The 57,671-nt window shown below is 63.0% G+C and carries 50 protein-coding genes (2 of these 50 cut by a window edge); 36 read left to right on the plus strand and 14 right to left on the minus strand.

Annotated features, from left to right (window positions below; all coding sequences use genetic code 11):
- The 6 genes from M1P90_RS15755 to M1P90_RS15780 form a co-directional block, all read left to right on the plus strand.
- Window positions 1-611, plus strand: the 3' portion of a protein-coding gene (locus tag M1P90_RS15755) for an O-antigen ligase family protein (RefSeq protein WP_483703842.1). It extends 901 nt beyond the left edge of the window; the window shows 611 of its 1,512 coding nt (coding positions 902-1,512); its start codon lies off the left edge, out of view; its stop codon occupies window positions 609-611.
- Window positions 612-614: 3 nt separating this feature from the next.
- A complete protein-coding gene (locus M1P90_RS15760) occupies window positions 615-1,577 on the plus strand; it encodes a GDP-mannose 4,6-dehydratase (RefSeq protein WP_483703844.1) in 963 nt (320 codons plus the stop codon).
- A 152-nt stretch (window positions 1,578-1,729) separates the two neighbouring features.
- Window positions 1,730-2,827 (plus strand): lysylphosphatidylglycerol synthase transmembrane domain-containing protein, encoded by a 1,098-nt coding sequence (locus M1P90_RS15765; protein WP_483703846.1) that lies wholly within the window; start codon window positions 1,730-1,732, stop codon window positions 2,825-2,827.
- 73 nt (window positions 2,828-2,900) lie between these two features.
- Window positions 2,901-4,073, plus strand: a complete 1,173-nt coding sequence (locus M1P90_RS15770; protein ID WP_483703848.1) for a glycosyltransferase family 4 protein — start codon at window positions 2,901-2,903, stop codon at window positions 4,071-4,073.
- Between the two features lie 33 nt (window positions 4,074-4,106).
- The gene (locus M1P90_RS15775; RefSeq protein ID WP_483703850.1) at window positions 4,107-4,751 is read left to right on the plus strand and encodes a phosphatase PAP2 family protein; all 645 of its coding nucleotides are present in this window, start codon (window positions 4,107-4,109) and stop codon (window positions 4,749-4,751) included.
- 67 nt (window positions 4,752-4,818) lie between these two features.
- A complete protein-coding gene (locus M1P90_RS15780) occupies window positions 4,819-5,850 on the plus strand; it encodes a tagatose 1,6-diphosphate aldolase (protein WP_483703852.1) in 1,032 nt (343 codons plus the stop codon).
- Window positions 5,851-6,038: 188 nt separating this feature from the next.
- Here M1P90_RS15780 and M1P90_RS15785 read toward each other — a convergent pair whose 3' ends face one another.
- Window positions 6,039-6,764, minus strand: a complete 726-nt coding sequence (locus M1P90_RS15785) for a response regulator transcription factor (RefSeq protein ID WP_483703854.1) — start codon at window positions 6,762-6,764, stop codon at window positions 6,039-6,041.
- Window positions 6,765-7,151: 387 nt separating this feature from the next.
- Between M1P90_RS15785 and M1P90_RS15790 the strand changes: the two genes are divergently transcribed.
- Window positions 7,152-8,378 carry an AAA family ATPase gene (locus M1P90_RS15790; protein ID WP_483703856.1) on the plus strand — a complete coding sequence of 409 codons (1,227 nt, stop codon included), beginning with the start codon at window positions 7,152-7,154 and terminating at the stop codon, window positions 8,376-8,378.
- Between the two features lie 70 nt (window positions 8,379-8,448).
- On the opposite strand, the gene M1P90_RS15795 is transcribed toward M1P90_RS15790, so the two are convergent.
- The 10 genes from M1P90_RS15795 to M1P90_RS15840 form a co-directional block, all read right to left on the minus strand.
- Entirely contained in the window at window positions 8,449-9,330 is an 882-nt protein-coding gene (locus M1P90_RS15795) for a PfkB family carbohydrate kinase (RefSeq protein ID WP_483703858.1), read from the minus strand.
- 82 nt (window positions 9,331-9,412) lie between these two features.
- Window positions 9,413-10,096, minus strand: a complete 684-nt coding sequence (gene jag, locus M1P90_RS15800; protein ID WP_483703860.1) for an RNA-binding cell elongation regulator Jag/EloR — start codon at window positions 10,094-10,096, stop codon at window positions 9,413-9,415.
- 34 nt (window positions 10,097-10,130) lie between these two features.
- On the minus strand, window positions 10,131-11,168 hold the full coding sequence (locus M1P90_RS15805; RefSeq protein ID WP_483703862.1) for a YidC/Oxa1 family membrane protein insertase: 1,038 nt from the start codon (window positions 11,166-11,168) through the stop codon (window positions 10,131-10,133).
- A gap of 21 nt (window positions 11,169-11,189) precedes the next feature.
- On the minus strand, window positions 11,190-11,549 hold the full coding sequence (rnpA, locus tag M1P90_RS15810) for a ribonuclease P protein component (protein WP_483703864.1): 360 nt from the start codon (window positions 11,547-11,549) through the stop codon (window positions 11,190-11,192).
- Window positions 11,550-11,635: 86 nt separating this feature from the next.
- Window positions 11,636-11,809: a 50S ribosomal protein L34 gene (rpmH, locus tag M1P90_RS15815; RefSeq protein ID WP_483703866.1), complete on the minus strand. Its 174-nt coding sequence runs from the start codon at window positions 11,807-11,809 to the stop codon at window positions 11,636-11,638.
- Window positions 11,810-12,060: 251 nt separating this feature from the next.
- Window positions 12,061-13,572 (minus strand): S1 RNA-binding domain-containing protein, encoded by a 1,512-nt coding sequence (locus tag M1P90_RS15820; RefSeq protein ID WP_483703868.1) that lies wholly within the window; start codon window positions 13,570-13,572, stop codon window positions 12,061-12,063.
- An 84-nt stretch (window positions 13,573-13,656) separates the two neighbouring features.
- A complete protein-coding gene (locus M1P90_RS15825) occupies window positions 13,657-14,565 on the minus strand; it encodes a vWA domain-containing protein (RefSeq protein ID WP_483703869.1) in 909 nt (302 codons plus the stop codon).
- A gap of 77 nt (window positions 14,566-14,642) precedes the next feature.
- The gene (locus M1P90_RS15830) at window positions 14,643-15,569 is read right to left on the minus strand and encodes a magnesium chelatase ATPase subunit I (protein WP_483703871.1); all 927 of its coding nucleotides are present in this window, start codon (window positions 15,567-15,569) and stop codon (window positions 14,643-14,645) included.
- Between the two features lie 459 nt (window positions 15,570-16,028).
- Window positions 16,029-17,816 (minus strand): hypothetical protein, encoded by a 1,788-nt coding sequence (locus tag M1P90_RS15835; protein ID WP_483703873.1) that lies wholly within the window; start codon window positions 17,814-17,816, stop codon window positions 16,029-16,031.
- 351 nt (window positions 17,817-18,167) lie between these two features.
- Window positions 18,168-18,791: a hypothetical protein gene (locus M1P90_RS15840; RefSeq protein ID WP_483703875.1), complete on the minus strand. Its 624-nt coding sequence runs from the start codon at window positions 18,789-18,791 to the stop codon at window positions 18,168-18,170.
- Window positions 18,792-19,179: 388 nt separating this feature from the next.
- Between M1P90_RS15840 and M1P90_RS15845 the strand changes: the two genes are divergently transcribed.
- The 5 genes from M1P90_RS15845 (at window position 19,180) to M1P90_RS15865 (ending at window position 24,879) form a co-directional block, all read left to right on the plus strand.
- Complete coding sequence (locus M1P90_RS15845) at window positions 19,180-20,484, plus strand: hydroxymethylglutaryl-CoA reductase, degradative (protein WP_483703877.1); 1,305 nt, start codon at window positions 19,180-19,182, stop codon at window positions 20,482-20,484.
- Between the two features lie 124 nt (window positions 20,485-20,608).
- Window positions 20,609-22,111, plus strand: a complete 1,503-nt coding sequence (locus M1P90_RS15850) for a hypothetical protein (RefSeq protein ID WP_483698632.1) — start codon at window positions 20,609-20,611, stop codon at window positions 22,109-22,111.
- A gap of 156 nt (window positions 22,112-22,267) precedes the next feature.
- Window positions 22,268-23,317 (plus strand): hydroxymethylglutaryl-CoA synthase, encoded by a 1,050-nt coding sequence (locus tag M1P90_RS15855; RefSeq protein WP_483703879.1) that lies wholly within the window; start codon window positions 22,268-22,270, stop codon window positions 23,315-23,317.
- Window positions 23,318-23,328: 11 nt separating this feature from the next.
- Entirely contained in the window at window positions 23,329-24,483 is a 1,155-nt protein-coding gene (locus tag M1P90_RS15860) for a thiolase C-terminal domain-containing protein (RefSeq protein WP_483703881.1), read from the plus strand.
- A 12-nt stretch (window positions 24,484-24,495) separates the two neighbouring features.
- Entirely contained in the window at window positions 24,496-24,879 is a 384-nt protein-coding gene (locus M1P90_RS15865; RefSeq protein WP_483703883.1) for a Zn-ribbon domain-containing OB-fold protein, read from the plus strand.
- Window positions 24,880-24,954: 75 nt separating this feature from the next.
- Here the strand turns inward: M1P90_RS15865 and lexA are convergent, their stop codons facing one another.
- On the minus strand, window positions 24,955-25,611 hold the full coding sequence (gene lexA / locus M1P90_RS15870; protein WP_483703885.1) for a transcriptional repressor LexA: 657 nt from the start codon (window positions 25,609-25,611) through the stop codon (window positions 24,955-24,957).
- Between the two features lie 349 nt (window positions 25,612-25,960).
- On the opposite strand from lexA, the gene M1P90_RS15875 reads away from it, so the two are divergent.
- From M1P90_RS15875 to M1P90_RS15935, 13 genes are all read left to right on the plus strand, one after another.
- Entirely contained in the window at window positions 25,961-27,439 is a 1,479-nt protein-coding gene (locus tag M1P90_RS15875) for a two-component system sensor histidine kinase NtrB (RefSeq protein WP_483703887.1), read from the plus strand.
- Window positions 27,436-28,224 (plus strand): response regulator transcription factor, encoded by a 789-nt coding sequence (locus M1P90_RS15880; RefSeq protein ID WP_483703889.1) that lies wholly within the window; start codon window positions 27,436-27,438, stop codon window positions 28,222-28,224. Before M1P90_RS15875 ends, M1P90_RS15880 begins: the two co-directional genes overlap by 4 nt.
- A 65-nt stretch (window positions 28,225-28,289) precedes the next feature.
- Window positions 28,290-29,276, plus strand: a complete 987-nt coding sequence (locus M1P90_RS15885; protein WP_483703891.1) for a hydroxymethylglutaryl-CoA lyase — start codon at window positions 28,290-28,292, stop codon at window positions 29,274-29,276.
- A 1-nt stretch (window position 29,277) separates the two neighbouring features.
- A complete protein-coding gene (locus tag M1P90_RS15890) occupies window positions 29,278-29,826 on the plus strand; it encodes a hypothetical protein (RefSeq protein ID WP_483703893.1) in 549 nt (182 codons plus the stop codon).
- 16 nt (window positions 29,827-29,842) lie between these two features.
- Window positions 29,843-30,430, plus strand: a complete 588-nt coding sequence (locus M1P90_RS15895; protein WP_483703895.1) for an HD domain-containing protein — start codon at window positions 29,843-29,845, stop codon at window positions 30,428-30,430.
- A gap of 1 nt (window position 30,431) precedes the next feature.
- Window positions 30,432-30,842 carry a RidA family protein gene (locus tag M1P90_RS15900; RefSeq protein WP_483703897.1) on the plus strand — a complete coding sequence of 137 codons (411 nt, stop codon included), beginning with the start codon at window positions 30,432-30,434 and terminating at the stop codon, window positions 30,840-30,842.
- 4 nt (window positions 30,843-30,846) lie between these two features.
- Window positions 30,847-32,454 carry a carboxyl transferase domain-containing protein gene (locus M1P90_RS15905; protein WP_483703899.1) on the plus strand — a complete coding sequence of 536 codons (1,608 nt, stop codon included), beginning with the start codon at window positions 30,847-30,849 and terminating at the stop codon, window positions 32,452-32,454.
- 90 nt (window positions 32,455-32,544) lie between these two features.
- Complete coding sequence (locus tag M1P90_RS15910) at window positions 32,545-33,105, plus strand: P-loop NTPase family protein (protein ID WP_483703901.1); 561 nt, start codon at window positions 32,545-32,547, stop codon at window positions 33,103-33,105.
- Window positions 33,106-33,253: 148 nt separating this feature from the next.
- Entirely contained in the window at window positions 33,254-34,012 is a 759-nt protein-coding gene (locus tag M1P90_RS15915; RefSeq protein WP_483703903.1) for a prolipoprotein diacylglyceryl transferase, read from the plus strand.
- Window positions 34,013-34,310: 298 nt separating this feature from the next.
- Window positions 34,311-34,640 carry a hypothetical protein gene (locus M1P90_RS15920; protein WP_483703905.1) on the plus strand — a complete coding sequence of 110 codons (330 nt, stop codon included), beginning with the start codon at window positions 34,311-34,313 and terminating at the stop codon, window positions 34,638-34,640.
- A gap of 15 nt (window positions 34,641-34,655) precedes the next feature.
- Window positions 34,656-36,146 carry a radical SAM protein gene (locus M1P90_RS15925; RefSeq protein ID WP_483703907.1) on the plus strand — a complete coding sequence of 497 codons (1,491 nt, stop codon included), beginning with the start codon at window positions 34,656-34,658 and terminating at the stop codon, window positions 36,144-36,146.
- Window positions 36,147-36,244: 98 nt separating this feature from the next.
- Window positions 36,245-36,910: a metallophosphoesterase gene (locus M1P90_RS15930; RefSeq protein ID WP_483703909.1), complete on the plus strand. Its 666-nt coding sequence runs from the start codon at window positions 36,245-36,247 to the stop codon at window positions 36,908-36,910.
- Window positions 36,911-37,060: 150 nt separating this feature from the next.
- Window positions 37,061-37,978, plus strand: a complete 918-nt coding sequence (locus M1P90_RS15935) for a DUF4032 domain-containing protein (protein ID WP_483703911.1) — start codon at window positions 37,061-37,063, stop codon at window positions 37,976-37,978.
- 153 nt (window positions 37,979-38,131) lie between these two features.
- On the opposite strand, the gene M1P90_RS15940 is transcribed toward M1P90_RS15935, so the two are convergent.
- Window positions 38,132-39,442 carry an extracellular solute-binding protein gene (locus M1P90_RS15940; RefSeq protein ID WP_483703913.1) on the minus strand — a complete coding sequence of 437 codons (1,311 nt, stop codon included), beginning with the start codon at window positions 39,440-39,442 and terminating at the stop codon, window positions 38,132-38,134.
- Window positions 39,443-39,591: 149 nt separating this feature from the next.
- Here M1P90_RS15940 and M1P90_RS15945 point away from each other — a divergent pair, with 149 nt between their 5' ends.
- The 5 genes from M1P90_RS15945 (at window position 39,592) to M1P90_RS15965 (ending at window position 45,776) form a co-directional block, all read left to right on the plus strand.
- Window positions 39,592-40,476, plus strand: coding sequence for an alpha/beta fold hydrolase (locus M1P90_RS15945; RefSeq protein ID WP_483703915.1), 885 nt, complete (start codon window positions 39,592-39,594; stop codon window positions 40,474-40,476).
- A 160-nt stretch (window positions 40,477-40,636) separates the two neighbouring features.
- A complete protein-coding gene (locus M1P90_RS15950; RefSeq protein WP_483703917.1) occupies window positions 40,637-42,307 on the plus strand; it encodes a fatty acid CoA ligase family protein in 1,671 nt (556 codons plus the stop codon).
- 461 nt (window positions 42,308-42,768) lie between these two features.
- Window positions 42,769-43,755, plus strand: a complete 987-nt coding sequence (locus M1P90_RS15955) for an NAD-dependent epimerase/dehydratase family protein (protein ID WP_483703919.1) — start codon at window positions 42,769-42,771, stop codon at window positions 43,753-43,755.
- 51 nt (window positions 43,756-43,806) lie between these two features.
- Window positions 43,807-44,826 (plus strand): 3-oxoacyl-ACP synthase III, encoded by a 1,020-nt coding sequence (locus M1P90_RS15960; protein ID WP_483703921.1) that lies wholly within the window; start codon window positions 43,807-43,809, stop codon window positions 44,824-44,826.
- Between the two features lie 302 nt (window positions 44,827-45,128).
- Window positions 45,129-45,776 (plus strand): Uma2 family endonuclease, encoded by a 648-nt coding sequence (locus M1P90_RS15965; protein ID WP_483703923.1) that lies wholly within the window; start codon window positions 45,129-45,131, stop codon window positions 45,774-45,776.
- Window positions 45,777-45,895: 119 nt separating this feature from the next.
- On the opposite strand, the gene M1P90_RS15970 is transcribed toward M1P90_RS15965, so the two are convergent.
- Window positions 45,896-48,532, minus strand: a complete 2,637-nt coding sequence (locus M1P90_RS15970) for an FHA domain-containing protein (protein ID WP_483703925.1) — start codon at window positions 48,530-48,532, stop codon at window positions 45,896-45,898.
- Window positions 48,533-48,912: 380 nt separating this feature from the next.
- Between M1P90_RS15970 and M1P90_RS15975 the strand changes: the two genes are divergently transcribed.
- The 6 genes from M1P90_RS15975 to M1P90_RS16000 all read left to right on the plus strand — a co-directional run.
- Window positions 48,913-50,637, plus strand: coding sequence for a PAS domain-containing protein (locus tag M1P90_RS15975; RefSeq protein ID WP_483703927.1), 1,725 nt, complete (start codon window positions 48,913-48,915; stop codon window positions 50,635-50,637).
- Between the two features lie 10 nt (window positions 50,638-50,647).
- On the plus strand, window positions 50,648-52,153 hold the full coding sequence (locus M1P90_RS15980; RefSeq protein ID WP_483703929.1) for a GAF domain-containing sensor histidine kinase: 1,506 nt from the start codon (window positions 50,648-50,650) through the stop codon (window positions 52,151-52,153).
- 54 nt (window positions 52,154-52,207) lie between these two features.
- A complete protein-coding gene (locus M1P90_RS15985; RefSeq protein ID WP_483703931.1) occupies window positions 52,208-53,467 on the plus strand; it encodes an ATP-binding response regulator in 1,260 nt (419 codons plus the stop codon).
- 254 nt (window positions 53,468-53,721) lie between these two features.
- Window positions 53,722-55,002, plus strand: coding sequence for a Stp1/IreP family PP2C-type Ser/Thr phosphatase (locus M1P90_RS15990; protein WP_483703933.1), 1,281 nt, complete (start codon window positions 53,722-53,724; stop codon window positions 55,000-55,002).
- A 110-nt stretch (window positions 55,003-55,112) separates the two neighbouring features.
- Window positions 55,113-56,924, plus strand: coding sequence for a PP2C family protein-serine/threonine phosphatase (locus M1P90_RS15995; protein WP_483703935.1), 1,812 nt, complete (start codon window positions 55,113-55,115; stop codon window positions 56,922-56,924).
- A gap of 26 nt (window positions 56,925-56,950) precedes the next feature.
- Window positions 56,951-57,671: the 5' portion of a protein kinase domain-containing protein gene (locus M1P90_RS16000; protein WP_483703937.1), read on the plus strand. Its footprint extends 749 nt past the window's final position; only the first 721 of its 1,470 coding nucleotides appear in the window; its start codon is at window positions 56,951-56,953; the stop codon falls past the right edge of the window.

A 57,671-nucleotide genomic window follows, 5' to 3' on the forward strand; every position in this document is an offset into this window, starting at 1 on the left:
GGGCCGCGCTCCTGGCGCTCGGGCTGGGCGCGCTGGCGCTGCTATTTGGTGGCATCGGACTGCTGCCGGCCGCGCTGGCAAGCCGCCTTGCCAGCATCACCAGCTACCTGCTGCCCTTCGATGCCAGCGCCGTGGCAATCACACCCGCGAACTTCGCGGTGGTCGAGCGCATGGCGCAGATTCAGGCCGGCTGGCGCATGTTCATGGCCCACCCGCTCACCGGCATTGGGCCCGGCAATTACAGCAACGCCTATCCCTTCTTTGCAATCGGACCCTGGTATGTTTCGCGCGGCCACGCCCACAACTATTATGTCCATATCGCCGCCGAAAGCGGGCTGTTTGGCCTGCTGGCCTACGGGCTTTTGTTGGGCGGCGTGTTGCGGCAGGCGTGGCACACATTACGATCTGTTAAGACCACTATCAGGCGCAGTATTGCCATCGGATGTTGTGGTATCATTGCAGCGGTGGTAGGACATGACGTATTCGAGAACCTGCACGTGCTGAGTATGGGCATTCAGCTCGCAGCCGTGTGGGCCCTTCTCGGCGCCCTTGCGAAACCAGAGCAACGCCCGCACAACCAGAGTTTACAAAGCACAAAGAATGGGAGTTGAAGCATGCGCTACCTTGTCACGGGTGGGGCCGGTTTTATTGGCAGCCACCTTGCCGACCATCTGCTCGCGCGCGGTGAAGAAGTTATCTGTGTTGATAATTTTAACGATTACTACGCCCCTGCCCGCAAGCGGCGCAACATTGCTGCCGCGCTGACCAAACCGGGCTATACGCTTGTCGAAGGCGATTTCCGCGATCAGGAACAAATGCAGGAGCTGTTTGCCACGCACCGCCCGCAGCGCATTGCACACCTGGGCGCAATGGCCGGGCCGCGCCCTTCGGTGCAGCGCCCGCTGCTGTATGAAGACGTGAATGTGCGCGGCAGCGTCAACCTGCTCGACATCGCGCGGCAGCACGGCTGCGAAGGCTTTGTGCTCGCCTCCACGTCGTCGGTGTATGGGCAGGCGCCCACGCCCTGGACGGAAGACCTGGCGACCGACCGGCCACTTTCGCCCTATGCCGCCACCAAGAAAGCCGCCGAGGTGCTGGCCTACACCTTCCACTACCTCTACCAGATGCCAACGCGAGTGGTGCGCTTCTTCACGGTCTACGGCCCGCGCGGCCGCCCCGACATGACGCCCTACGTCTTTGTCGACGCGATGATGCAGCGCAAGCCGATCACGCTGTTCAACGGCGGCGAAGGTGTGTACCGCGACTGGACATATGTCGACGATATTGTGTCGGGCGTGGTCGCCGCGCTCGATAGCGATATTCCGTTCGATATTTTCAACCTCGGCAATTCCAGCCCGGTGCAGCTGCGCGATTTCATTGCGCTGCTCGAGCAGGTGACCGACCTGGAAGCCATTATCGACTCCAAGCCGCTGCCCGCCGCCGACCCACCGATCACCTACGCGAATGTCGAGAAAGCGCGGCAATTGCTGGGCTTCGCGCCCCAAACCTCAATGCAGCAGGGTCTTGAAAACTTCTGGGCCTGGTATCAGGAAGAAGTGCTGACTCCTGCGCGCTAAACTGGCGCGTATGCGGCCCGCCCATGCCTGCGTACGCCCACACAATCAGCAGCGGCGAATGGCCGGCGCGCGCACCCAACCGTGCACGCGCCGGCCCGACTAATGGTACAATAGCGCCCGCTGCTGATAAACGAGGAGTACGCAAGACCGACATGATCGAAGGACCAACCACTGGCGTCTCGGGGCATGATGAACAGCCGGTGAACCACGAATCGCCCGCCGAAATCGAAGTCGAACGCTCCGGCTTCTCGCTCGGCAAATCGCTCCGCAACCCACGCACCCTCATCTCATTCGCCCTGGCGATAGCGATTATTCTCTTCATTGTTCGCGGGCTCGACATCGACCTGGCCAAAACCTGGGAATATATGCGCGGCGCAAACCTGTGGCTGCTGCTCTCAGGCTTTGCTGTGTTCTACCTGACTTTCCCACTGCGCGCCATCCGCTGGCGGCTGCTGCTGACCAACGCTGGCGTGCCAGTGCACGAAGGCCGCAAAAGCTGGGCCTCGCTGCCTGCGCTGATGGAATACTTGTTCCTCTCCTGGTTCGCGAACTGCATCGTGCCAGCCAAACTGGGCGACGCCTACCGCGGCTACCTGCTCAAGCACAACGGGCGCGTCTCGTTCTCGGCCACCTTCGGCACAATCTTCGCCGAGCGCCTGCTCGACATGCTTGGCCTGTTCACCTTCCTGGTGATCTCGGGCTGGTCGGTATTTGGCACGCACCTGCCGCGCGAAACCAATGTGATCTTTATTTCCGGCCTGGTGCTGGTGGTGCTGATCATTGGGGGGCTGGCGGGCATGCGCTGGTTCAGCCCATTCCTGCGCCGCTTCATGCCCGAACGCCTGCTGGCAAAATACGAGCCCTTCGAGGCCGCCGCGCTCAGCTCGTTTAAGCCGCGCGTGCTGCCCGCGCTGACGCTGCTGACGGGCATGGTCTGGCTGCTGGAAGGCTTCCGGCTCTTCTTCGTCATTCAGGCGCTCGGCGCTGAGGGCCTGCACCTCACCCTGCCGGTGATCATTTTTGTGGCGCTGGCTTCTTCGCTGCTGACGGTCATTCCCTTCACGCCCGGCGGCCTGGGCGTGGTTGAAGGCGCGGTGACGGCTGTGCTGCTGGCCCTGCCGGTTGCGCCCGGTGCCGAGCCGGTGAGCCGCGCGCTGGCTGTGGCGGTTACCTTCCTCGACCGCACGATCAACTTCTGGAGCATCATCATTTTTGGGTTGCTGCTCTACCTTTTCAGCAAGCGCAAGTAAGTTACGGATCGTGCGTGCCACGTTGCAGGAACTGCACGCACAACCGGCGCTTGTGCGGGTATAACGTGGGCATATGCACATCGGTATCGATTACACTGCGGCGGTATGGCAGGGTGCCGGGATTGGCCGCTACACGCGCGAGCTGACGCGCGCGGTGATAGCGCAGGGTTCAGAACACCGCTACACCTTGTTCTACGCAGCCGGCGGCATCGGGCAGAGCAGCCCTTTCCTGGCCGAATTGCGGCAGCTCTGCGCGGCCCACCCCGCCGTGCGCGCAGTGCCGATCCCGATTGCGCCGCGCCGCCTCACCCAGATCTGGCAGCGCCTGCGCATTCCTATGCCGATCGAGCTATTCACCGGGCGGCTGGATGTGCTGCATGCGCCAGATTTTGTGCTGCCGCCCACGCGCGCCCGCACGCTCCTTACCATCCACGATCTGTCGTTTCTGGTGCACCCCGAGCTGGCCGCGCCCGGCATGGTGCGCTACCTGAGCAGCGCGGTGCCGCGCTCGATTCGGCGGGCGAATGGCGTGATTGCCGACTCGGAAGCGACTCGCCAGGCGCTCGACCAGCTGCTGCCCGATGCGCGCCGCTCGATCGAGGTCGTGTACCCGGGCGTAGACCCGCGCTTTCACCCGCTGCCCGTTGCCGATGCCGAAGCGGTGCGCCTGCGGCTGCACCTGCCTGCGCGCTTTCTGCTGTTTATAAGCACGCTGGAGCCGCGCAAAAACCTGGTGCGCCTGCTCGAAGCCTTTGCGCGCCTGGCCGAACAGCCCGCCACGCGCGACCTGCACCTGGTGATTGGCGGTCGGCGCGGCTGGCTCTACGACGATATTTTCGCCACGATCGAGCGGCTGAATTTGGGCGAGCGCATCCGCCTGCTCGATTTTGTGGATGACAAGGACCTGCCCGCATTGTATAATCTCGCGTGGGCGTTCACCTACCCATCGATCTACGAGGGCTTTGGGCTGCCGGCGCTTGAGGCGCTTGCATGCGGCACACCCGTGCTCACCGCAAACAATTCGAGCCTGCCCGAGGTGGTGGGCGACGCGGCCGTGCTGGTCGATGCCGAAAGCGTGGACTCGATTGCTGCGGGGCTGGCGCGCATCAGCGCCGACGAAACCTTGCGCACTGCGCTCAAAGCTGCCGGCCCGGCGCGCGCCAGCCGCTTTCGCTGGGAGCAGGCCGCGCAGCAAGTCCTTCAGGCATACGATCGCGTGGCGCGCCAGCAGCGGGCAACGCGCTAACAAGCCCACTGCGAAGGGAGAAACACAACAGGCATGGCACAGCACCCGAACATTCCGCAGGGGGTGTATAGCACAGATATCCCGGGCGGGCCAAGCTTCACGCTGGCACGCCGGCTTTCGCAAACCTTCCACCCGATTCTCTTGAACCTGGCCTCGTTTCTGATTGTCGGGTTCAACGCGCTCGGCACGCGCGCGGCCGGCCTCGGGTGGGCGGTGCTCTGCATTCTGGCAATGCTGGTGCCGCCAATTGTGTTCTACTATGTACGCTTGCGGCAGGGCGCATACAGCGATGAAGATATTTCCGTGCGCGAACAGCGCAATGAGCTGTACCTGTTTGGCCTGGTGTGGGTGCTGATCGCCTCGCTTGGGCTGGCACTGCTTGGCGCGCCACGGCCCTTTCTGGCGCTGATGGTCTCGGCGCTGGGCCTGGGCCTGAGCAGCGGGCTGATCAACCTGTTCTGGAAGATCAGCGCGCACTCCAGCGCCATCGCATCGGCGGCGACAATTGCCATGCTCTACTGGCTGCCGCTGGGCGTGCTGCTGTGGGTCTGCGCTGTGGCGGTTGGCTGGGCGCGCGTGCGTACGCGCAACCACACGCCAATGCAGGTACTGGCTGGCTTCGCCCTGGCCACCGCCATCATCATGCTGGCGTTTGGCACGATAGGGCTCTATGGCTAAGGCAGAGCCGCGCAACGATGCGCGTCCCAATTCATAATGATGCAGGATTTTTAGAGGAGGGCAAGCAATGGCTACCGTAACAATGGGCAAAGGTAAACTCGCCGGCATCGAGGCATGTGCCGACGAGCACGGCGTGATTGCCGCCGCCGCGATGGATCAGCGTGGCTCGCTTCAGAAGGCGATCGCGAAAGCACGTGGCGAGAACGGCACCGCGTCGGCCGAGGATCTCGGGGCGTTCAAAACCGCAGTGACGCGCATTCTCACCAAAGATTCGAGCGCCATTCTCATGGACCCCGAGTTCGGCCTGGATGCAATCAAGGCCCGCGCGCCGGGAACGGGCGTGCTGCTGGCCTATGAGAAGACTGGCTACGACGCAACCGTGAAGGGCCGCCTGCCCGACCTGCTGCCCGAGTGGAGCGTGCGCCGTCTGGTGGAAAACGGTGCCGACGCCATCAAGATTCTGCTGTACTACAACGCCTTCGACGACGAGCGCGTCAACACGATCAAGCACGCCTTTATCGAGCGCATTGGCGCTGAGTGCGCCGCCGTCGATGCGCCATTCTTCCTCGAGCCGCTGGCCTACGACGACTCGATTGGCGACGAAAAGGGCTTTGAGTTCGCGAAAGTCAAGCCCCGGTACGTTACCAAGTACATGGAAGAATTCTCCAAACCGCGCTATGGCGTGGATGTGCTCAAAGTCGAAGTGCCGGTGAACGTCAAGTTCGTCGAGGGTTCGCGCGCCTATGGCGGGCAGACCGCCTATACCCGCACCGAGGCCATGACGCACTTCAAGGATGCCGCCTCGGCCGCGACCAAGCCGTTCATCTACCTCAGCGCGGGCGTCACCGACGAGATCTTCCGCGAGACGCTGGAGCTGGCCGCCGAGGCTGGCACGCCATTCTCGGGCGTGCTGTGTGGCCGCGCCACCTGGCAGGATGCCATCCCGATCTACGCGCGCGAAGGCACGGCCGCGCTGGAGGCGTGGCTGGAAGATCGCGGCTTGCAGAACATCCATTTGCTGAATGAGGTGCTGGCAAAGGGCGCCAAGCCATGGTGGACGATCTACGGCGGCAAGGAGAACATCGAAGTTGTGGGCTAAACACTAACACAGCCATCAAGCCGGGAGACTCACATCTTCCGGATTGATAATTCCTGGCTGACCTCAGCCCAATAATACTTGAAATAACCACCAAGACACCAAGACACCAAGGATTTCAGCATACGAAAATCTTGGTGTCTTGGTGTCTTGGTGGTAAATTGTTCCTGGCGCTTTGGAAAGTACTGGCGCTAGCCTAGGGTGCCATTCCGTTGCGGCGCAGTGCGCTCCACCGGGTTCTGGAAGCGATAGCCCACACCACGCACGGTATGAATCATCAGGGGGTTAGCCGGGTCGGCTTCGAGCTTTTCGCGCAGCCAGCGAATATGCACATCGATCGTCCGGTTCGAGCCAGGGAACTCACTGCCCCACACTCGCTCCAGCAGCAGATCGCGCGAAAGCGCCACGCCACTGTTGTACATCAGGCAGGTCAGCAGGTCGAATTCCTTATAGGAAAGCTCAATCTCCTGATCGCCCAGCCACACCTGCCTGCTCACGCGATCAAGCCGCAGCTCGCCGGCCTGCAACACATCGGCCTGGGGGGCATGGCGCGTGCGCTCATTCCAGCGCAAAATCGCCCGCACGCGCGCCAGCAGCTCGCCCATGCTGAAGGGCTTGACCACATAATCGACCGCGCCCAGCTCAAGGCCGGCAATGCGATGCGATTCATCCTGCAGCGCCGTCAGCAGAATAATTGGCACCACCCGTTCGCGCGTGAGTGTGCGGCAGAGCGAAAAGCCGTCCATTCCCGGCAGCATAATGTCAAGAATTATTAACGCAGGTTGAAGCTGGCGCGCGCGTTCCAGCCCCGTAATCCCGTCATAAGCGGCCTCGGCTGTAAAGCCGGCCCGTTCGAGATTATAGCAAAGCGTTTCGCTGAGCACGATCTCATCTTCAATTACCAGAATTGTTGTCATAAATCCGCGTCGTCCGCAAGCAGCGAGGCATGCCCATCGCGCATGCCAGCGCGACCGTTATGGTGTGGCAGGAAAACGCACATCAATCGCATCTTCTGCCCGCGCCAAAAGAGATTATTTCATAGTCATAATGTATGCGAGATATATTAAGCTCAAGTTATCTGGAAGTTAAAATAATCGGCTTTACTACGCTTATGCTACTTGTTTGTGACACAAACTAGCAACCGAGCTGTTCACGATCTGTCATTACGCACGCCTTGACGATGCAAATTGCCGACATATATAATAGCCGCAACAACCTGCACAACATCTCCACCACCTTTCAGCAAAATAGCGGCTTCCACTTCATCCCTCGTTAGGCCGCATCGTATGAATCGGGGAATTCGAATGCAGTATGACACTAGCCGAATGACGAAAGCCGTTCGTGGGAACGCTAACCCGCTCGATGATGTCGAGCAGAAATTGCGCCATACCATCTTTGGGCAGGATCGCGCCATTGAGGCAATTACGCGCCTGCTCAACCGCGCCCGCTACGGTTTCTCGGCCGGCAATCCGCGCCGCCCGCGCGCGACGCTCCTGTTTCTTGGGCCAACTGGCGTGGGCAAAACTGCCACGGCCCGCCGCCTGGCCCAGCTCCTGCGCCCCGACGGCGAGGCATTTCTGAAAATCGACTGCTCACTCTTCAGCCAGGGCCACGAAGTTTCTGCACTTGTTGGCGCGCCGCCGTCGTATGTTGGGCGCGATCAGAAGCCGCTGCTAAACCCCGACATTATCGAGCAGGATAATAGCGTTGTGCTGTTTGATGAGATCGAAAAAGGCCAGCCCGAGCTGTGGAACCTGCTGCTCCAGATCATGGAAGATGGCGAGATTCTGCTGCTGAACGGCGGGCGGCGCGTCTCATTCCAGAGCAGTATCGTCGTGCTTACCACCAACGTCGGCGCGAAAGAAATGGTCGACTATCTCGACCGCCGCACAATCGGCTTCCGCACCGCGCAGAAGGACGTTGAGGCAACTGGCCAGCAGATCTACCAGATTGGCTTTGAAGCTCTCCAGCGCGTCTTCCAGCCCGAATGGATCAACCGCCTGGATGAGATCATCGCCTTCCGCCCACTGTCGAGCGACATTTTGCGCGCCGTGCTTGAGCGCATGCTGAAAGAAGCGAACGATCAGTACCTGCGCCACGGCATCAGCCTTGAGCTGACCAACGAAGCCAAGGAATATTTGCTGCATAAAGGCTTCGAGCCACGCTTTGGCGCGCGCCCGCTGCGCCAGCAGTTGCTCAAGCTGGTCGAAGCACCAATGGCCGATCTGCTGGCTTCGGGCGGCATTCCCGAAGGCAGCCGAATTATCGTCGTCGCTTCTGGTGTCGATACCTATGGCCAAGCGCTCGAATTCCTGTACGAGCCTGCGCCCGAGCTGCTGCTGCAAGCGCAGGAGCTGCGCGCTGCCGAAGTTGGGCGATCATCGACGGACGGGCCGCAGCAGCCAAGCGTGGGCCTTTCGACCGACCGTGGCAGCACGATGGAGCACTCGGCCGGGCCGATCGCGTCGCGCGGGCCGCGTGTCACGCCCCGGCGCGGCTTCGACACTGGCGGCCGCAACAACCTCGATTAACAAGCTTGCTTCCAACAACAAACGGGCGCTGCCATGGCAGCGCCCGTTTGTTGTTGGTTGGGGAAAAGCGTTATTCTGCGGTTTCGACATCATGGCCGACAGCCTGCGCCACACCTTCGACTTTGGCAGCAGCCAGGCCACGCTCAAGATCTTCGCGGTCGGGGATGGCGCTAATGCCCACACCCTCGACACTGCGCGCGGCCACATAGGCTGCATAGCGCGCCGCCTCAAAAGCATTGCCCGTTTCGCGCAGGCGGGCGAACAGCGTGGCGGCAAACACATCGCCCGCGCCGGTTGGGTCGCGCTCGTCGGCGGCGAAGGCGGTGATGTGATAGGGCACGCCTTCAGCGTAGAGCGTTGCGCCCTGCGAGCCGCGCGTCACCACCACCAGGCGGCAGTGCTGCGCGTAGCTCTTTGCCAGCGCCTCGTCGCCGCGCACGTCTTCAATGCTCAGCACCAGTGCGTCGATGCGCTCAAGCACAGAAGGAGCTGGCTGCCACGGCTCAAAAATAATTGGGCCGGGTAGTGGCTCTTCCCAGCGGCGCATCCAGCCTTGCGGCGTCACGCCCAGCAGCGAGTTCGGGAAAGCGAACACAAGCTCCTGCGGGGTTTCGCCCAGGATGGGGCCAAGATGCACAACCGAGGCGTCGCGCCATTCTGGCGGAATGGCTTCCAGCGTAATCGGCTGCGACGATGTGTGCAGGATCTGCTTGCGGCCCTGCGGCGTATAGATATTTTCAAAGGTTGGCGGCGTGGGCGAAGGGTGAAAGGCCAGCTCAATCGCGTCGGGCCAGTGGGCGGGCATTTCGGCGGGCGCCGACACCACGGCCACGCGCAGCCCCAGGCGGTAGGCAGTCAGCGCCGCATATAACGACGTGCCGCCCGGGATCGTCGACCGATCCGGCAGCACGTCGCGTGTGACATGGCCAAGCATTAAATAATCAGGCTTCATAAGCTGTCATCTGTCGCTAGGGCAGCTTGCGCCGCCGTGCTGATAATTCATGCCACTACAGACGACCGCCGCAGCCCCCAGGTTACTGCTTGGCAGGGTAGATTACAACCTTGCGGTTTTCGCCCTCGCCACTGCTCTCGGTATACACCGTCGGGTCGGGGCGCAGGGCGAGGTGAACAATACGGCGTTCGTAGGCACCCATTGGCTCAAGCGTCAGCGGGCGGCCGCTTTGGCGCACCCGGTCGGCCATGCGGCGGGCCAGGCCCTCAAGCGATTCCTGGCGGCGCTGGCGGTAATTGCCAACATCAACAACCACCTGCGGCCACTTCTGCACCTTGCGGCTGACCAGAAGGTTGACCATAAACTGCACCGAGCGGAGCGTTTCGCCGCGCCGACCGATCAGCAGGCCCATGGCTTCTTCATCCGCACCCTCGACATGCAGTGTGATGGTTTCTTCTGGCTCGCCGCGCTGGCCAGGCACCGTGCTGCGCACCGCCGTCACATAGCCATGGATGTCCATGCGCTCAAGCAAATCTTCAAGAATGCGGCGCGCAATCTGGTCGACGCTGCCATTTGCCACAGGCTCAGGGCTTTCGGCGGCTTCTTCATCATCATCAACCGACGTGACGCGAACCAGCGCTTCTTCTTCTTCGTTGCCGGCTTCCAGCACCTCGATAGCGACCTCGTCGCGATCCTTGCCGAGCTGGGCCAGCGCTAGCTGTATCGCCTCAGCGACCGTACGCGCGCTGATCTCAATGCTCTTCATATATCCCTCATCGTGCGCCGTTCGTTACTCACAATTAGGAGCGGCGCGCTTTTCGGCGGCGTGGATTCTCTTGGTTCAGCTGCCGGCGAACATCACTCAATGCCTGCTCGGTAGCTGTGTCGCTGCTTTCTACCACATCCGCTGAGCCGCCAGCTGCGCCAGCCGCGCCCTGCTCGGTCAGTGGCCGCAGCACATCCCAGAAGCCCAGCTTCTCGCCCGGCGCTTCTTCGGCCTCGGGCGCGCTGCTTGTAACAACCTGCGGTGCGGATGTGACCGGCGGAAGCAGGCCACCCGTGGTTGGCAGGAAGGTCAGGTAGTTCGCCAGCGAGCCCCAACCCGAAATGACATACTGCTGGATCATTGAAAGAATGCTGCCGATCACCCAGTATAGCACGGCGCCAGCCGGAAAGGTGAAGCCGAGATAGCCAAACATCAGCGGCAGCACCAGCATCGACTGGGTCATGGCCTTTTGCTGCGGGTCCTGTACGCGCGGCGTCGCCATCAACTGAACAATCAGCTGGAATACGACCGAAAGCACACCCAGCACATAAATTGGGTCGGGCTTGCCAAGGTCGGAAATCCACAGAAAGCCGCCATTCAGCTGCGACTGACCAATTTTCGCCGCCACCAGCGTAGCGACATTCGCGCCATTATTGGAGAGCACATCGATCATGGTGCCAACCGCGTGCCCGGCCGGCGACGACTGGGTGAGATGCAGCACCGCCTGATAGACGCCGATGAAGATCGGGAACTGCAGCAGCATCGGCAAACAGCCGCCAGCCGGGTTGACCTTGTACTCGCGATAGAGCTTCATGGTCTCTTCGGTCAGCTTCTGCTGATCTTTGCCGTGTTTGCGCTGAAGCTCTTTCAGCTGCGGCTGCAATTCCTGCATTTTCCGCGTCGACTGGAGCGATTTCAGCGTGAGGGGCAGAATGATCAGGCGCGCGAGGACGGTGAAGAGGATGATTGCCAGGCCAGCCGCGCCCGGGATGCCAGCACCCTGAAACCAGGTATAGAACGTGAGCAGGACATTTTCGAGAAAGCCGACAAAGATCGTCCAGATATTACCCATAGTTAGTAGCCCTTTGATGTATTAGCCACCTGCCGATTGCTCGCCGCGCCAGAGACCGGCGCGCTGCAAAAGCTGCTGTACACAGGCTTGCAGTTCGGGAAATGCGACAGTTGCCACAGCCGGGCTTCGCACAACAAAGACGAGATCCCAGCCGGGGGCGATGTGGTCGTATGCCAGGCGCACTGCTTCGCGTAGCCGCCGCCGCGCGCGATTGCGCTCAACCGCCTTGCCGATGCGCTTGCTTACAATGAAACCACAGCGCGAACCACGGCGGCGGTTGCTCGCCGCATTGAGTGCAACGAGTGAGCTTCCCCAGCTCCGGCCTTCGCGGCGCGCGCGCTGGAATTGATCGGGGCGGCGGAGGCGATACGCGCGCTTCATTCATCGTGCGCCAGCGCCGCATATACCATACCCGCCAGCACTACCACGAGCGCCAGCGGGCGAGTATATGCCGGGCGGCTACTAATTTAGCGGTGCCCACGGCGAATTTCGCGGCGCTCGTTGCTGACGGTCAGCCGCCAGCGGCCACGCAAGCGGCGGCGTTTCAGAACCGCGCGCCCATCCTTGGTGGACATACGGTCAAGAAAACCATGCTTACGACGACGGGGAATTCGTTTTGGTTGCCAGGTTCGCTTCGGCATTGTATACCTCGTGCCTGCACGTGCCGTCACAATGCAGGTATATGCGTATCCAGGACGTGTTGTTATCGATGCCGGCGGCCGGCAAAACACACTGCGCGCCATTATACAAAGGAACGGAGTGGGCTGTCAAATGCGCCGGTGGCTTTACAAAGGCGCAGACATGCGTGCTGGCGTGGCACACCGTTGAGCCGAGGCCAGCGGATGCTGGATGCATCCGTCAGCCTCGGCTCACACCCTTACCAGAAACGCGCTTACTCGTCGTCGTTCATCTGCTGCAAAGTGCGGCGGATGGCGTCGCGCTGTCGTCGCGTGTAGCGATCGTCAAAATCGCCCTCGTCTTCTTCCTCGGTGCGGCGCTTGCGGTCGCGCTTGCCCGAGGTGGCGCCGCCGAACTTCGACAGCAGGTCCTCGATTGTTGCGTCACCGGTGAAGGCCTCCTCGGGCTCCTCGGTTGAGGTGTACACCTCAGGAGCGCGCGGGGCTTCGTCGCGCTCGCGGCGCGGGCCACGTGGCCCACGATCTTCGCGGCGGCCACCACCGCCGCCGCCACGCTCTTCGCGCGGCTCGGTTGGCGCTGACGCTTCACGCGGGCGGTCTTCCAATCGCATCGAAAGGCTGATGCGCTTGCTGCCCGAGTCGATGTCCAGCACGCGAACCTTGACGGTGTCGCCGACCTTGACCGCATCCTCGACCTTGCCGATACGCTGCTCGGACAGCTCGGAGATGTGAACCAGACCGTCGCGGCCCACGCCAATGTCAACAAACGCACCGAACGGCGCAAGACCGCTGATGGTGCCTTCGACGATCTGGCCTTTTTCGAGCTGAGCCAGCCGCTGGCCGCGCGCGGCGCGCCGCAGGCTCAGGCTGATGCGCGTGCCATCGGCATCGACTTCCAGCACCTTGAAGGTGTAGGTCTGGCCGACAGTGACCGCATCTTCAGCCTTCTCGATCCGGCCTTCTGCCAGCTCGGAAACGTGCACCAGGCCATCCTTGCCGACACCAATGTCCACAAACACACCGAACGGCGCAATGCCCGTCACCGTGCCTTCGACATTGTCGCCCACGCGCAGGGCCGCCAGCGCGTCGCGGTTCAGCTCGGGCTTCTTGCGCCCGCGCTCGCGCGGCTGGTTGGCGCGCTCTTTCGAGCGCATGGTCAGGCTAATGCGCCGGCCATCCGGATCTACGCTCTTGACGCGCACCTTGACGGTGTCGCCAATCTGCACGACATCGCTCGGCGAATCAATACGCGTATCGCTCATTTCCGAGATATGGACCAGACCATCGCGGCCCACGCCAATATCGACGAAAATGCCATACAGCGCGATCGACGTCACGCGGCCCTCAAGCTCCATGCCGGCATCAAGGTCTTTCACGCGGCGTGGTTTGCCGCTGTCGTCCTCAACCGGGGTGTAGCTTGCGCCTTCGGCCGCCGGCTCCTCTGCGGCAGCCTCGGCAGCGGGCGCCTCAGGCGTGGCCGGAGCTTCTGCCTCAGGCAGGATCAGCGCGGGCTGCGCTTCTGCAACCGGCGCAGCCTCCTCCGCCTCAGCGGGCTGCTCTTCTGCAACCGATGCAGCACCCTCTGCCTCAGTGGAGGGCGCCTCGGCTGCTTCTGTCGCCTCGGCTGCCGCAGGGGCCGCCGATTCTGGCTGCTCTTCCACAGCCGGCTGCTTGGTTTCTTCGGTGTCGGCTACCGCAGTGGCAGCATTCACCAAATCGTCAAGCAGTTCATTCCGCTCCTCAACGGGGCGCTCCTGATCGGTCATGACCAACGATCCTCCTGATAGGTGTTCCAACAGTGCCTGTGTATACCTGTGGCCTGGGTACTGTCCAGCAGTATCCGGGCCATCCTATTTTCGGTTGAGTTCCGAGCGAACCAGATCAGCCAGGCCGCCTTCCTGAATATCTTCGAGGCGATGGTAATGGCCCTTGAGATGATGCGCCAGTTGGCGCGCCAGCCCGCGCTCGAAAATCGGATGCTCGGTATCAATTACCACCGAGCGAATTGATTGCGTGGCCATAAAATCTGCCAGCGCATAGCTCTCGGCCTGTGGCGGCAAATCGCCCATTGCAACATTCGCCTGGCCATCAGTTAAGAGCACCATAAGCGGGATGATCTCCGGGTCGCGCTTGCGCGCCCGGTCGAGCACCTCGTAGCCCATCAGCAAGCCACGCGAAAGTGGTGTTTTACCACCAGTGGGCATGGTTTGCAAATATTTCTGCGCCAGCTCGATGCTGTTTGTTAATGGCAGCAGCAGCGTTGCGTAATCGCGCTGAAATGACACCAGGCCAACCTGATCGCGGCGCTGATAGGCATCCCGCAGCAGCGAAAGCACCGCCGACTTAGTCGCGCGCATGCGCTCGTCGGCCGCCATGCTCCAGCTGGCATCGACTACGAAGCACACAGCATTGCGCGTTTTGCGCACCCGCACCTTCTGGCGCAGGTCGGTTCGCCGTAAGATCACCCGTCGCTCCGCACGCGCCGTGTGATCAGTTTGCTCGTCGCGCCGCTGCCGCTGGTAAATTGCGGCTTCGCGCAGTGTTGCATCGAGCGCCAGGTCAGTTACGCGTTTGGCGCGCCGGCTGGACACATACCGGCCGCTCTTGCGGGTGACTTTGGTTCGGCTGCGTTTGCCGGCGGCTCGCCGCGCCATTCGGTCGCGCTGGCCTTCGAGCTTTCGCGTTTTATACTGGCTGTTCGCCTTGACGATCTTTTCGCCGCTGCCTTTATGCTGGCTTGGCTGATCGCCGTCGGCCATTTGCGCCGATGCGCTGGGCGAACTGCCTTCCTGCTGCTCGGCGTCGCGCTCTTCTTCGCCACCAGCCTGCTGCTCAGTTACGGATGCTTTTTTTTTACACCGTCGCTTGAGGACGAATTGTCGGCAGCTTCTTCACCGGCAGCCCGGTCGAGGATCGCGTTCATGCGCGCCTCGTCGAGCTTCACTTCGGTGAAGGGTTGCCGGCGCATACGGTGCGGCAGCGCCAGCTCGGCCGCCAGGCGAATATCGTCGAGCGCCAGGTTGACGCGGCTTGACCATGCCGCCAGCGTGCGGGCCGTTTCGAGAATGGCGAGGTCGGCGCGGTGGCCGTCGACACCCAGCTCAAGCACCAGGGCAGCGACGGCCGCCATATCGGTGCGCGCAATCTGCACGGCCGGAAGCAGCGCCCGCGCGGCAATAATCCGCTCAGCCAGCTTGTGCTCTTCGCCCTGCCAATCGTCGGCAAACTGCTCGGGGTTGGCGTCGTAGGCCATGCGGCGCTCGATCACGTTCACGCGGCCCGTCACGTCGGTGATGCCGGCGATTTCAACCACCAGGCCGAAACGATCAAGCAACTGTGGCCGCAGCTCGCCTTCCTCGGGGTTCATCGTGCCGACCAGAATAAAGCGCGCCGGGTGCGAGATGCTGATGCCCTCGCGCTCCACGGTGTTCACGCCCATTGCCGCCGCGTCGAGCAGCAGGTCGACAATATGATCGTCGAGCAAGTTCACTTCATCGACATAGAGCAAGCCGCGGTTCGCCTGGGCCAGCAAGCCCGGCTCGAAGCGGCGCTGGCCTTCCGTCAGCGCGTGCTCAAGATCAAGTGAGCCAACCACACGGTCTTCCGAGGCAGCTACTGGCAGTTCGATCAGCGGCGTTGGCCGAGTGACGACCGAAAGCTCCTCGCCGGCATCAAAGCGCGCGCGCACCTCATCCGACATCAGGGATGGCGTGGATGGCGAGCTATTATAGGAATCGCCTGCAACAACGTCGATGGGTGGCAACAGATGCGCCAGGCCACGTACCGCTGTCGACTTCGCGGTACCTTTTTCGCCACGAATAAGCACGCCGCCGACGCGCGGATTTACCGCGTTCAGAAGCAGAGCGCGTTTCAGGCGCTCTTGACCGACAAGCGCGCTAAATGGGTAAATTGGTCGTTGACCTGGCATAAGTTTCCACACACCATAAATCCTCCAGCTTCAAAATGAGGCCGGAGGTCGTTGCTGCGATGTCGTTCACTATAGGGGAAATTAGCGTGGAAAGCGACACCGAAACGAACACCTACGTAACCGTCTTTGTATGAGCATGGATCGTCGTTGAACGGCGACATTCTCCCATAAAGACCGCTAAAAGTCAAATCAGCAATATATCAGATTACATTTGTGCGCAATCTGCGGCACTTTGTCGTAAAAAAAGAAACGCCGGCCAGGAATACCTGGCCGGCAGGATCACATTGGGCGAAATTATCGCGCCGCCATGGGCACCCACACTGGCGTGACGGGCACAGCCTGCAGCGGGGCCGATACGTTGCCCGCCGCATCGCGCAGCCATACGTACACACTACTCGCTTGCAGCGACATGGCCACACTTGGCTCGAATGGCTGCCAGTTTCCGGTTGGCGCAGAATCGAGCGAGATCTGCATGGATTGAATAGTGGTGGCGCTATCCTCGGCCTGAATTTCCAGCCAGGTACCATCGGTGCGTCGCAGCAACATAGCACGGCCTTCGGGTGGCGTTACGTCAAGTGTGACGGGCAGAACCACTGGCGCGGAAACCAGGCCCTGCATATCGCGAAAGCGCACATACACCGAGTGCGCGCCTTCACGCTCGGAGATTTGCCAGGGCAGCGTCCCGCTTGCTGCCATCCAGCTTGCACCCGCAAAATATGCATTTTCGCTGATCTGGATTTGCGAGCCATTCGGCGCCGCTGTGTCAACCACAATCGCGGGCGTGTTTGTGACAGCTGGTGCGGTGGCCTGGTAGTTTGGCGCGGCCCCGACACCTGTGACGTTCACGGTGAAATGCGCCACGTGCGAAATGGCGCCAATGCGGTTGGTCGCGCGCACATCAACCGTATGCTGGCCATCGTACAGTGGCAGGGGTGTGCTGATCTGCTCGACGACGCTGTTGAACGCACCATCGGCTGGAGGCAGCGGCAGCCAGCTCCCGCCATCGATGCGATACTCAGCCTTGGTGATGATATTGATTGTCGCTCCATCGCCAGTTGGTGTTGGATAGGGTTGATCATAAACCTCGCCAGTGAGCGTTGGCCGCACGCCCGCGCCGGGCTGGCTAAGCTGCAGCTGCACTGCCGGGGTCGTATCGATTGGGTCGGGAATACCATTGTGATTGCTATCGCGGTAGCCCAGCTGGCCGAGCGCCGATTCGTCCACTGCGCCGGCTGTGTATGCCGACAGCGGCTCCAGCATGACACAAATGAGCTTCGTCCCACAGTCGTTGTACTGGCTGTTAGTGGTTGGGATGGCAAGATAGCCGCTACGCTGCGAGCAGGGAACTGCGGCGGCGGCATACTGATCGAGCGCGCCGAAAATGTGGCCGAATTCATGCGCAACAACCGGCGTCATCTGGCTCACACCATACGGCCCCACATCCGACGTCACAACCATAAACGGGCCATTGACATAGGCGTAGGCAAAATGGCCGTCGGCAAAGCGTCCATCACTGGTGCCTGCGCTGTTCACCACGAAAATATGGGTGGCCCAGTCGGCTTTGCGCTCCAGGCGCAGCATCTCGTCGGCAGTGTATGACTGATCAAAGTAGTTAGGGGCGTTGACTCCCAGGTGCTGCAAGGTATCGCCAACCCACTGACTTTCGGTGCTCAATCCGTGCAAAATCGGCTCGTAGCCACTTGGCACAACCTGGCTCGTGATGTCGAATTGAATGCGCGCATTGGGCAGACGGGCCGCCCACCAGCCGAGCGCATCGGCAATGCGGGCATGTATCTCGCCGATCTGCCCGGCATTCCAATTGCGCGTGGAAGGTTCAAACTGGCCGTTGCTTTCCACAAACACTACGCGTACCGCGACTTTGCCAGCCAGAAACGCGCTTGGCTGATACATGTTTGGCGCGGGTTCATCGGCAAAGCTTGCAATCTGCGGGCGGGTTGGCGGTATGAGCGCATCGCCAAGAAATGGAGTGGATGGGCCAGCCACAACTGGCGGAGCGAAGGCAAGCAGCATGTAGCCCATAAGGAGGCTAGCCAGAAAGGCGGCAAAACGTGACGTTTTCATAGAACCCCATTGGACGCCAGAGGCGAGAATGTCGTGCAAAAACGCTGGCGAGCCGGGCTCACCGTCTGCGTGATGATGCCCAAATCATACGCCTGCTGCCCGGCGCGGCAAAGAGGTCGTTAGTCCTGCTGGGCTGACACACAAGTCCCGGCAGGACTAATAGTTAATTAGTCTTAACGTACTATTGCCTGCATTGACAAGCCAGTGTGATAATTTGATATTGATGATTGCAATGAGAAAAAACCGCCATCACCTACCTGGCGAGCAGCGGTTTCTGGCTGTACCTAATTGTCGGGCAATACTACGCGCCTGAGAAAGGAGCGGGGCAATAAAATGAGAGGAGAAGCGGTTTTAGCGCACCGGGCGAAGGGCTAAGGGCACCAGCACTGTGCCGCGCAGCACGCCTTCAACCTGAACCTGCCCAAAGCGTACGACGCCGCTTGACGACTCCGTGAGCGCATTGAGGATGCGCGAATCGTCGATTGGCCCAAGCAGCTTGATCTGGCGCGCTCCTTGCGCGGGGATGCCGCCTGATCCAAGTTTATCAACCAGTAGCGCGCTGCCCTTGCCCAGCAGCAAGCTGCCAAGCACGCGCACCAGCCGGCCATTGTAGCTTTGCGGATCGTCGAGCAGCGCACCAACGCTGCTTTCCACCGGCACCCATGCCTCAAGCTTTGGCGCGCTTATCTGATACATGTAGTGGTCGCCCGGCCCATATTCCCCTGGCCCTTGGAGCGCGCCACGAACGAGTGCTGGCGCGTATTGCAGCGTGCCTGCCGTTTGAAGCTGCACCGAGCCGAGCTTCGCGAGGTCAGCGCCGAGCCATATGGGCGCGGCAGCCGTGCTGGAAACGTACCCGCCACCATCGGTGTCAAACACCAGCGCCGACGCCAGCGCCACGCCATCCTTCTGCGAAATAACAAAGCCCGCCAGCGTCAGCGCGCCCTGAGATGGGTCTGCTCTATCAGCAAGCACGTCGGGCACCAGTACAAACTGCGGTGGAGCCGCCGTCGGCGGCAGCTGCGGGGCTGCCGAATCCTGGCACGCACCAGCCAGCACCATAACCGCAAGCAGCAGAACACGACCAAATCGGCGAACTAGTACCTGCACCAGCATGACTCGCAATCTTGAAGCCAAGGCACATTCAATGCTTGGGGCTTTGCAGTACAAAACAGGCGCATCTTACCATACTCAGCGGCGAGCTTCGGCAAAAAGAAAATAAGGTGTATCTGAAAGCTTCCGAAAGCGGAATGATAGGTTTTGACAGCAACGCTGGGTGTTTTTGCAAGGTGATACTGCTATACTCTTTATTGTTCCGCAGTTCACGAATGCGTGGCTGCCATACAGTACGAGGTGCATATTTATGGGAACGCGCAACTCACGGCTTGGTGGATTTTATCAGCTCAACCCGTTCGAGCGTTTGCAGGCAGTGAAGGCTTTCGACGGGCTGAATGATGAAGATCTACGCCAGCTCCACGGTGGCAATGGCGCCTTGACCGTTGAGCGCGCTGACAAAATGATCGAAAATGTCGTCGGCACCTTTAATTTGCCGCTCGGCATCGCTACAAATTTCCAGATTAATGGGCGCGACGTGCTCATTCCCATGGTGGTTGAAGAGCCGTCGATTGTGGCGGGCGCAAGCTACGCCGCCCGCCTGGTGCGCGAAGGCGGCGGGTTCCACGCCAGCACCACCGAGCCACTGATGATTGGCCAGATCCAGCTGGTGAATATTACCGACCCGCAGCGCGCGCGCTTCGATATTCTTGCCAGTCGCGATGAGCTGATAGCGCTGGCAAATAATCAGAGCAACAGCCTGGTGGCGCTGGGCGGTGGCGCGAAAGATGTGGAAGTGCGCATCTTCGAAACCAGCCCGATGGGCCCAATGCTGGTGGTGCACCTGATTATCGACTGCCGCGATGCCATGGGCGCGAATGCGATCAACAGCATGGCCGAGGCCGTGGCCCCACGGCTTGAGGAAATCAGCGGCGGGCGCGCCTACCTGCGCATTCTTTCGAACCTGAGCGACCGCCGCCTTGCGCGCGCGCGGGCAACTGTGCCGGCCAAGGCGCTTGAGCGCGATGGCATTCGCGGCGAAGATGTGGTCGAGGGCATTCTGTGGGCCTACTCATTTGCCGCTGTTGATCCTTACCGCGCAACAACTCATAACAAGGGCATCCTTAATGGCATCGACCCGGTGCTGATTGCTACCGGCAACGACTGGCGCGCAATCGAAGCTGGCGCGCACGCCTATGCAGCGCGCAGCGGCCACTATACTTCGCTCACCGCCTGGGAGCGCGACGCGCACGGCAACCTGATCGGCACGATTGAGATGCCGCTAGCGGTTGGCATTGTTGGTGGGGCCACCAAGGTCCACCCGGCCGCGCAAACCTCGCTGAAGCTGCTGAATGTCAAGAACGCCAGCGAGCTGGCCGAAATCTGCGTGTGCGCGGGCCTCGCTTCAAACCTCGCGGCCATGCGCGCGCTTGCCACCGAGGGCATTCAGCGCGGCCACATGGGCCTGCACGCCCGCCAGATCGCGATGGCAGCGGGCGCGCACGGCAACGAGATCGACCAGGTGGCACAGCGGATGGTGGCTGAAAAGCAGATCAAGCCCGCGCGCGCCGAGGCGCTGCTCGCCGAGCTGCGGATTATCCCAACCCAGAATTAATTTCATAAGACATGGTTTCAGGCAGACCAAGCCAGCTTTACAGTCTTTCCCTGCCTGCTGACAGACAAACTCCCTAGTGGTATGGTTGAAGGGCCAACCACAACCAATCACTAGGGAGAACCCAATGGGTCGCACACATCCTAGCACGCCCGAGATGCGTGCACAATCCGCAGCGCTGCTGCTGGCACATCAAGGCGAGTATGGTATCGTGACACGCCTCAGCCGCATACATCACGTCTCGCGCCCGACCTTGTATGCTTGGCGCGAGCACGCCCGACGCGCCATCACGGCTGCCTTTTCGCCGCCGTCTGCTCACGCGCCTGCCCGCTCCAGCGCTCGCCACATTCTGACGCTGTGGATCGCGCATGCCTCTCAGCGTGGCATTCAAGCCGCGACCCAGGAATTGCTCGGACAGGGCCTCAGTTTGCCCACCATCGTCGCAGTCCTGCACCAGGCTCAGCAGCGCGCTCTGACCTGGATGCACACGCACCTTCCTTCTTCCACTCGCGCCTTGGCGCTCGACGAAATCTTTCCCGCTCACGGTCGAGCCGCCTATCTGAACGTGGTCGATGTGCACAGCGGCGCAGTTTGGGCCTCTGAAGGACCGCTGGCGGTCGATACCGAGAGTTGGACCTTGCTGTTGTGGAGCTTGCAGGAGCGTGGCCTGCGATGGGAGCGGGTTGTGATGGACGATGGCGCACCCATGCACAGTGCCTGCCAGCACGTCACGCCCGATGTGCTGGTGCAACTCGACCACTGGCATCTGTTCCAAGCCTGCTCGCTGGTGCAGGCTCGCCTGCAGCGCCGCCTGAGCCAGATGCACGCGCGTACAGCGGCAGTTGAGCGCCAAGCTGCCTGCCTCGAGCTTGGGACACGTCAGCGCGGTCGGCCGACCAAGCGCACGCTTGAGAGCCACAGCCAGGAATTGGCGGCAGCGACCGATGGTGTCGCTGCGCTGGCCTATTTGACCGACGAGTTGCATCGATTGCTGGCGGTGGTGGTGGTCGGGCGCAAGCGGTTGCTGAGCTTGGCCGAGCGGCAAGACGAACTGGACGCGCTGCTGAGCTTGTTGGACGAATTGGCAGAAAGCAGCGCGGGAGAGCAGCAGGCCGAACTGGGGCGCCTGGCGCGCCGCATTCGGAGGCAAATGCCAAAGCTGCTGAGTTTTGGTGCCCAGGTGCAGCAGGTGCAGCAGGAGCTGAGTGGAGTGCTGGCAGCCGAGCGGCAAGCGCTGCTGGGATGGGCTTGGCTGAGGCGGAAGGAATTGGCGTGGACCGATGCGGAGGTGATAGCGGCGGTGCCAGTGGACTGGCGTGCGGCGGCGCGAGTGCTGCTGACAGCCTGGCAGGAGGCGGTGCAGGTTTCGAGCGCGGTGGAGCGGTGGCATAGCATCCTGCGCCCACATCTGGCGGTGCGGCGAAGGCTGACAAACGGTATGCTGGCGTTGCTGGCAGTTTGGCACAACCATCGTGTGTTTACTCGTGGGAAGCATAAAGGTCAGAGCCCGCTGCATCTGAGCGGGATGCGCGATGCGCCGACTGACTGGCTGGTGGCATTAGGCTATCCACCAGCCAGCACGGAGCATTCACCAGCGCATCTGATGCCTGAGTGGACGCTGGCCGCCTAATCACAAACTGTAAAGTACCTACAAACCATGTCTAACGTAGTTAATCATCAAGCAATGGGGCGAACAACATCGGCGCTGTTCGCCCTCCATTATGCTGCGCGCTCTTCCTGAATATTGAGCAGCCGCAGCGACACACCAATTCACAAGGAGATGTCTATGATGCGTCCCAACAAGCCGGTCGGAATCGTCGGCTATGGCGTGTATATCCCACGCTATCGCATCGCCGCGCGCGAGATTGCGCGAATCTGGACCGATGGCCAGGGTGGGGTTCCGGTTGACGCGAAGAGCGTGCCCGGCCCCGATGAAGATACAATTACCATGTCAATTGAAGCCGGCCGCAGCGCGCTTGCGCGCGGCGGGCTCAGCGCCGCCCAGCTTTCGGCCGTGTGGGTGGGCAGCGAAAGCCACCCTTACTCGGTCAAGCCTTCGGGCACGGTGGTGGCCGAGGCGCTGGGCGCGACGCCCTGGGTCAGCACCGCCGATTGGGAATTTGCCTGCAAGGCCGGCTCGGAAGCGCTGACCGCTGGCATGGGCATGGTCGGCAGCGGCATGGCCGAATATGTGCTGGCGATTGGCGCCGACACCGCGCAGGGCCGCCCCGGCGACGCGCTCGAATACACGGCGGCGGCGGGCGCGGCTGCGCTGGTGGTTGGCCCGGCCGAGCAGGCGGTGGCGACGATTGAGGCGACCTGCTCGTATGTGCAGGACACGCCCGACTTCTTCCGCCGCGCCGACCGCGCCTACCCGGTACATGGTAATCGCTTTACCGGCGAGCCGGCCTACTTCGGCCAGATCCGCCACGCCGCCAAACACCTGCTCGACGAGCTTGGCACCAAGCCCTCCGACTACACCTACGCCGTGTTCCACCAGCCGAATGCGCGCTTCCCGCAGACCGTTGGCAAGCAGCTTGGCTTTAGTGCTGAACAGATGACACCCGGCCTGCTTGCGCCGAAAATTGGCAACACCTACTCGGCGGCGGCGCTGCTTGGGCTGTGCGCAATTCTCGACGTTGCCCAGCCCGGCGAGACGATTTTCGTCACCTCGTATGGCTCGGGCTCGGGCTCGGATGCCTACGCGCTGCGCGTGACCGAGGCGATTACCGAGCGGCGCGGACGTGCCCCGCTGACGGCTGCCTACCTCGCCCGCGAGAAATTTGTCGATTATGCGGTGTACGCCAAGTGGCGCGGCAAGCTGGTGATGGAGTAAAGGAGCACATTATGCAACCTGTGTATATCATCGGCACCGGGCAGACGGCTGTTGCCGAGCATTGGGAGCGCACCGCTGGCGATCTGGCGCGCGAGGCATTCACGGCGGCACTGGGGAATATCGCGCCCGAGCGCGTGCAGGCGCTGTATGCTGCGAACGCGCTGGGCAGCGCCTTGCAGGTGCAGGGCCAGATGGGCGCGGCAATCGCCACCGCAATTGGCCTGCCGGGCATTGAAGCCAGCACAATCGACGCAGCTGGCGCGTCGGGTGGCGTTGCGCTGCGGCAGGCCTACCTGGCCGTCGCCAGCGGCGCATACGATCTGGTGGCGGTTGTTGGCGTCGAAAAAGTGACCGATGTGCTGGATGGGCGGCTGGAAGCTGGCCTGGCACTGGCCGGCGATGCCGATTGGGAAGGCGTGCACGGCGCGACCCTTACCGCCCAGTGGGCCATGCTGATGCGTCGCTATATGCACCAGTACGGCTACGACGCGGTTGATTTCGCGCCCTTCCCGGTAAATGCGCACGCCAATGGCGCAGCCAACCCGAAGGCGCTGTATCGCTTCGCGACCTCGGTTGAGAAAGTGCGCGCCGCTGGCATGGTCGCTGACCCACTGAGCCTGCTCGACAGCTCGACGGTGGCGGATGGCGCGGCGGTGGTGCTGGTTGCCAGCGCGGGCCTGGCGCGCGAGCTGGGCGCGCCGCTTATTCGCATCGCGGGCTCGGCCGTCGCAACCGACACGCTGGCGCTGCACCAGCGGCCCGACCCGCTTTGGCTTGGCGCGGCGGCGCGCTCGGCGGCAAGCGCGCTCAGCGGCGCGGGCTTGAACACTGGCGATGTGCAGGCCATCGAGCTGACCGACCCGCACGGCATTGCGGCGACGCTGGGCCTGGAAGCGTGCGGCTTTGCCGAGCGCGGCGCGGGTGTGCAGCTTGCACGCGAAGGCGGGATTGGCGTAGGCGGCGCAACGCCGCTGGCTACCGGCGGCGGCTGCAAGGCGCGTGGCGACACGGTTGGCGCGAACGGCGTGTTCCAAATTGTTGAATTGGTGCGGCAGCTGCGCGGCGAAGCCGGCAAGGCACAGGTGGCGAATGCGCGCGTGGCGCTGGGCCAGTGCTTGGGCGGCATCGGCGCGACGGCAGCGACGCACATTCTGGTAGCGGAATAAGGAGGCTGCGACATGGATCTTGCAAAACACTGGCGCCAGCGCGCGGCCCGCTATCGGCTGGCCGGCCAGCGCAACACTGCCAGCGGCGCGGTGCGTTTCCCGCCCGAGACGGCAGCCAGCGCCGAGTGGGAATCGTTTGACCTCAGTGGGGCCGGCACGGTCTACTCATTCAGCGTGGTGCGGCAGCCGCCTGCCGGCCTGGAAGCCGAGGGACCATACATTCTTGCTATGGTGAAGCTGGAAGAAGGGCCGATGGTCACTGCCCAGCTCACCGACTGCGACGCCGAAGATGTGGCGATCGACCTGCCGGTTGAAATGGTGACGCGGCAGCTGCGCGACCTTGGGCCTGATGGCCTGCTGGTGTATGGCTATAAATTCCGCCCGCGCCTGGGATAATCAGTAGTTTTAACAACAACGAGGGCCTGGCACGAATGCCAGGCCCTCGTTGTTTTACGAAAATATGAGCGGCTGCTAGAACATGCGTCGCAGCACACCAACCACGCGACCTTCGATGCGAACATTTGCAGCATCGGTGTAGATCGGCTCCATCGTGACGTTGGCCGGCTGAAGCCGCACGCGCGTGCCTTCTTTGTAGAACTTCTTGAGCGTGACCGAGTTCTCGTCGCGCAGGCGGGCCGCCACCATCTGGCCGTTTTCAGCCGTCTCCTGGTAGCGCAGCAGCACAATATCACCGTCGTCGATCAGCGCATCGATCATCGAGTGGCCGCGCACCTGAAGCGCATAGACGTCTTTCAGCTTCTCGGTGGGCGCGATATCCGGCGGGACGTCGATCATCTCGGCCGAGCCGCCCGAAGTGTCTTCCGGGTCGGGCAGCGGCTGGCCGGCGGTGATAACGCCCAGCAGCGGTACCTGGGTGAGTTCGCGCAGGCTCAGGTTCACCGCGGAAGTCTGCGGGATGGTAATACCACGCGAAACCTTGCCCTGGCGCTTCAGCAAGCCTTTGTTTTCAAGCGCCTTCAGGTTGTACGCAACAACAGACGTCGACGAAATATCGAGCTGTTCCTGGATCTGGCGAATCGCGGGCGGGTAGCCATTATCCTGGACAAAGCCTTCAATGTAGTTAAGAATATCTTTCTGTCGGTTCGACAGAGCATCCGGGGAGCGCATTGCAGTTTTCCTTTCGTTGACTGCGGCCGCTCCGAGCGGGAAAGCCCAGACGACAGAAGGCCGCACACATAGCCTACTAGAACTTTTGTAGTAATTATCATTATACGAAAACACCTGTTCTTGTCAAGACCATGTTTATAGTTTGTGGAAAACAGAATCTGGCCGCGAGGCGTGGCCAACGCTTGACAACACGTTGCACAGGTGCAACAATATCACTTACAATATTTTTATCTTCCTTTTTTTCCATAGCCCTTGAATCGTATCTCGGCAGTGAGGGACATGCGTGAGCGCGTCACCTGATACTGAGTTCGTCAATTCGCTATCTTCACCACCAGCGTTGCGCGAGAGCATGGAACAGATCGCGGCAACGTTAGGTGATAGTGTTGGAGCATTGGCGTGTTATCTTGCCATTTCGCCTAACGCTGGCAATGCCCCGCGCTTGTTTGCGATGCACAGCACAGTTGGCGATACACCAACGTGGCGCGCGCTCGAAGGCGCAAACCTGGTGCGGCGCGCATTCCACCGCCGCGAAGCGCTGACGGTGCAGGCCGGCGGCCGTCCGGCTCTGGCGCTGCCAATTATTCACGAAGAACAGGCGATTGGCGCGGCATTGCTTCTTTACCACCCTTCCATTCCAATTGATGTCAAACGGGCCACCGCAGCCGCGCAGCTCGCCGCAAACGCGATTGAGTCGGCGCGCCAGATTGCGCTGCTGCGTCTCCAGGCCGAGCAAATTGAAGAGCGCACACGCCTGCGCGAGATTCAGGTCAGCCGCAACCTCATTCGTGGTGTGATCGACAGTGTGCCAATGGGCCTGGCACTGATTGGTGGCGATGGGGTGATTCTGGCTGCCAATCGCGCGCTCTCGGATCTGTTTGGCTTTGAGCCCGCTGCCCTGGTTGGCATGCACTACGGCGCGGCGCTTGGCCCATGGCGCGAATCGCCGGCGGCCCAAACGCTTGCCACCAGCAACACCAAGCACATCCGCCGCACTATGCCGCGGCCCGACGGCGCGCAGGTGCTTCAGGAAATTACCAGCATTCCGCTGATTGATGCAAATGGCCACCCGCACCAGGTGGTGGAAGTGTGGGAAGATATTACCGAGCGCGTGGCGCTGCAAACGCAGCTGGTGCGCGCCGAAAAGCTGGCGGCAATTGGCCAGCTGGCAGCCAGCATTGCGCACGAGGTTGGCAACCCGCTGCAGGCCATCCAGGGCTTTCTGTCGCTCTTTCTTGAGCAGTGCCCGCCGGATGTGCCAAACGGGCGCTACCTGCAGCTGGCCGAAGAAGAGATCGACCGGATTGTGCAGGTGCTGGCGCGTCTGCGCGACCTGTACCGCCCGCGCGCCGATGTGTTCAGCGATACGGATGTCAACGAGCTGATTAGCAGCGTGATGCTGCTCACCAGCAAGCAGCTTGAGCGCAACCGCATTCGGGTGCTTTCCGAGCTTGCGGCGAACCTGCCCACTGTCCATGCCGTTGCCGATCAGCTCAAGCAGGTGTTCCTGAACCTGATTTTGAATGCGGCCGAGGCGATGAGCAAGGGCGGGGTGCTGCATGTGCAAACCTACATCAGCGCCGAGCAGTCGCAAAATCGCTATGTTGTCGTTACGATCACCGACACAGGCTACGGTATTGCTGCCGAACAGCTCAGGCATATTTTCGATGGCTTGCATACCACGAAAGAGCGAGGCATGGGTTTGGGTTTGTACACCAGTAAGGCTATTGTTGATCGGCATATGGGCCGGATCAGCGTGCAGAGTCAGCTTGGTGAAGGCACAACCTTTACCATTATGTTGCCTATCGCCGATGAGGAGGCAACCCTATGAGGCAATCGTTTACCGTCCTGGTAGTGGATGACGAGCAGGCAGTTCGCATGATGCTCGAAGCCGCCCTGCGGGCACAGGGATACAAAATTCAGTCGGCAGCAAGCGGCGTGGCAGCCCGCGAAATACTTGCTAACGATGAATTCGATCTGGTGCTGCTCGATTTGCAGTTGGGCGATTCCGATGGCATTGAGATTCTTCGTGAGCTGAAGCGCGATAAGCCGGCCACTGAAGTGATCCTGCTCACCGCCCACGGCTCGATCAACAGCGCGATCTCGGCACTGCGCTATGGCGCGTTCGATTATTTGCTCAAGCCCGCGCAGGTGAGCGATATTCGCGAGCGCGTTGAGCGCGCGCTGACGCAGCGCCACACCAACCAGCAGCGCAACGAGCTGCTCCAGCGCATCAGCGACAGCGCCCGCGCCCTGGGGATGATCGACGGCAGCGAGACCGACCCGCCGCCAGCGCGCCAGAATTCCGACCGGATCGAAGTTGGGCCGCTGCTGCTCGATCTGCGCCGCCATGCCGCGAACCTGGGCAGCCACCCGCTGACGCTTACGCGCACCGAGTTTGCCCTGCTCACGGCGCTGGCCCAGCAGCCCGACACTGCACTGAGCTACAGCATCCTTTCCGAAGCCGTATATGGCCGCGCCCAGCCCGAAGACGAGGCTCGCGCGCTGCTCCGCCCGCATATCGCCCGGCTGCGCCACAAGCTCGAATCCACCAATGTCCAGGGGGTCGCGCTGGTGAGCATCCGCAGCATGGGCTATATGCTTCAAACCGACTGACACTGTGCGCGCCAGCGATGATGCTGGCATGCGTGGTGGCATTCTTCACAATGAGGTGAAGGTTCATGACCAGATTGCTTCCCTTGGGCGAGCTGCCCGCTCGCATTAGTCTGCGTGAAGTTGGCCCGCGCGATGGGCTGCAGAACGAAGACATCATTCTCAGCACCAGCCAGAAAGTTCAGCTCATCAACGCGCTTGCCGCCACGGGCCTCCAGCAGATCGAGGTTGGCTCGTTTGTGCACCCGCGCAATGTGCCGCAAATGGCCGATACCGCCGCAGTGTTTGCGCAGATCGAGCGGCGGCCGGGCGTGATCTACAGCGCCATCGCGCCAAACACCACTGGCGCGCAGCACGCCGTGGCGGCGCGCGTGGACGCCATCCAGGTCTTCCTCAGCGCATCAGAAAGCCATAACCGCAGCAATGTGAATATGAGCATCGCCGATTCGCTGGCGCAGGCCGCCCGTGTGGCCGCGATTGCGCGCAACGCCGGCACCAGCTTCGAGGCGGTGCTCTCGGTGGTGTTTGGCTGCCCCTTCGAGGGCGATGTGCCGCTTGACCGCGTGCTCGAGCTGTGCGACCATTTGCTGGCGCTGGGGGCCGAGCAGATCACGCTGGGCGATACCACCGGCATGGCGCATCCGCGCCTGGTGCAGGCAGTGTGCCAGGCCTTTCTTGAACGCTTCCCCGGCGTGGCGCTGCGCCTGCACCCGCACAGCGCGCGCGGCGCGGGCCTAGCAAATGTGCTGGCCGCGCTGGAAGTGGGCGTGTGGCGCTTCGATGCAAGTGTGGGCGGCATTGGCGGCTGCCCATTTGCGCCCGGTGCGCCCGGCAATATTTGCAGCGAAGACCTGGTGCATATGCTGCACGAAATGGGCATTGCCACCGGCATCGATCTGCCCGCGCTGATCGAGTGCGCGCAGTTTCTGGAAACGCTGCTGGGCCACACCGTGCCGGGGCAGACAATCAAGGCCGGGCTGTGCCGACACCTGCCACCCGGCGGCGGGCCGCGTGCTGACGCTGCGCTGGAATTTTTGAGTGAAGCGAGGGAGTAGCATGATCGAACTTGGGCGCCTGGCTGGGCTGCGGCTTACCGCCAAGCGATCGGCGGTGGTTGGGGTGCTGGTGCTGTGGATGGTGTTCGCGGCGGCGGGTCTGGCGCTGGGTTTGTCGCCCCTCGTGGCGCTGCTGGGCGGGCTGGCCGCCACAGTGCTGCACTGGCTTTCCGAGCTGATTCACCAGCTTGGCCACGCCTGGGCCGCCCGCCGCACTGGCTTCCCCATGATCGGCATTTGCTTCTGGGGTCCGCTCAGCAGCACGATCTACCCGCGCGACGAGCCGGCCCTGCCCGCGAACATCCACATTCGCCGCGCCCTCGGTGGGCCGTTCGCCAGCACGCTTCTGACGCTGCTGGGCCTGGCGCTCCTGCCGCTGTTCCGCCCGCTGGGCGGCGTGACCTGGCTGCTGGCGCAGTTCTTTATGCTTGAGAATTTGCTGGTGTTCACCGCGCAGGTGTTTGTGCCGCTGGGCTTCAACGACGGCTCGACCATCCTGTACTGGTGGCGGCGGCGCGGCGCGGCGGTTGGGCAAACGCCACCCCAATAACATACAGGAGATCGCAATGAGCGCATATTCACCCCGCTACGACGCCGCGCTCGCGCTGGCGGCGCGCGCCCACCGCGCGCAGCTGCGCAAAGGCACCGACCTGCCCTACATCGCCCACCCGGTTTATGTCGCGCTGATCCTTGAGCGGCACGGCTTTGGCGAAACACTCGCGATTGCCGGGCTGCTGCATGATGTCGTGGAAGACACGGATGTGCCACTCGATGCCATCCGCCCCGAATTTGGCGACGAGGTGGCCACGCTCGTGGCGGCTGTGACCGAAACCAAGGCCGCCAACGGCCAGGAACTGCCGTGGGAGCAGCGCAAGGCCGAAAAGCTCCAGCGCCTGCACGAAAGCGGGCCAGACGTAGCCGCGCTCAAGGCCGCCGACGCGCTGCATAATTCCCAGTCGATCATTCGCGACCTGCGGAGCGCTGGCGCGGCAGTGTGGCAGCGCTTCAAGCGCGGGCCAGAGCAAACGCTGGCGTACTATGCAGGAATTGCCGACGGCGTGCGCGCCAAGCTGGACGGTCACCCGCTCGCTGCCGAGCTGGATTCAGCCGTCGATGCGTTGCGATACGTAATTACTGAATTGGAAAGGCCCTGATATGAATCGCCAGCTCATTTCGAGCGGCGCGCCGTGGGAGCCCGTGGTTGGCTACTCGCGGGCGGTGCGGGTTGGGCCATTTGTGAGCGTCGCGGGCACTACTGCCACCAACGCGCAGGGCCAGGTTGTTGGCGCGGGCGACGCCTACGCGCAAACGCTCCAGGCGCTGCACAATATTGAGAGCGCGCTGCAACGCGCCGGCGCGCACCTCTCCGACGTGGTGCGCACGCGCATGTTTGTGACGAACATTGCCGATTGGGAAGCGATCGGGCGCGCGCACGGCGAGTTCTTCCGCGACATTCGCCCCGCCGCCAGCATGATCGAAATCAGCCGACTGATCGACCCGGCTATGCTGGTAGAGATCGAAGCCGACGCAATTATCGGCGCGGCGCTCGACCAGGCTGGAGCGTGAACGTATGGCGATTCTACACTCACAGATCGACACGCATTCCGACGAATTTGCCGCCAACGCCGCCGCCTATGCGCCGCTGGTGGATGAGCTGCGCGACGCGCTGGCTGATGTGAAAGAAGGCGGCAAGGCCGAGGCACGCGCCCGCCACGAAGGGCGCGGCAAGCTGTTTGTGCGCGAACGCATTGAGCGCCTGCTCGACCCCAACACCGCCTTTCTGGAGCTGTCGGCGCTGGCCGCCTACGAGGTCTACGACGACGCAGTTCCTGCGGCCGGGTTGGTGACGGGCATTGGGCGCGTGGCCGGCCAGGAAGTGATGATCGTCGCCAACGACGCGACGGTGAAGGGCGGAACCTACTACCCGCTCACGGTGAAAAAGCACCTGCGCGCACAGGAGATCGCCCAGGAAAACAACCTGCCCTGCGTCTACCTTGTCGATAGCGGCGGCGCGTTTCTGCCGCTCCAGGCCGATGTATTCCCCGACCGCGAGCACTTCGGGCGCATTTTCTACAACCAGGCCCAGATGTCGGCCCTGGGCATTCCGCAGATCGCTGCCGTGATGGGCAGTTGCACGGCGGGCGGCGCGTATGTGCCAGCCATGAGCGACGAAGTGGTAATTGTGAAGGGAACCGGCACGATCTTCCTGGGCGGGCCGCCGCTGGTGAAGGCCGCCACCGGCGAAGACGTGAGCGCGGAAGATCTGGGCGGCGCCGATGTGCATACGCGCCTGTCGGGCGTGGCCGACCACTTCGCCGACGACGATCTGCACGCGCTGGCGATTGTGCGTGAAATCGTGGCGAACCTGAACCGGCGCAAGCAGCCGCCCTGGGACACAGCCGCGCCCGAAGAGCCACGCTACGACGCGCGCGAGATCTACGGGATCATTCCGCAGGATGCGCGCAAGAGCTTCGACGTGCGCGAGATCATTGCGCGAATTGTGGATGGCAGCCGCCTGCACGAGTTCAAGGCGCGCTACGGCGAAACGCTGGTGTGCGGCTTTGCGCGCATTTTTGGCATGCCGGTGGGCATTATTGCCAACAACGGCATTCTGTTCAGCGAAAGCGCGCTCAAGGGCGCGCACTTCGTCGAACTGTGCGCGGCGCGTGGCGTGCCGCTGGTGTTTCTGCAAAATATTACTGGCTTTATGGTTGGGCGCGAATATGAGAACCGCGGCATTGCCCGCGACGGCGCGAAAATGGTGATGGCGGTGGCGAACGCCCGCGTGCCAAAGTTCACCGTGATGATTGGCGGCTCGTTTGGCGCGGGCAACTACGCCATGTGCGGCCGCGCCTACGGGCCGCGCCAGCTGTGGATGTGGCCGAACGCGCGGATCAGCGTGATGGGCGGGCAGCAGGCCGCCAACGTGCTGCTGACGGTGCGGCTCGACAATCTGCGCACGCGCGGCACCAACATGAACGAGCGCGAGCGCGAGGCCTTTATGGCGCCCACGCTCGAAAAATACGAGCGCGAAGGCCACCCTTTCTACTCCAGCGCGCGCCTGTGGGACGACGGCATCATCGATCCGGCCGACACACGCCAAACGCTGGCGCTGGGCCTTTCTGCCGCCGCCAACGCGCCAGTGCCGGCCACCAGCTACGGCGTTTTCCGCATGTAGGGCTGCTAGCACGCACCACGCACTATCCTGCCAGCGCGTAGTGCGTAGTGCGTATTTTAGTCAGCCTGACAATGCTTGAGGTTCTGAGCTATGCCACGTCCCCAGCGCATTCTCATTATCGGCAGCACGGGCTCGGGAAAAACCACCGCCGCGCAGACGGTTGCGGCGCGCTGCGGCCTGCCGCGTGGCGAGCTGGACGCGCTGTACTGGGATGCGGAATGGACGCCCGCGCCCGACGATCTGTTTCGCGCCCGCGTAGAGCGGCTGGTTGGCGGCCCGGCCTGGGTGATCGACGGCAACTACAGCAAAGTGCGCGACCTGACGTGGGGCCGCGCCGAGCTGATTGTGTGGCTCGATTTCGCGCTGCCAGTCATTTTCTGGCGGCTGTTCTGGCGCAGCATCCGGCGCGCCCGCACACGCGAAGTGCTGTGGAATGGCAACTACGAGCGCTTTAGCCACCAGTTTTTCAGCCGCGATTCGCTGTTTCTCTGGGCGCTCAAAACCCACGCGCGGCATCGCGCCACCTACACCGCGCTCTTTCGCAGCGCCGAATACGCCCACGCCACCAAATTGCGCCTGCCCACGCCCGCCGCAGCGAATGCCTGGCTGGCGCAATTGCCCGCTGCACTGGAACAGCCACTTGCGGTATAATCGGCCCATACGCCCTGTCGCTCCTATAGCAGGTTGCAGTCGGCAGGATGCAGAAGGCGGTTAGATTTTCCGCGCTCCAATGCGCTTCTTGCCGCGCATGAGTGGTCAATTGTTCTGCAAACCGCTATAGAACCGGGAGGACCGCGCCATGCACCCGATTTTGTTCCACATTGCCGGCATGCCGATCTACGCCCACGGCTTTTTCCTGCTGCTTGGCATGCTCGTCGGCCTGCTGATGCTGCTTCTGGAAGCGCGCCGCCGCCGCTGGCCAAAAGAAGAACTGGTACCAATTGCGCTGGCTGCCTTTGTGGGCGGCATGATCGGCGCACGCCTGTCGATCCTGTTTTTCCTGGGCCGCAGCACCGCGCCGGTGGTGCTGAATATGTACACACTGTTCGACCCGCGCGTTGGCCCCGGCTCGATTATGGGCGGGCTGATTGGCGCATACATCGGCGGCTATATCGCCAGCCGAATCATTGGCAAGGCCGGCTGCGCCTGCGATGCCTTTGCGCCCGCGATTGCGCTCGGCACGGCGGTTGGCCGCCTGGGTGATTTCCTTGCCGCCGAGGATGGCCTGGGCAAGGCCAGCACGCTGCCATGGGCCGTGCCCGCGCCCGGCGTCGATTACCTCGTACACCCCACACCGCTCTACGACGCGGGCTTCAACCTGATCTGGTTTGGCGTGCTGATACTGCTGCGCGACCACCCGGCCATGCAGAATGGGAACCTGCTGAAGCTTGGCCTGGCGGGCTATGCGGTTTTCCGCTTCCTGGTGGAGTTTGTGCGCAACAACCCGGTGGTGGCGCTGGGCCTGACTGGCCCGCAGCTCGCGTGCCTGCTGCTGCTTGGCGCGCTGGCGCTCTACTACGGGCGACACATGCGCGCAGCCCGGCCTGCTGCGGCGTAGGCGGGGTTTGCAGGTTTCAATTTATACGTTGCAGGTTTTCAGGTTTGAATGTTGCAGGTTGACGACCGACGGCCGACGACCAGATAATTCACCGCAAAGCGCGCAAAGAGCGCAGAGGGGTTGCAGGTTGCAGGTTTGAATGTTGCAGGTTGCACTTTCCACTGCCTACTGCCTACTGCTGACTGCATCCTGCATCCTGCATCCTGCATCCTGCCTACTGCATCCTGCCTACTGCATCCTGCCTACTGCCTACTGCCTACTGCCTACTGCCTACTGCTGACTGCGAACGGAAACTGCCATGAACTTCACACGCAAGGAATACACCACCCGCAACGAAAAGATCCTTGACTTCGTGATTGGTTTTGTGGGCTGGTACCTCGTCAACGGCCTGTTCTACGGCTGCACCGTCATGCTGCTCAGCCAGGCCACCAACATCGACTCAAATATGTCTGCGCTGATTTTGCTGGCGCTGCCGCTGCTGATCAACATCGGCGCGCTGGTGGGGCTGGGCATGTGGCGGCGCTGGATCGCCCTGGGCGCGCTGGCTGCGTTTGGCGCGGCGCTGGCGCTGGTGCTGGTGCTGGGCATCCTGATCTATGCCGTGTGCTTCAACATGAACTTCTCATAGCCGAACGGACCGAACGTGACTTCAACACAGCCCCAAAAAGCCGATCGCGACGCGATCTTCTGGGAGTTCACGCGCAGCATCTGCCCCGAGTGCAAGCGCGTGATCGACGCGCAAATTCTGCTGCGCGAGAACAAGGTGTTTATGCGCAAGCGCTGCCCCGAGCACGGCTGGTTCGAGGCGCTGGTGTTTGGCGACGCGCAGCTCTACACCGAAATTGCGCGCTACAACAAGCCCGGCACGCTTCCCCTCGAATTCGCCACCGAGGTGCGCGACGGCTGCCCACACGACTGCGGCCTGTGCCCCGAGCATCAGCAGCACGCCTGCCTGGGCATCATCGAGGTCAATCAGGCGTGCAACCTCGATTGCCCGCTGTGCTTTGCCGGTTCGGGCACGCACCTCGCGCAGAACGGCTGGCAGCTCACCCGCACGCAGGTCGAGTTCATGCTCGACAGCTTTGTGGCAGCGGAAGGCAACCCCGAGGTCATTCAGTTTTCGGGCGGCGAGCCAACCCTGCACCCGCAGATCATCGACTTTGTGGAGCTGGCGCAGGCTAAGGGCATTTCCTATGTGATGATCAACACCAATGGCATCAAAATCGCCCGCGACGACCACCTGCTGGCCGAGCTGGCGCGCACCAAGCCGCAGATTTATTTGCAGTTCGACGGCTTCGAGCCCAGCACGAACCTGGCGCTGCGCGGCCGCGCCGACCTGCTGGAAACCAAGCTGCGCGCGCTCGACCGCCTGGCCGAAGTGGATGTGCGCGTGGTGCTGGTGGCCGCAATCGAGCGCGGCGTGAACGAGCACGAAGTTGGCAAGATCGTCGAGTTTGGGCTGCGCCACCCGGCCGTGTTTGGTATTAACTTCCAGCCGGCCTTTCGCGCCCAGCGCCACCTGCCCGCCGATCCGCTCACGCGCATCACCATCCCCGATGTGCTCCACGCAATCGAGTCGCAAACCGGCGGCCTGCTGCGCACCAAGGATTTTGTGCCGGTGCCGTGCTGCATGCCAACCTGCAACTTCGTGACCTACACCATGCTCGATGGCGATACGGTCACGCCAATCACACGTCTGCTCGCCATCGACCAGTACCTCGACTACCTGAAGAATCGCACGCTGCCCGGCCTGAGCGACGAACTGCTCCACACGCTCGAACGCCTGTGGAGCTCGTCGGCGATGGTTGGCTCGGATCGCGCCGCCGCCGATGTGGCGCGCACGCTGGCTGGCCTACCCGCCACCCCGCCGCGCAGCCGCATGACCGAGCGCTGCACCGCCTGCCACAGCAGCCTGCCGCTCAGCAGCCACACGCCACGCGACCTGGCCCGCCACATTTTTATGATCAACACGCGCGATTTTATGGACCCATGGACCTTCAACGTCAAGAATGTGATGAAATGCTGCGTCGAATTCTTGCAGCCCGACGGCCGCATGATTCCGTTTTGCGCGTACAATTCGGCAGGCTACCGAGAACGATCCGAAGCGGCACGAAACTTGCCAGTTGTGATATAATGCACATTGTGATATACCAACGCGGAGGATGCGACGAAGTTCCAGTGCTGGGATGAGCCGGCAGCGTCGCGCCTTCGCGTTTTTAATGGAAGCAGACAATGGTGTTCCTGACCGTCAGCGACGAGATCGTGCCGGCGATCTACAGCCTGAACATCAAAGACCGTTTTCAGCATATCGAAGCGGTGTTCGGCTGTGGCGACCTGCCACCCTACTATCTCGAATTCATCGTCACGATGCTGGGCAGGCCGTGCTTCTATATCGATGGGAATCACAACGGTGTCGAGCACACCGAAGATGGCGAGGTTCTGAACGCGCCACGCGGCTGCATCAATCTCGAACGGCGCAGTGTCCATCATGCAGGGCTGCTGATTGCCGGGCTGGGCGGGTGCCTGCGCTACAACAACTCCGATGGCGCGCAGTACACCGAGCTGCAAATGATGGCGCATGTCTGGGCGCTGGCGCCACGGCTGCTGCTGAACAAGCTGCGCTATGGGCGCTACCTGGATGTGATGCTGACCCACGCGCCGCCGCTGGGCATTCACAACGGGCCGGATCGGCCGCATCGCGGCTTTGAGTCGCTGCTGCGGCTGATGGACTGGTTCGCGCCACGCTACCTGATCCACGGGCATATTCACCGCTCGTATGGCTTCAGCAGCGTGACGGAAACGCGCTATAAAAACACAATGGTGTTGAACACCGCCGGCTACCGCTTGCTCACCATCGACGAGCAGGCGCACAGCCCGGCCAACCACTCGGACAACTAAGCACCGCTCAACGCCGACGCTTGTGTGCCTTCTGCACACATTGCATATACGATATCAGCGCACGCACGGCAGATCAAGGAGTGACAAACCGGCGACAATGTGGTCCGCGTGCTTACGGCTTCCGCACCAGGAAGCTGTTGGAGCATATATATGAGTAGCCCATGGACCATGAATGCCTCGCGCATGCATTTCAGTGATGCGCGCCGCAAGGCTTTTCTTACCGAACTCATCAACATTCTGCGCCGCCGCCCCAGCGGCATCATCTCCTTTGAAGATGTGCGCACGCGCATCAATGTGCGCGGCCAGCGCTGGATCGGCCACCAGACCATTCCCCTGGCAAATATCATTGGCAGCGAAGGGCGCTACGGCGACTTCGACCGCCAGTTTCTCCCCCGCTCCGACTCCTTGCGCGACCGCTGGACGAGTATCGACCGCGCCATGCTCGACTCGATCACCCTGCCGCCAATCGAGCTGTACAAAATTGGCGAAATCTATTTCGTGCGCGACGGCAACCACCGCGTGTCGGTCGCCCGCCAGATCGGGCAGGTCGACATCGACGCCTATGTCACCGAGCTTGTGGTGGACGTGCCGCTGACCCCCACGCTCGCCACGCACGACCTGATGCTGAAAGAAGAGTACAGCGACTTTCTGGAGTGGACGGATTTGCACGCCCTGCGGCCCGACGAGCGGATCGAGTTCAGCGAGCTGGGCGGCTACCTCGACCTGGTGCGGCATATCAACGCGCACCGCTACTACCTCGGGCAAGAGCTTGGGCGCGACATTCCGCGTGACGAGGCTGTGGCGCACTGGTACGACGAGGTGTACATGCCGATCGTGCGGGTGATTCGCGAGCAGAATGCGCTGCGCCTTTTCCCCAACCGCACCGAGGCCGACCTGTATCGCTGGATCATCGACCACCGCTGGTACACGCGCGAGCGCACCGGCAGCGACCCTGGCCCGGCCGGCGCGACCAGCAGCTATGTCCAGCAGTTCAGCCCGCGCAACCTGCGCAGCACGGTTGGCGGTGCGCTGCGGGGTGCGCTGCTGCGCCTGGGCGTGCAGCTGTAGGGCGAAAGACCAACGACGAAGGACGAATGGCGAAAGGGATTTCTTTCGTCCTTCGTCCTTTGTCGTTGGTCGCTCTCGAACATGGCAGCAGTCATTATTGCCGCACCCTCTAGCCCCTATCCCCCAAACCCTAACCCCCGCGCCAGAGGCGCGCTACGGTGCGGCAACGCACGCCTCGGCGCTGGACTGCATGACGGCGGCGGCGTCTTCCTGGGTTTGCTGGCCAAGCAGCACGGGCGCAAGCTGCGGCTGAATGGCGTTCCACGCACAGCGCAGCGCGCCAATTGGCGGCAGGCCAGGGGCGTCCTGCGCCTGCGCGGCGGCTGCGGCCAGCGCGGGGTTGTTCGCAACAGCAGGGATATTTTGGGCGGCGCGCAGCGCGGGCAGGCGGCCAAGCTCGCCGACAATGCGCGCCTGCGCATCGGCGCCCGCCAGTGCACGCCCGAGCGCCCGAGCAGCATCGAGCTGCGCGCCGCCGAGCGAATTGCTATACATCAGGTAGGTTCCACCCAGGCCCGAAGCCGCCGTTCGCCCGGTTGCCGGCACCTGCGGCATGGGCGCAATCCCCAGATCAAGCGTGTCGGTGTAGTCGCGGTAGCTCGCCAGCGACCAGTCGCCATCAACTGCGAAAGCCGCGCGCCCCTGCCGAAACAGCCGCGCCCCGTCCTCATAGGTCGAAGGCGTAGGCGGGCCGGCGGCGCGCAGCTCCTTCAGCAGATTCAGCGCCGCAATCGCCTGCGGGGTGTTGAGCGTGGGCTGGCCGTTCGCGTCGAGCGGCGCGCCACCAAAACCGTTCAGCCAGGCAGTAAACCAGCGCGGCTCGACCCAGGCCGCCACCAGGCCGTAGGTGTCGCCGCCCGCCAGCGCGCGCGAGCGGGCGATGAGCTCGTCGGTGGTGCGAGGCGCGCTGTTCGCCAGCTTGCGGTTGAACAGGAGCAGCAGGTAGCCCTGCGCCGCCACTGGCGTTCCCCAGCGCTCGCCGCCCAGCGTGGCCCCTTCAACCACAGCCGGCAGAAATGCGTCGTCGGGCAAGCCGTCGCTGGCGGGCTGAAGCATCTCGGCGCGCTGAAGCAGGCCAAGCTCATCCTGGCTGGCCCAGACCAGCGCGGGCGGCGACAGGCCAGCCAGCGCGTCGGCGCGAATGTCGGCCACCAGCGCGTCGGCGCTTTTCCCAATCACCAGCACCGGCGCGCCCAGCGGCGCGCTCAGATCGGCCACCAGCCGCTGCAAGGCCGCCAGCTCAGGGCCTTCGGCCACGGCCCACAGCACCAGGCCGCTGGGCGGCACGGTTGGCTGCGCAACTGCCGTCACCGGCGGCACCGCTGTTGGGCGCGGCGCTGCTGTGGGCGCACTGGTTGGCGCGGCGGGCGCGGGGATTGCGGTTGGCTCAGCCGGGGCGGGCGAGCAGGCCATCAGCGCCAGGAGCAGAAGCATCCAGCCGAAGAATCGAAATCGTACTATCACAACATTCAAACTCACACAGGCGGCGCGTGCGCAGCATTGCCAGAAAATCAACCACCACCAGCCCTTCCGGCCGGGCATGGTAGCACAGAATGCGCGCGCCGTTTTCGTGCTATAGTAGCCCGCAGCGCCGCACGAGCACAGGAGCGACCGTGAGAGCTGCCCCACCCGCATACGACCTGTCCCGCATCGAATCGATCTACCCATTTGCGCAGCACCAGCTCGACGTTCCCGGCGGCACGATCAACTACGTGGACGAAGGGCGCGGGCCGGCGGTGGTGATGCTGCACGGTAATCCGACATGGTCGTTTTTCTACCGCCGCCTGATCCTGGCGCTGCGCGACACCCATCGCGTGATTGTGCCCGACCACATGGGCTGCGGGCTGTCGGATAAGCCTCAGAACTACCCGTACCGGCTCGAAAACCATATCGAAAACCTGGGCCGGCTGCTGGCACATCTTGGCATCGAGCAGTACGACATGGTGGTGCACGACTGGGGCGGCGCGATTGGCTTTGGCAATGCGGTGCGGCGCCCGGCTGGCGTGCGGCGGCTCGTGCTGTTCAACACCGCCGCGTTTCTTTCGCCGCGCATTCCCTGGCGCATTGGCGTGTGCAAAATCCCGCTCGTTGGCGACGTGGCGATTCGCGGACTGAATGGCTTTGCCGGCGGCGCGACCCTGATGGCGGTGGAGCGCCCGCTCGACCCGCAGGTGCGCGACGGCTACCTGCTGCCCTACGGTTCCTGGCACGACCGCGTGGCAAACCTGCGCTTTGTGCAGGACATCCCGCTGCGCCCGTCGCACCCAACCTGGGCCACGGTTGATGGGATTGACCAGCGGCTGGGCGCGTTTCGCAACACGCCCGCGCTGATCTTGTGGGGCGGGCGCGACTGGTGCTTCACCGACCATTTTCTGGCTGGCTGGATGCAGCGCCTGCCCAATGCGCGCGTGCTGCGCTACGACAACGCCGGCCATTACGTGCTGGAAGACGCGCACGAGGCGATTGTGCCCGAGGTAATGAACTTTTTAGCGCGGTGATGAAAGTTTTGAGTGTTGAATGTTGAGTGATGAGTTAGCAGGTTGAAGGTTGCAGGTTGGCAGCAGTAACTTGCAACATACAACCTGTAAACTTTCAACCAATTTCTCCGTGTCTCTGTGTCTCTGTGGTGAATACTCTCGTTCGCCTTTCGTCACGCCTATGCCCACAACAAGCGCCACAAATACGAATATTGCGCGCTACCTGCCGCTGATGGCACAGGAACGCCCCGCGCAGGTTGCTGTGCTGCGCCGCGCCGGCCGCGACACCCATGGCCGCGCCCACTACGAGCAAATGACCTTTGCCGAGCTGGATCGCGCCAGCGACGTCTACGCCTACGGGCTGGCGCGCTACGGCATTGGCGCGGGCACGCGCGTGCTGCTGATGGTGCCGCCCGGCCTGCCGCTGATCGCGCTGGCCTTTGCCTTGTTCAAAGCTGGCTGCGTGCCCATCCTGATCGACCCGGCGATGGGCCGCACCAACCTCGCGGCCTGCATCGCGGAAAGCCAGCCCGAGGCGCTGATCGGCGTGCCGGCCGCGCATGTGGCGCGCATGGTGTTTCGCCGCGCCACCCGCACAATCACGCGCGCGGTGACGGTTGGGCGGCGCTGGGGCTGGGGCGGGCCGACCCTCGACGAGCTGCGCGACGAGCGCGCCGAGCCATTCCCGATTGTGCAGCCGCACCCTGGCGACATGGCCGCGATCCTGTTCACCAGCGGCAGCACTGGCGTGCCGAAAGGCGTCATCTACGAGCACGCAATGTTTGAGGCGCAGGTGCGTGTGCTGCGCGAGCTGTACGGCATCGCGCCCGGCGAAGTCGAGATGCCGGCCTTTCCGCTGTTCGCCCTGTTCAATGTCGCGCTGGGCATCACATCCGCCATTCCCGAAATCAATCCCACGCGCCCGGCCTCGTGCAACCCGGCCGATGTGATTGAGCTGATCCGCGACCAGCAGGTTACCTCGTCGTTTGGCTCGCCGGCGATCTGGAACCGTGTGACGCGCTACTGCATCGACCAGCGCATCGAGCTGCCCTCGCTGCGGCGCGTGCTGATGGCCGGCGCGCCCGTGCCGCTTGCGCTCCATGAGCGTTTCGCGCACATTCTTGCGCCCAGCGCCGACACGCATACGCCCTATGGCGCGACCGAGGCGCTGCCGGTGGCATCGGCCAGCGGGCGCGAGGTGCTGGCCGCCATGCGCGAGCGCGCCGACCCGATCGCCGGGACCTGCGTGGGCAGACCGGTGCCTGCCGTCACGCTGCGCATCATCCCCATCAGCGACGAGCCGATTGCGCACTGGGACGACACACTCCCGCTGCCGGCTGGCGCAGTGGGCGAGATCGCCGTGCGCGGGCCAATGGTGACACGCGCCTACATGAACCGCCCGCAGTCGAACCAGCTCGCCAAAATTGCCGATGGCGACGCGGTGTGGCACCGCATGGGCGACCTGGGCTACCTCGATGAGCAGGGCCGGCTGTGGTTCTATGGGCGGAAAAGCCAGCGCGTGCAGCTTGCCGCGCAGTGCCTGTACACCGAGCCGTGCGAGCTGGTGTTCAGCCAGCATCCTGCCGTCTATCGCGCCGCGCTGGTGGGCATTCGGCGCGGTGGGCACGCTTCCGCTGCCATCATCATCGAGCCGCAGCCCGGCCACCTGCCGCGCAGCGCCGCCGACCGCGCCCGCTTCACCCGCGAGCTGCTGGCGCTCGGCGCGGCCCACGCGATGACACGCCCGATCCAGACGGTGCTGTTTCACCCGTCCTTCCCGGTCGATATTCGCCACAACGCCAAGATCTTCCGCGAGCGGCTGGCGGTGTGGGCGCAAAAACAGCTTGCGTAGGCGACCACCAGAAGAATAAACCGCAAAGAGCGCAAAGAGCGCAGAGATGTTGCAAAGTTACAGGTTTGAATGTTGCAGGTTGCACGTAGCGGCGAAGCTCGCCTGCCCTGAGCGAAGTCGAAGGATCTTCGCCCACGCGACGAGCAAAGAGTATTTCACCACAGGGAAAGAGGCACTGAGTTTTGCCATAATAGCGTCCTGAGTGCGGCGCAGCCGCGTATCGAAGGGCGCGTGAGCGACGCACCGAAAAGGCAATTCACCACGGAGGCACAGAGGCACGGAGTTTTGGAGGTCGCACCTAATAGCGTCCTGAGTGCGGCGCAGCCGCGTATCGAAGGGCGCGTGAGAGAAGAATAGTGGCCACAGAGCGCACGGAGAGCACTGAGTTTGAACTTTCCTCTGTGATCTCGGTGTTCTCTGTGGCTTCACATTCGTCCTTCGTCCTTCGTCCATAGGCACATATGAACGCACTCGTAACTGGCGGAAATGGCTTCCTGGGGCGCTACGTCGTTGAGCAGCTGCTGGCGCGCGGCGACAGCGTGCGCGTGCTCGGGCGCAACGACTACCCCGAGCTGCGCGCGCTTGGCGTGGCGTGCTTCCGCGCCGACCTTGCCGCCGAAGATGATGTGGGAGCCGCGCTGCGCGGCTGCGATGCGGTATTTCATGTGGCGGCGAAGGCGGGCGTGTGGGGAACGTGGGACGACTTCTACCGCAACAATGTCACGGCGACGCAGCACATTCTGCGGGCGGCGGTGCGCGCGGGCGTGCCGAAGTTCGTTTACACGTCCTCGCCCTCGGTGGCGATTGGCACAGACGATATTGCTGGCGGCGACGAGAGCTTGCCCTTCCCGGCGCGCTACTCCGCGCCCTACCCGCACACCAAAGCCCTGGCCGAGCGCTGGGTGCTGCGCCAGCGCGACATTCTCACGGTGGCGCTGCGCCCGCACCTGATCTGGGGGCCGCGCGACCCGCACATCGTTCCGCAGATTTTGGCGCGCGCGCGTGCCGGGCGGCTGCGGCGCGTTGGCGATGGCACAAATCTTGTGGATGTGACCTATGTGGAGAACGGCGCCGAAGCCCACCTGCAGGCCGCCGACAGTCTGCACGAACACGCGCCCACGCGCGGCCGGGCTTACTTCATTGGTCAGGCCGAGCCGGTGAATATGTGGAATTTTATCGACGAACTGGTGACTCTGGCCGGCCTGCCGCCTGTGCGCGGCAGCATCAGCCCGCGCGTGGCCTTGCCGCTCGCCTCGCTGACCGAATGGCTTTTCCGTGCGGCGCGCATAGATCGCGAGCCGCCGCTCACCCGTATGATGGTTGAACAAATGAGCATGTCGCACTGGTTCAGCCACGCCGCCGCCGCCCGCGATTTTGGCTATACTGCGCGCATCAGCACCGCCGAGGGGCTGCGCCGCACGGTCGCATGGTTTCAGGCCAACCCATAGGCACGCATCTGCGCCGCCTGCAACGCTTCACGCACAAAGGAGAAAACCCCAATGCTCTTCCAAAACGTCGCCATTGAAGCCATCGCCTACGAACTTGCCCCGCACCGCGTCACCTCCGACGACCTCGAAGGCCAGATGGCGGCGACCATGCAGCGGATCGGCATTCCCGCCGGCCGGCTCGAAGCGCTGTCGGGCATTCGCGAGCGCCGCTTCTGGGACCACGGCACCATGCCCAGCGATGTCGCCACGCTGGCCGCGCGCAAGCTGCTCGACAAAACCGGCATCGACCCCAAGCGGATCGGCGCCCTAATCAACACGTCCGTCTGCAAAGATTATATCGAGCCGTCGGTGGCCTGCCTGGTGCACGGCAACCTCGGCCTGCCGCCAAGCTGCATCAACTACGACATCAGCAACGCCTGCCTGGGCTTTCTGAACGGCATGACCAGCGTGGGCATGCAGATCGAAGCCGGCCTGATCGACTATGCACTGGTGGTGGATGGCGAAGGCTCGCAGGAAGCGGTGATGGCGACCGTGCGGCGGCTGCAAAGCGAAACGACCACGCCGCAGGAATTTCGCGATAATTTCGCCACGCTGACGCTCGGCTCGGGCGCGGTGGCGATGCTGCTGTGCCGCAAAGAGCTGTCGACCAGCGGGCACAGCCTGAATGGCGCGGTGACGATGGCCGCGACCCAGCACAACCGCCTGTGCGTCGGCCAGCCCGATTACATGAAGACCGACGCCAGCGCGCTGCTGATTGCGGGCGTGCAGCTGGCCGGCGAAACATGGCGCGCCGCCGCCGACGAGCTGCCGCACTGGAGCGATGCCGAGATCGCCATGTATATCCCGCATCAGGTTGGCGCGCGGCACATGGCCGCCGTGGCCGAAGCGCTGGAGATCAAGCCGAACAAGCTGCACCTGAACTTCCCGACGCTGGGCAACATCGGGCCGGCCGCGCTGCCGATCACGCTGGCAATGGCCGACGAGGCCGGGCGCATCAGCAAGGGCGACAACGTCGCGCTGCTCGGGATCGGCAGCGGGCTCAACTGCTCGATGATGAGCGTAACCTGGTAGCCATTCGGGCTGGACTAGACGCAGACGAGCGCAGAACACGTGGACAGATAATTCTGAGAAGCGTCGATCTGCGTTCGCCTGCGTCCCATCTTCAGCGTCCTGAGGACATTCGCAATCTACAAAGCCCTAAAATTTATCCACAGATGACGCAGATTTCGCAGATTATCGACCTCATTTCTGTGTAATCTGCGCAATCTGTGGATTGATCTCGTTCCCATTCCAACTTGGCATGGTCCTGACAAAGTCTTGACCCGCGCCCGCCGCTGCGCTAGAATCAGGCCATCGCAGCGATGGAGGACGCCATGACAATTGCGCTCGACAAATTGCTGGAATCGCCGCAGCTCGTGCTCTACTACGAGCAGATCCGCGATCTGCTGGCCGAAGAGCAGAAGCGCCGCGCCGAGTTCTACGCGCAGTTTGATGAAGAGCAGAAAGTCGAGTTCATCAACGGCGCGACGATCTTTCAGTCGCCGGTGAAGCTGCGCCACAGCGAGGCTGCGCAAGACCTGCTAGTGTTGCTTAGCGTGTTCAGCGCCAAGCATCAACTCGGGCTGGTGGGCTTTGAGAAGCTGCTCGTCTCGCTGACGCGCAATGACTACGAGCCCGATATCTGCTTCTTCCGGCAGGAAATCGCGGCGGCGTTCAGCCCCGACCAGATGCACTTTCCCGCGCCCGATTTTGTGGCCGAGGTGCTTTCGCCCAGCACCGAAGCGACCGATCGCGGCGTGAAGTTCACCGACTACGCGGCGCACGGCGTGAACGAGTACTGGATCATCGACCCCGACGCGCAGGTGGTGGAGCAGTATGTGCTGGCGGATGGCGTCTACACGCTGCAAACCAAGGCGCGCTCGGGCGAGATCACTAGCAGCGCCGTGGCAGGCTTCAGCATCCCCATCCGCGCCCTGTTCGACCCGGTCGAGCACCAGCGGGCGCTGCAAAATCTGGTGTAGCGGCTCCCTTTATAGCCACAAAGACACGAAGACACGAAGAGCGGCAGAAAGCCATAAACTCTTCGTGTCTTCGTGCCTTCGTGGTTATTCGGTTCGTTAGCCGTAGCTGGACGCCTGCACTAGACCTGCCGGTCGCGGCGCTTGAGCTGCCAGGCCGTGATGCCCAGGCACACCACCATGTACAGCAGCAGAATCGCCCAGCGCGAAAGCAAATGCCCAGCCGTGAACGCATATTCGTCTTTGGCGACGCGCAGCATGCCCGGCTGGAAGGGCAGATCGTTCAGGTTCACCGTGGTGCCGTAGGCATCCATCGCCCAGCGGCTGATTGTGAACCACGAAAGCAGACGCTGCACGCTGAAGCCATCGCCCAGCGTGAAGATCACGCCCGCGAACAGGATCTGCGGGATCAGCGCGAGCGGCACGATCGAGATTGCGCGGTCGGGTGTGGATGCCGAGGACGAGATTGCCAGGCCCATCGCCAGGCCCGCCAGCGAGGTAAGCAGCGTGGTGGCATACAGTTCCAGCCAGCCCGGCAGGAGCACGCCCATCGCCGGAAGCTGCACGCGCAGGCTTACCAGCCCCAGCAGCAGCGCGCTTTGAATGACCACCAGCAGCAGCAGAATGGCGATCTTCGAGAGCACATACGGGCCAATGCGCAGGTTCGCCAGCCGCTCGCGCCGGAAAATTGGCGACTCTTTGGTGATCTCGCGCGCGGCGTTGATGATGCCAAACCACACCGCCACCGTCGCCAGCATAAACAGCACCTTCTTGGCTTCGCTGGCAAAGGTCTTTTCGCCCACCAGCGCGTCGGCTTTGGCCACCAGCATCAGCAGCACGCCAATGATCGGCGCTTGCAGCAGCAGAATGCCGAGGTTGCGCCGATCCTGGATGATCAGGTCGAGGTAGCGGCGCGCAAGAATGCCGAACTGCCGCAGCGGCGACACGCGCGGCGTGCTGCCGCCCCCGCCGCCCTGCCCGCCCGCCACTGGCCCGGCGGGGGCCTGCGCCAGCCGCCCGGCAACATAGCGCGCATACTGCGGCGAGGCGCGAAACTTCATTTCCCACAGCTCGGCGAGAGTTGGAGCAGAAGCGGCTGCGCCACGTGGGTTTTTGGTTCTTGGTTCTTGGTTCTTGGCGCTCCACGCATCATTTTCAGCCTGAAGGTCGCGCTGCACCACCGCCCAGCGGTCGGCATCCTGCGGCGTGGCCACGCCTTCGAGCTTGGTGTAGATGTCGGCAAAGTCGCCGCTGCCCACGCCAAAGAACTGGAGCGCCTCGGCGGGCGGGCCAAAATAGACCATGCGCCCGTCGGACATAAAGGCCACGTGATCGCACTGGCTGATGTTTGCGGTGGCGTGCGTCACCAGCACCACCGTGCGCCCGCTATCGGCCAGGCGGCGCAGCGTGTACATCATTTTTTTCTCAAGCCCGGGGTCCAGGCCCGAGGTTGGCTCGTCGAGAAAAAAGAGCGAGGGGTCGGCCAGCAGCTCGGCGCTAATGCTCACGCGCTTGCGCTGGCCGCCAGAAAGGTTTTCCACCAGCTTGTCGCGGTGCGGCGTCATGTCCACGTCGTCGAGCACGCGTGTGATGCGCTGCGTGATCTCGGCTGGCGCGGTGTCGGCGGGCAGGCGCAGCTCGGCGGCGTAGCCCAGCGCGCGCTCGACCGGCAGCGTGCGGTGGATGATGTCGTCCTGCGGCACGTAGCCCAGCAGGGTGCGGTAGGCGTCGAAGTTGCGGTAGTAGTCGTCGCCGTTCACCAGCACGTGGCCGCTGCTGGCCTGGGCGTAGCCCGAAAGCGCGTTCATCAGCGTGCTTTTGCCGGTGCCGCTGCCGCCCACCAGCGCCACGAATTCGCGCGGCGCAATCGAGAGCGACACATCTTTCAGAATTGTGCGTGTTTTCCCATCGCGCCGCACTTCGCGGGTGAGGTTGCGCGCATCGATCCGCAGCGCGCCGCGCTGATCGTACTGGTCGAGGCTGTCGCCGTCGTACACCAGCTTGAACGCGCCGATCTGAATGACGTCGCCGGGCGCGAGGGTGTGCTGGCTGATGCGCTGGCCATTCACAAAGGTGCCGTTGGTCGAGCCAATGTCGCGCAGCACATGCTTGCCGCCCACGCGGTCGATCACGGCGTGGTTGCGCGAGACCTGCGGGTTTTCCAGCACGATCTCGCTGCCTTCGCGGCCAATCGTGATCTGCGGGTCGTTCGGGTCGAGCGGGTAGCTCTTTGCGACGGTGGCGGCCTGCGCGGCGCGGGCGGCGGCGGGGTTGTGGTAGGCCAGCGACACAAAGTTGCCGGTGGCCGGGTCGCCAATGCGCAGCACCGCGCCATCGGCCAGGGGCTGCGGCGTGTTGGGCGGCAGGCGGCGGCCTTCGAACAGAATGCCGTTGGTCGAGCCAACATCGACGATCTGGTGGGCCGTGCCGGCCGGCTCGATGCGGGCGTGGCGCGCGGACACAAAGCGCGAGTTGAGCGCGACGTCGTTGCTGGCGGCGCGGCCAATCGCGAGCGGCTGCGCGCCCAGCGCCACGTCGCGGGTCTGCCCTTCATCCTGAATGACGAGATGCGCGCCGGTGGCGAGTGGCTGCGAGCCGCCGGGCGGGGCAGGCGCTGTGGCGGGCGTGGCTGGCACGGCTGGCGCGTCGATAATGGTGGGCGGTGGCGCGGCAATTTGCGCCTGGCCGCATGTGGTGCAAAAGCGCGCGCCCAGGCGGTTGAGCGGCGCGCCACAATGAATACAAACAGTTGCAGACACCGAGAGCGCTCCTGGTTCTACACAGCAAAAAATTGCGCAAACGATACGTATGCTAGTATAGCAGCAATGCCTGCGCTCGGCCCACCCAATCTGAGCCTCAGTGCAACGAAAAATCATTGAGTTGCAGGCGCGCATCGGCTATACTAAACCTATACGTGATTGCTAATTCTTTACTATTTCAACCACGCAATCGCGCAAACACCCTCGAAACTTCCTAAGACTCGTCGCAAGTACACCTAACACTATTCATTGGCGCACCCATATGCGCTACGCTTTCATTTACCCCTGTGCCAGCCAGGGATTGGCTTTACAACTCTACGGCTCAGCCAGTGCGCGAAGGCTCCAACCTTGTCGCCGGAAACGGCCAGGAGAAACACGCCATGAACCCTCGTTCAGGCGACAAGCCGCTCATTATTACACAGCGTGCGGCGGCGCAGGCTGTGCTGGGCACACAAACCCTGTTTCTGCTGGCCGTGCTGATCGAAGCCATCTTTGACAAGACTCCCGAGCCCGGGCAATTCTGGGTGTCTGCCATTATGGTGCTGGTGAGCCTGGCGCTGCTGATTGCCTACCAGCGTGGCTGGGAGCTGGCGCGCTCGATCAACGCATTGTTGCTGAGCGCGGTAATTGGCACCTTCATGCCCGAGCCATTTGTGACCATGTACGCCCCGGTTGTGCTGGCGCTGCCGCCCGCGATCACCCTGGTGCTGGCCGGGCCCTGGTGGGTGCTCGGCAGCGGGCTGACGATACTTGCGCTGCTGCTGGCGCGCGCGGGCGGGCAGGGCGTGTACACATCGCCATTCACCCTCAGCATTTACATCACCATTCTTGTCGCGCTGGTCATTCACCAGCAGGTGCTGCAGGGCGATATTCTGCTGCGCCAGCGGGCCGAACAGCACCTGCGCGCCAGCAACGAGCTGCTGGCCAAAACATTAGCCGAGCTTGAACGCGAACGCGCGCGCCTGATCGTCACGCTTGCGAGCATTGGCGATGCCGTCATCACCACCGACACCGAAGCACGCGTAACGTTTCTGAACCCGATCGCCGAGCAGCTCACCGGCTGGGATTCGAGCGCCTACGGGCGGCCGCTCCCTGAAGTGTTCACCGTTATCGATGCCTTCACGCGCGCGCCGCTCGACGATATTGCCAGAGCCGTACTGCACAGGCAGCGCGCCACCACCAACGAAAGCTACCCGCTGCTGATCAGCCGCGACGGCCGCGAAACGCCGATCGAGGACAGCGGCGCGCCCATTCGCGACAGCGGGGGGTTGACGCATGGCGTGGTGCTGGTATTTCGCGACGTTGGCGCGCAGCGCGCCGCTGACCAGGCGCTCCGCGCCAGCGAAGAACGTTTTGCCAAAGCCTTTCATGCAAGCCCGGCTGCGCTGGCCATTCTTCGTATGCGCGATGAATGCTTTCTCGACGCGAACGAAAGCCTGTGCCAGCTGCTCGGCTTTTCGCGCACCGAACTGCTTGAGCGCAACCTGGAGGAACTTGAGCTGTATGCCAATCTTCAGCAGCGCGACGAAGTGCTCGATCAGCTGGCGATGCGCGGCCAGCTGCGCAATATCGAGCTAACGATCCGCACCCGCAGCGGCGAACGCACCATGCAATGGAGCCTGGAGCCAATTGAACTGAACGACGAAGCCGCACTGCTCAGCACGATGATCGACATCACCCCGCGCAAGCAGGCCGAAACCAAGCTGCGCGACCTGAACAACCAGCTCGAACAGCATGTGGCCACGCGCACGCGCGAGCTGCGCGCCGCCCGCGACCGGGCGCAGGCATTGTATGCCATCACCAACTCGGTCATCCGTTCCGACGATTTGCGCGAAGCCTTGCAGCAGACGGTCGATCAGGTCAGCGCGATTGTGCGGGCCAGCCGCGCCATTATTGTGATCTTCAACTGGGAAACGTCAAGTGTGCAATACAGCCTGCAGGGCAGCCCCGGCGCAACCGACACTATTCCCGAGATTGGTTTCGACGAGCTGATGGATGGGCTGACTGGCTGGGCCATCCGCCACCGCAGCCCGGCGATTTCGCCCCAAAGACGCGATCGACCCGCGCGAAAGCCCGCGCACGCTGCTCCGCCGCCAGGAAACTGATGTTGGCGCAGTGGTGGTGGTGCCGCTCTACCATCTCGGCGCGGTGTTTGGCACGCTCACCGCGCTGAATCGCACCGACGCGCCCGATTTCACCCCTGCCGATATTGAGCTGATGAATGGCATGGCCGGGCAAATCTCGATCGCCTATGCGCGCCAGGTGCTGACGGAACAGCTGCGCGCAGCCAACACCACACTGCAAGCCGAGATCACCGAGCGCACCCTGCTGGCCGAGCAGATCCGCACCAACGCCGAGCGCGCCACAGCGGTGGCCGATCTGCTGCAGGCCATTGCCGAAGCAAACCAGGAAACACAGGCCGTATTCGATATTATTGCGGGCTGGATCACGCGCCATTTCGGCGACACAACGATCATTGTGCTCTTCACCGACGATGGGCACCAGGCCGAAATAAAGGTCATTGCACAGCGGGATGCCGAGCAGGTATCCTCGCTCCAGGCGGCGTTCTCACAACGATATCTGCCAGTCACCCCGCTGATGCAACAGGTTTTGAACCGAGGCCAGGCAATTGTACTCTCGCGCAACGATAGCGTGGCTGGCATAGTCGGCTCAGAGCACCAGCCACTGATCGAGCAATTCAACCCATCGGGGCTGGCGGTGGTGCCGCTGCGGGCGCACGGGCGCATTATTGGCCTGATCTACATGACGCGCATTATTCCCAACCCACCGTATACTGCCGCCGATCAGGTATTTCTGCAAGACCTGGCCGACCGCGCCGGGCTGGCGATCAACAATGCGGCATTATTTGCCGAGGCGCACGCCGCCCGCGCCGAAGCCGAACGCGCCAACCAGGCCAAGAGCGCCTTTCTTACCAGCATGTCGCACGAGCTGCGCACGCCACTGAATGCCATTCTTGGCTTCACCGGCACGCTGCTCATGCAGATGCCCGGCCCGCTCAATGCCGCGCAAGATCACCAGCTCCGCACGATCCAGCACAGCACGCGCCAGCTGATCGCGCTGATCAACGATATTCTTGACCTGGCAAAGATCGAAGCCGGGCGTGTTGAGATTCGCCCAACAATGATACAATGCCAGAGCATGGTAGCCGCGCTCGCCGCCAGCCTGCGCCCGCTGGCCGATGCGAAACAGCTTCGGCTTTCTAGCGAAATGCCCGCCGAGCTGATTGTGCTGCGCAGCGACGAAGGCGCGCTCAATCGCATTCTGATCAACTTAGTTGGCAACGCGATTAAATTCACCGACCGGGGCGAAGTTCGGCTGGTTGTTAGCCAGTATCTGAATGCCGGGCAGGGTATGGTTGAGTTCGCCATCCACGACACTGGCATTGGCATCAAATCAGCCGACCAGATGCGCCTGTTCCAGGAATTTGGGCGCGTCGATTCGCCCGAGGTGCGCGGGCGCGAAGGCACCGGGCTGGGGCTGCGCATAGCCTACCAGCTGGCGCATGTGCTTGGCGGCACAATCACACTCGACAGTACCTATGGGCGCGGGAGCATTTTCACACTGAAATTGCCGGCAAACATCGCCACCGACGACACATAAGCGCCCAGCAAGCCCATTGCAAAGCAATCGCAGCCCACGCCAGGAGTACGCATCATGGCGACCATCCTTGTGCTCGACGATCGCGCAACCAACCGCGATGTGCTTGTGACGCTGCTTGGCTATGCGGGCCATACAGCCCTGGAAGCCCAGAATGCCGAAGTGGCGCTTGAGCTTGTGCGCGCGGCCCGCCCCAACCTGGTGATTGCCGATGTGCTGATGCCCGATATCGATGGCTTTGCCTTTGTGCGCATGCTCCGCTCGGATCCCAGCATCGCCCACACGCCCGTGATGTTCTACACCGCAACCTATATCGAATCGGAAACCCACTCGCTGGCCGCCTCGCTCGGCGTCAGCTACCTGCTCACCAAGCCGGCCGAGCCACAGGTGATTCTCGATACCATTCGCGCCGCCCTCGATCTGCCGATTGAAACGCTGGCGCCGCCGCCCCCCGAGCAATTCGAGCAGGAACATCAGCGCCTGCTGCTGCACAAGCTCTCGCAGAAAGTGGACGAGCTGGAAGCCTTCAATGCCGGGCTGGCGACGATCAATGCCGAGCTGGAAGAGCGGATCACGGCGCGCACCGCCGAGCTGGCCGAGGCCAACCAGCAGCTGCGTGAGCTGAACGCCGTGAAGGATAACCTGCTTGCCATCACCTCACACGATCTGCGCTCGCCGCTGGGCGCAATCCAAAATATGGCCGAACTTCTGCTCGACGACGACACCATGAACGACGACAACCGGCGGCTGGTGAACAGCATCGCCGGCTCGGCAAACCACCTGATCGCCATGGTCAGCACGATGCTCGATCTGTCGAAGCTGGAAGCCGGCAAAGTGCAGCTCGAACGCATCGAACTGCGCGCCAGCGCCGTCACTCACCAGGTGCTCGATAGCCTGCTGCCCAGCGCAAAAGCCAAGCACATCGATCTGCTGCTGGAAGTGCTGCCGAAAGAACCACTTATTCACGCCGATTGGGTGAAGCTGGCGCAGATCCTGAGCAACCTGATAGGAAATGCGATTAAGTTCACGCCGAACGGCGGGCAGGTGCGCGTGATCATCGCGCCCGCGCCGGGCGGCGTGCGCATCAGCGTGGCCGATACCGGGCTGGGTATCCCCGCCAGCTCTGTGCCGCACCTGTTCGAGCAGTTCCGGCAGGTGCATACCCGCGGCACGGCTGGCGAGCGCGGCAGCGGGCTGGGGCTGGCAATTGTGCGGCAGCTTGTGACCCTGCACAGCGGCACCATCGATGTGGAAAGCACCGAAGGCGCGGGCAGTGTGTTCGCTATTACCCTGCCCAACAATCAAACCGACACCTAGCGCGCTTTCAGCGCAGGGGATGGGGAATACGGATTGGCGATTGCAATACCAGGCATTCCTCGCTTATTTCCGCTTGCTGAAAGGGCAAACGACGAATCAGCGCCCTGGCTTCGTCCTTCGTCCTTCGTCTTTGGTCATAATCGGCAACAGATTTCCGCTGCGCTGCGCTAGCCAAATTGCGCGGCTGGCTTGCCTTCCGGCGCGCTGTCCTCTATAATTTTCCTCAACATCCGCCTGACTTCGCCGGAACGCCCATGACCGACGCCTGCCCATTCTGCCGTGCCCCGATTACCAAGCGCTCACGCTTCTGCCCGGCTTGCGGGCGCCCGCTCGCGCCAGCCGGCGGCGCTGCTAGCCCATCCCCTTCCGAAGCGCCAGTAGAAGTGGCCGTACATGCGCCTCGCCGTATCAATGTTCAGGGCGAAACGCTCGATCTGCGCGGCCTGATAAACGTGGTAGAATCGGGCGTACACTGGTGGCAGGAACAGCTCAGCAGCGCCGACCTGACAACCCGCGAACGCGCCGCCGACGCGATCGAAGAGCTTTCGCAGGTGCTGCACAGCCTGTCGAAACAGCTCGCCGCCGGGCGCGATACCATCCGCATCACCACGCGCCTGCCCGCCCTGCGAACCTACGACGTTGGCTGCCCAACCTGCGGGCGCGGCAATCGCGCCGGCGCGAAATATTGCCTGGGCTGTGGCGCGCCGCTCGGCGACCAGGCTCAAACACACACAACGGTGACGCTCATGCCGCTGCGTTTTACCATTGCCGCGCGAACCGACCAGGGGCGGGTGCGCGCGAACAATCAGGATACGATCTCCACCAGCACGATCAAGCTGCGCGGCGGCGCGGCGCGCCTGTGCCTCGTCGCCGACGGCATGGGCGGCGCAAAGGCCGGCGAACAGGCCAGCAAAATCGCGGCCGAAGTCACACAGGCGCAGCTTCAGCACGATGCCAGCGGCCAGCAATCGTCGCTCGATGATGCCGCGTGGCAGGCGCTGCTCAGCACCGCCGCCAAGGCCGCGAACCGCCGCGTGTACGAAGAATCGCGCAGCGACGACGAGCGCCACGGCATGGGCACCACCCTGACCATCGCCTTGATCGTCGGCGACCGCCTGCACATCGCGTCGGTGGGCGATTCGCGCGCCTACCTGCTGAATGCCAATGGCGTGACCAAGGACGGCGCAACCACCGCGCAGCTTACGTCCGACCACAGCCTGGTGGCGCGGCTGGTCGATATCGGGCAGATCACGCCCGAACAGGCGCGCACCCACCCGCAGCGCAACCTGCTCTACCGCTCAATCGGCACCGACCCGTCGGTCGAGGTCGATACGCTTTCCGAGCAGCTTGAGGCGGGCGACGTTATTTTGCTGTGCTCGGATGGCCTGTTCAACCATGTGCGCGACGAAGAGATTGCCCAAATTGCATTGCAGGAAAGCGACCCCGACCGCGCCTGCGAGCGCCTGGTGGCGCTGGCCAACGAGCGCGGCGGGCGCGATAATATCAGCGTTGTGATTGTCCGCGTCGGCCAGTAGCCGCAGGCCTGGGCGCGAGCGCGGATGGTGGGGCGTTGGGTTCGGCAGGGTACGCACCATTCACCGGCTGCCGGGGGCAGCACGCCATTTGCATAGTCGCGAGAGTCCTGATGCCAATCTGCCCATCCTGCGGCACCACCAACCGCACCGACGCACGTTTCTGCCTGCACTGCGCCGCCCGCCTGCCTCAGGCAACCGAGCTGCCCGCCCGCCCGTCGCCCGACGATCACGCCTGGCTGGCTGCAACACTTGTGCACGACTCGGCGTATTCTCACGAGACGACAACGACCGCGCCGCGCGCTGCGGTAACCAGCCGCCAGCCGCACGACAATGAGCATGAAGGAGCACGCATGGACGCGACCCAGCCGCCAACATTAGGCCAGCCCAATGGGCTGTTCGCCGGGCGTTACGAGATCGTTGCGCAGCAGGGCGACCAGGTGGAGGCGATTGACCGCCAGCCCTGGAAGCGTTGCTGGGCCTGCGGCGCTACGTCGAACGACCCGGGCGAGCTGTTCTGCACCGAATGCGGCGCAAATCTCGACAATCGCCACTATCGGGGCCAGATCAGCACGGGCACGCCAAGCGGCCTGGCGCTGGTCACCAGCATCACCGATGCTGCCACGCGCGAAGTGCTGCCGCCGATCTGGGATCAGGTGCACGCCAGCGACGCCCCCGACGCGCCCGTGCTCACCCTGGTGAGCGACAGCGGGCGGGCGCCCGTGAACACGCCGCTCGACGAATTGCAGGCGCTGTATATTGGCCGCGGGCTGGCCCACCTGCTCAGCCACCTCCACGCCGCCGGCCTTGCGCTTGGCCCAATCAGCACCAAAGATGTCGAGCTGACCGCCGCCGAAACGCCGCGCCTGCGCAATGCGCCCGGCCTGCACAGCATCGAAAAGGGCGACACCGCCGCGCGCACCGCCGACCTGCGCGCGCTGGCCGGCCTGATCGAGGCGCTGACCGCCACCGAGCGCAAAACCCGCCGCCTGAACGAAGAAAGCGTGACCGAGATCATCGAAATGCCCGGCCTGGGCGATGTGCTGCGCGACATGCGCACCGACAACATTGCCGATGCCGCCACGCTGGCCGAACGGCTGGACGACCTGATCGCCGAGCGCACGCAGCCCCGCCCGCTCTGGACACGCATTGGCGCGGCCTCGCACGCGGGCATGGTGCGCGAGCTGGACGAAGACAGCCTGCTGGCGCTCGATCTGCGCAAGGTGCAGAATTCCAACGGGCGCTCGTGGGGCCTGTTTATTGTGGCCGACGGCATGGGCGGCCACGCGGCCGGCGAAGTCGCCAGCGGGCTGGCCATTCGTGGCGCGGCCGAGGTCGTGCTGAGTTCCTACCTCACGCCCACGCTCGACGCCGACGCGCCCTACGACGAAGCCCAGCTCAAAGAGGTTGTGCACAAGGCCATTTTGCAGGCGAACCAGTATGTGCTAAACGAAGGCCGCGCGCGCGGCAACGACATGGGCACCACCATCACCATGGCGCTCACCGCCGGCGACCGCGCCGTGGTGGGCAACGTTGGCGACAGCCGCACATATCTTCTACGCAACGGGCAGCTCAAGCGCATCAGCAAGGATCACTCGCTGGTGATGCGGCTGGTCGACCTCGGGCAGATCACCGAGGACGATATTTACACCCACCCGCAGCGCAACGCCGTGCTGCGCTCGCTGGGCGACAAGCCCGATGTCGAGATCGACCTGTTCAGCGTGCGGCTCAAGCCCGGCGACGCGCTGTTTCTGTGCTGCGACGGCCAGTGGGAAATGACGCACGACCCGCAGATGAACGACATTATTGGCAGGCACGACGACCCGCAGGCGGCGTGTGAGGCGCTGGTTGCGGCCGCCAACGCCAACGGCGGCGACGACAACATCACCGCCGTGCTGGTTCGCTTTGAAGGATACGGAGAATAGCAAGCCAGCAGTTGGCAGGCGGCAGTGTGCAGCACGACGCCATTCTGCGAACTGCCCACTGCTGGCTGCCGACTGATATGCGTTGCCCAACCTGCCAACACGACAACCCCGACGGCCAGCCCTTCTGCTCGGAATGCGGCCAGCGCCTGCTGACGCCACCGGCCGCTGCCATAGCCGAGCCGGCCACTGGCGCGCTGCCCCAGCAGACCGTGCTGCAAGATCGCTATGTCATCACCACGCGGCTTGGGCAGGGCGGCATGGGCGCGGTGTATCGCGCCAGCGACCGCCGCCTGAGCACGGTGACATGGGCGGTGAAGGAAATGAGCCAGTCGGCAATCACCGGCCCGCTGGAGCGCCAGCGCGCGCGCGATCTGTTCCGCCACGAAGCCGAAATGCTGGCCGGGCTCAACCACCCCAACCTGCCGCGCGTGACCGACCACTTCGAGCAGGATGGCAAAGCCTACCTGGTGATGGAATATGTGCCGGGCGAAACGCTGCTCGGCTTCCTGATGCGCGAGGGCTTGCCGCAGCCGCAGGGCCGCGCCACAGAATGGGCGCGCCAGCTCTGCGATGTGCTGGATTATCTGCACGCGCAAAACCCGCCGATCATTTTTCGCGATCTCAAGCCGGCCAATATCATGGTGACGCCGAACGGTCAGCTCAAGCTGATCGATTTCGGCATTGCGCGCCTGTTCAAGCCCGGCCAGGCGCAAGACACACAGGCCTTTGGCACGGTGGGCTACAGCG

This window comes from Kouleothrix sp. 19917 (genome assembly GCF_057073505.1).

Excerpts from the sequence above, each read along its gene's own strand:
- M1P90_RS15760 (WP_483703844.1), top strand. The coding sequence starts at position 615 with ATGCGCTACCTTGTCACGGGTGGGGCCGGTTTTATTGGCAGCCACCTT.
- M1P90_RS15765 (WP_483703846.1), top strand. The coding sequence starts at position 1,730 with ATGATCGAAGGACCAACCACTGGCGTCTCGGGGCATGATGAACAGCCG.
- M1P90_RS15770 (WP_483703848.1), top strand. The coding sequence starts at position 2,901 with ATGCACATCGGTATCGATTACACTGCGGCGGTATGGCAGGGTGCCGGG.
- M1P90_RS15775 (WP_483703850.1), top strand. The coding sequence starts at position 4,107 with ATGGCACAGCACCCGAACATTCCGCAGGGGGTGTATAGCACAGATATC.
- M1P90_RS15780 (WP_483703852.1), top strand. The coding sequence starts at position 4,819 with ATGGCTACCGTAACAATGGGCAAAGGTAAACTCGCCGGCATCGAGGCA.
- M1P90_RS15785 (WP_483703854.1), bottom strand. The coding sequence starts at position 6,764 with ATGACAACAATTCTGGTAATTGAAGATGAGATCGTGCTCAGCGAAACG.
- M1P90_RS15790 (WP_483703856.1), top strand. The coding sequence starts at position 7,152 with ATGCAGTATGACACTAGCCGAATGACGAAAGCCGTTCGTGGGAACGCT.
- M1P90_RS15795 (WP_483703858.1), bottom strand. The coding sequence starts at position 9,330 with ATGAAGCCTGATTATTTAATGCTTGGCCATGTCACACGCGACGTGCTG.
- jag (WP_483703860.1), bottom strand. The coding sequence starts at position 10,096 with ATGAAGAGCATTGAGATCAGCGCGCGTACGGTCGCTGAGGCGATACAG.
- M1P90_RS15805 (WP_483703862.1), bottom strand. The coding sequence starts at position 11,168 with ATGGGTAATATCTGGACGATCTTTGTCGGCTTTCTCGAAAATGTCCTG.
- rnpA (WP_483703864.1), bottom strand. The coding sequence starts at position 11,549 with ATGAAGCGCGCGTATCGCCTCCGCCGCCCCGATCAATTCCAGCGCGCG.
- rpmH (WP_483703866.1), bottom strand. The coding sequence starts at position 11,809 with ATGCCGAAGCGAACCTGGCAACCAAAACGAATTCCCCGTCGTCGTAAG.
- M1P90_RS15820 (WP_483703868.1), bottom strand. The coding sequence starts at position 13,572 with ATGACCGATCAGGAGCGCCCCGTTGAGGAGCGGAATGAACTGCTTGAC.
- M1P90_RS15825 (WP_483703869.1), bottom strand. The coding sequence starts at position 14,565 with ATGGCCGACGGCGATCAGCCAAGCCAGCATAAAGGCAGCGGCGAAAAG.
- M1P90_RS15835 (WP_483703873.1), bottom strand. The coding sequence starts at position 17,816 with ATGAAAACGTCACGTTTTGCCGCCTTTCTGGCTAGCCTCCTTATGGGC.
- M1P90_RS15845 (WP_483703877.1), top strand. The coding sequence starts at position 19,180 with ATGGGAACGCGCAACTCACGGCTTGGTGGATTTTATCAGCTCAACCCG.
- M1P90_RS15850 (WP_483698632.1), top strand. The coding sequence starts at position 20,609 with ATGGGTCGCACACATCCTAGCACGCCCGAGATGCGTGCACAATCCGCA.
- M1P90_RS15855 (WP_483703879.1), top strand. The coding sequence starts at position 22,268 with ATGATGCGTCCCAACAAGCCGGTCGGAATCGTCGGCTATGGCGTGTAT.
- M1P90_RS15860 (WP_483703881.1), top strand. The coding sequence starts at position 23,329 with ATGCAACCTGTGTATATCATCGGCACCGGGCAGACGGCTGTTGCCGAG.
- M1P90_RS15865 (WP_483703883.1), top strand. The coding sequence starts at position 24,496 with ATGGATCTTGCAAAACACTGGCGCCAGCGCGCGGCCCGCTATCGGCTG.
- lexA (WP_483703885.1), bottom strand. The coding sequence starts at position 25,611 with ATGCGCTCCCCGGATGCTCTGTCGAACCGACAGAAAGATATTCTTAAC.
- M1P90_RS15875 (WP_483703887.1), top strand. The coding sequence starts at position 25,961 with ATGGAACAGATCGCGGCAACGTTAGGTGATAGTGTTGGAGCATTGGCG.
- M1P90_RS15880 (WP_483703889.1), top strand. The coding sequence starts at position 27,436 with ATGAGGCAATCGTTTACCGTCCTGGTAGTGGATGACGAGCAGGCAGTT.
- M1P90_RS15885 (WP_483703891.1), top strand. The coding sequence starts at position 28,290 with ATGACCAGATTGCTTCCCTTGGGCGAGCTGCCCGCTCGCATTAGTCTG.
- M1P90_RS15890 (WP_483703893.1), top strand. The coding sequence starts at position 29,278 with ATGATCGAACTTGGGCGCCTGGCTGGGCTGCGGCTTACCGCCAAGCGA.
- M1P90_RS15895 (WP_483703895.1), top strand. The coding sequence starts at position 29,843 with ATGAGCGCATATTCACCCCGCTACGACGCCGCGCTCGCGCTGGCGGCG.
- M1P90_RS15900 (WP_483703897.1), top strand. The coding sequence starts at position 30,432 with ATGAATCGCCAGCTCATTTCGAGCGGCGCGCCGTGGGAGCCCGTGGTT.
- M1P90_RS15905 (WP_483703899.1), top strand. The coding sequence starts at position 30,847 with ATGGCGATTCTACACTCACAGATCGACACGCATTCCGACGAATTTGCC.
- M1P90_RS15910 (WP_483703901.1), top strand. The coding sequence starts at position 32,545 with ATGCCACGTCCCCAGCGCATTCTCATTATCGGCAGCACGGGCTCGGGA.
- M1P90_RS15915 (WP_483703903.1), top strand. The coding sequence starts at position 33,254 with ATGCACCCGATTTTGTTCCACATTGCCGGCATGCCGATCTACGCCCAC.
- M1P90_RS15920 (WP_483703905.1), top strand. The coding sequence starts at position 34,311 with ATGAACTTCACACGCAAGGAATACACCACCCGCAACGAAAAGATCCTT.
- M1P90_RS15930 (WP_483703909.1), top strand. The coding sequence starts at position 36,245 with ATGGTGTTCCTGACCGTCAGCGACGAGATCGTGCCGGCGATCTACAGC.
- M1P90_RS15935 (WP_483703911.1), top strand. The coding sequence starts at position 37,061 with ATGAGTAGCCCATGGACCATGAATGCCTCGCGCATGCATTTCAGTGAT.
- M1P90_RS15950 (WP_483703917.1), top strand. The coding sequence starts at position 40,637 with ATGCCCACAACAAGCGCCACAAATACGAATATTGCGCGCTACCTGCCG.
- M1P90_RS15955 (WP_483703919.1), top strand. The coding sequence starts at position 42,769 with ATGAACGCACTCGTAACTGGCGGAAATGGCTTCCTGGGGCGCTACGTC.
- M1P90_RS15960 (WP_483703921.1), top strand. The coding sequence starts at position 43,807 with ATGCTCTTCCAAAACGTCGCCATTGAAGCCATCGCCTACGAACTTGCC.
- M1P90_RS15965 (WP_483703923.1), top strand. The coding sequence starts at position 45,129 with ATGACAATTGCGCTCGACAAATTGCTGGAATCGCCGCAGCTCGTGCTC.
- M1P90_RS15975 (WP_483703927.1), top strand. The coding sequence starts at position 48,913 with ATGAACCCTCGTTCAGGCGACAAGCCGCTCATTATTACACAGCGTGCG.
- M1P90_RS15985 (WP_483703931.1), top strand. The coding sequence starts at position 52,208 with ATGGCGACCATCCTTGTGCTCGACGATCGCGCAACCAACCGCGATGTG.
- M1P90_RS15990 (WP_483703933.1), top strand. The coding sequence starts at position 53,722 with ATGACCGACGCCTGCCCATTCTGCCGTGCCCCGATTACCAAGCGCTCA.
- M1P90_RS15995 (WP_483703935.1), top strand. The coding sequence starts at position 55,113 with ATGCCAATCTGCCCATCCTGCGGCACCACCAACCGCACCGACGCACGT.